Raw genomic sequence first — 56,855 nt, 5'->3', positions numbered from 1 at the left:
GATGCTGTCGGATGAGCTGATCGCCAAGATGACAGTCTATAACCTCAGCAATGTTGCAACGGATTTCGCGAGTCCCAGTGGCGCCCAGTTCTCTGCCTGGTTGAATAATCGTGTCAAAGGGGCGAGCCGTCTCCCCAATGCACAGGTCACCACTGAGTTCACTTCTGTTCCGAAAGCAACGTCGACCACGCTCGTCGTGAAGTTGAATATCACCTGGTCTGTGCCCGGCAGTACGACCGGGAGTGGTGGGCGCGAAATAGCTGGTGCGTACGAGACCAGGGCGCTGCTTTTTTAGGATTGGCCATGCGTATGAATCCTGTCTTTGGTCGGCGCTGGCCTGCAAGCGTGCGCGGGGTCAGTCTTGTCGAGGTGATGATTGGCCTGGCCGTAGGGCTGATTGCGTCCCTGGTGGTAATGCGTTCCTTTACTGCCAGCGATATGTTCAGACGCAATATCGGCGGTGCTACGGATTCAGTGCAGACCTTGGCGATTTCGGCGGCCAGGCTGAATGCATTGTTCGAACAAGCCGGCGGATCATTTGCCCAGGGGCGGAATATCTGGGGTTGTAGTCTGAAGGCGAAGCGTAATGGCGTTACGTTGTTGCCGGCGTCGGCTTATCCCGCCCCTTTCAGTGCATTTCCGACAGCGGTCCGGGTGCTGCCGGTAGGTATTCTCGATGGCGGGAGCGGGTCGGATATCCTGATGGTGATGGCCGGGAGTTCGCCTTCGGCAAACCGTGGTATCCCGTTTACGACTTCCGATGGTTCGACCTTGCTGGTGAGCAATCCGAATGGGGTTGCCATCGCCGCTTCTGCGGGTTCCAGTAATGATCTTTTGTTGTCGGTGCCACAGGATCTGGCAGTTGCGCCGGGGGAATGTCAGGTCGTTCAGGTCGCCAGTAACTACTCCAGTGGGCAACCTGTAACCGATGCTTCATTTGGCTACAAGGTCATGCCCGCGTCGGCCGCTGTTGTTGCGCCGGCATCCTATTCAAGCATCCGGCTGAGCAGTGCGAGCTCTTCCTATGGTGTGCTGCCTACGACTATCAGCAGTTTGAGCCCTTCGCTTTTTCATTTGGGAGCTGAGTCTGCGCCGACGTTCTCATTGGTCTCCGTGAATGAAAATGCCGAACTCGTCGAATACGATCTGCTGCAGCGTCGTGGGGCTGAGCCGTTTGGCGAGAACGTGATCCTTATCAAGGCGCGATATGGCGTCGACGATGGTGTCGGTGGTACTCCAAATGACAACGTGGTCGACGAGTGGGTGTCGCCGACCGATTCCGAGTGGACCCTGGCCAAGCTGACGGATGGCAATACGGCGACGGAACAGAAGATCGACCAGATCAAGGCGATCCGGATCGGTGTCATCGTGCGAACGCCCCAGGTCGTGGTCAGCAATACGAGGCCTACGACCCTCGTGTTGTTCGCCGACTTGCCTTCCGCACGCCAGGTCAGCCGGACGTTGAGTACCGAAGAGCAAAGCTATGGTTACCAGGTCTTTGATTGGGTGATCCCGCTGCGCAATATGAAAGCTACGCCCAAATGATCCCGGGTGCCGTCATGTCGTCTCGAATGCATTCCATCGCACCACCGTCCCGTTCCCGGGGGGTCGTGCTGGCCGTTGTGTTGGTGGTTCTCGTCGTCATGATGCTCGGTGGAATCTCGCTGCTCAGATCCATTGATACATCGACGATCCTGTCGGGCAACCTCGCCTTCAGGCGGGACTCGGTCAATCACTCCACGGTAGGGCTCAATGCGGCACTTGCGGCAATGCAAAGGGCTGATTTCAAGAATCAAATCATCGCGGAGTGCGTTCCTACCGCTGCGAGTTGCGGCAGCGCGGCGGCAAAATGGCTGGCGATGAACTACTGGCCGCGCTTGCTTGAGGCTGATAGCAACGGAGTGCCGGTGATCATCAAGAATACGACCACCTTTGACGCTAAGTTCGGAATACAGCCCAGCGCAGCCGATGGAACGCTGGAAGGGGGCAACAAGATCCGTTTCCTTATTGAGCGCATGTGTTCCGATTACGGCCCATCTGATGAAACGAAATGCTCGGTGTCGGATAATTACGAACTGGGTGGATCTTACCGCCAGGACAAGCCAGGGTCTATTTCCCTGCCTTTGTATCGGGTCACCATCCGCAGCGATGGACCGCGAAATACTTTGACGTATACCCAGGCGATTATTACCACGCGCATTAAATAGCTGTTGGTGTCGACAAGGATGCTGGAAATGAGAAAAACGACTTCCTGGTGGCGGTCATGTGCAGCCCTTTCATTGGCCGTCGGTCTGCAGGCGGGGGGGCAGGCCGCCACGACGCCGTTGGCCGATCAGCCCATCCTGGTTGCCGACGTGCCGGCGAATGTGATGCTGGCCTTGTCGGTGGAGTTTCCAACTGCAATCACGCAGGCATATACCTCGACGACGTTTGACCCTGCGGTGCGGTACATCGGCTACTTTGTGCCGGAAAAGTGCTACGACTATGTGACTCAGGGCGGTGTCAGCTATTTCACGCCCAGTGGCGCTCTGGTTTCCGCGGGGTCATGTGGCGGAAAATGGAGTGGAAACTTCATGAATTGGGCCACGATGCAGGGGGCCGACACATTCCGCTGGGTTCTGACCGGTGGCAATCGTCTTATCGATGAGCCGCAGGATTTTGCCCACGCGCCCAGTAGTGCTCCGTTCGGGCGTACCGTACTGCAACGGGCCTATGCATCCACGCAGGGAAGTTATTTGACCACCAACTTTCCCGACCGAATTCTGGCTCAGGCTGATGTGGACAAATATACCGGCCTGGGCAGCCCCTATAACACCGGGGCCGTCTGGATTCGCAACGGCGGTATGGGAACTCAGGTCCGTTTTGGGCAGGTCAAGGTGACCACTACCACAACGACATCCCATGGTCGCACGACGACGACGACGACGACCAATCCATGGACATGGAATTCCCAAAGCAGCTGCGATTCCGGTGTGGCGTGTTCATTGTGGAACGTAAATGTCGAGGTCTGTCGCGACGACAGCACGGGTGCGGCGAGCTCCGAAGCGAATTGCGTTGCGTACAAGGATTCAACCGGGACCAAGACGGTTTATAAGCCTGTTGGCCTGATGCAGCGCAATAAGGGCAAGATGTATTTTGGTGCTTTCGGCTACCTGGCACTGAATTCTGATCCGACTACGGACGCAAGTGGCGTTGCGAATAACCAGAAGGATGGCGGCGTCCTGCGTTCAAAGGTTCAGTCCATCGATGATGAGATATCGGAAACGGGATATTTCTATACCAATCCGTACGGTGCGACTGACGTAACCAATAGCGGAACGATCAATTATCTGAACAAGTTCGGCCTGAACTCGCAAGGCTACAAATATTATGACCCGGTGAGCGAGCTTTATGCTGAGGTTATCAAGTACTTCAGGCATTTGTCTCCCACTGCCAGTTATGTGTCCGGGTTGAATTCAGCGCTGAAGGACGGCTTTCCGGTCATCACGAACTGGAACGATCCGGCCGCTGATGCAAAATATCCGAACAGTGGGCCGTTGGCATGCAAAAAGAATTACATAATTGGTGTCGGCGATACGAATACCAATTACGACTGGAATCTTTCGGGATCGACTTACTCGAACCCGTCCCGCAGCCCCATCGCGCCAGCTGATGTGGACTGGGCGATGGGTACGTTTCAGACGGCCAAGGCTTGGACGGACGAAGTCGGTCGTTTGGAGTCGATTTCTTCCTTGGGAACGCGGCGTTCAAATGCCGGCGCCAATGGCAATGGGAGTTATTTGATAGCCGGTCTGGCGTACTACGCACACTCCTCGGATCTCAGGTCGGATCTCTCCGGAACCCAAACGGTCAGTACATATTGGATGGACGTGATGGAGAACGGCTACATCGATAAGAATCAGTACTGGCTGGCGGCCAAATATGGGGGCTATGTCAAGCAGAACGGATCGATAGGCCAGTTCTCCAGCGGGGACTATTGGAACAGGGCTGGCAACAAGTTCGGAACCTACGACCTGCCGGACAACTACTACACCGCCAACAGTCCCGACAAGATGAAGGCCGGCCTCGAGTCGGCATTCCAGAGCATTGCAGCGGGGAGCGGTGCAGCGACCGGGGCCGCGCTGTCGGCTTCCACGGTCAGCGCGACGTCGGGGGGAGCGAATACCTATCAGAGTTACTACGATGCTGCGCTGTGGACCGGCGACGTCAAGGCCGTGCAGGTCAATTCGGTCGACCCCAGCCTGGCATTGAGCTCCCAGAGTCAATCGACGGCCTTGTGGAGCGCAGCGGCCAAACTGGACGCCCTGGGCAGTGGTGGGCGCAAGATTGTGACCATGGCGCCGACGGACCGGACGCTCGTGTCGCCGACCCCGGCTAATTTGGCGGCCACTCCTTTTCAGTGGGCTAATTTGAGTGGCACTCAACAACTCAATCTGAGCAGGACGGCCGCTTTACCGGCGGGTGATGCGACGGATGGTCAGCGCATCCTGAATTACCTGAGAGGGGACCGCACGTACGAGAGTACTGCGAGTACTTCCAACCTCTATCGACAAAGAGGCGGGCTGCTGGGCGATATCGTTGACTCCAAGGTTGTTTATCTCGGCGATCCGGAAGCCAGTTATTCCGATAGTGCCAACCCCGGTTATTCCACATTCAAAACGGCCAATACGGGTCGGCGCCCGATGATTTTTGTCGGGGCCAATGATGGCATGTTCCACGCATTTGATGCGGGGACGTCGTCAAATGCGGGTAACGAAGTGATGGCCGTCGTGCCTTATTCGCTGTACGCGGGGCCGGACGCCAATCCGGAGGTGAGTGGCATACAGGCTCTTGCCCGCAAGACTTATGCCCATCGCTATTACATGGACGCGACTGCGGAGATTCGGGATGTCGACTTTGCCAGAACTGGCGGGAAATTGAGTTCCTTCAGCTCTTCACTTGCAGCTGATTGGCGCAGCTTATTGGTGGTCGGTCAGGGTAAAGGGGGGCGTAGTTTCATCGCGATGGACGTGACGAATTTTACGACCTTGCCTTCGACGGAGACGGCTGCGGCCGGGAAGGTCTTGTGGGAGTACACACATGCCGATATGGGGTTCAGTTTTGGGCGGCCGCTGATAGCCAAGACCCGTCGTTGGGGGTGGGTCGTAATCTTGACCGGTGGTTACAACAATACTTCGGGAGGCCGGCCCGGACAGGGGGTGCTTTTCATTTTGAATGCAAAGACCGGAGCGCTGCTGGGATCGACCCCGGTTTATACGGGGAGCGGTTCGCAGACTTCGCCTTCGGGCTTTGCCCAAATTGAGGGATATACGCCCAGTTATCAGGATTACACGCTCGACTATGTCTATGGCGGGGATCTGGACGGCAAGTTGTGGCGCTTCAATTTCACCAGCGAGACCCAGGATCTTCCCCCGGTGGAGCAGATTGCTGAATTCTCGGTGGATGGGGTAGGCCAGCCAATTACGACGGCACCGAAGATCGAATACTCTGCGGACGATCTCAAGCGCTATGTTTTTGTTGGTACGGGACGCCTGCTGGCTACCGAAGACCAGAACAACACGCAGCAGCAAACGATGTATGCGGTGCGGGATGGGACCAGGAGCATGGCTTTCGGTTCGGAGAGCAATCAGGCGGCATTTCCTACTGGATTTTCGGCTTTTCCGGTAAGGCGCGGGAACCTCGTGCAAGTTACCGATCTGTTGGCGGGAGCCAGTTTGTCGGCAAGTACCCCGATGGGTTGGTATTACGACCTGACGGGCACGCAGATGCAGACCATCAATGGTGCGAATACGCTAGTCAGCAGGGAGCGTGTCGTTTTCAGTCTGCAGGCGAACGATGGTGTGTTGACGTGGGTCGGGACGATCATGACCAACGACCCCTGCAGCGCGAGCGTGACGGGGACGCTCTATTCCGTTCATTATGGCAGCGGCCAGAGCGTCCTTACAGCGCTCAATGCCCAGGGTTTGAGTTCGACGGTGCCTTATTTGGCTGGTATTTCCGGACTGACGGACACGACGCTCATTCGATTCCGTACCAGCACCGGTCAGAGTATTCGGATATTGGGTACCGATGTGACAGGTTCTTCAAAGCTATATGGAAGTTCGATTTCAGAGGCTGGGGAGCCACGGGTTGTAAACTGGCGAATCATTCGTGAGTGAGTGTTGCATGAGGATAGGGTGATCTGTATAATGCGCAGCTCTTGGAGCCGCTGTAGCTCAGTCGGTAGAGCAGCGCATTCGTAATGCGAAGGTCACCAGTTCGATTCCGGTCAGCGGCACCATTAAAAATAATGGCATTCAGGCCAACTCTCAAGAGTTGGCCTTTTTGCTGAGGCTTGTGTCGTCCGGGATGTGAATAGCGGTCGGCAAAGTCTTTAGAAATGATTTTGAAGTTGGCAGTGGCGGCATTAGCTCAGTTGGTAGAGCACTGGATTGTGATTCCAGGTGTCACCGGTTCGAAACCGGTATGTCGCCCCAGAATACATAGCAAAAAGCCCTGAGAGATCAGGGCTTTTTGCTTTTTGTGGCAATGCTCTGTGACAGCATTGCCAATAAGGTGGCTTGTCTTCTCAGGTCTTGCGCCCTAGCCCGCCGAGCAGGAAGGCAATGGGGCGCTGGGCCTTGTGAATTTCGCGTCCGGCGGTGGGCGCTGCGCCGGCCGCCTGCTGGGGCGGGGTGCCTGCAGGGGCTTCATAAGGCTTGCTGAAGTCGAAGCCGTCTGCTGCGATATGGCTGGGTTGGCGGCTGCGCGTGGGGGAAGAGCGCTCCCGCTCGGGGCGCTTGCGGCGTTCGGCCGGGCTGCTTTCGGGCTGCTGGCGGGAGGTCGCTGCGGGCGCCTTGCGACGGCGGCCCGATTCTCCTTCGAAGAAGTCTGCTTCCGGCTCGTAGCCCTGGACGACTTCCTGTCGGATCTCCAGCTTGATCAGTTTCTGGATGTCCGCCAGGCGATGGCGTTCTTCCGCGCTGACGAGGGATACCGCCTTGCCCTTCTTGCCCGCGCGGCCGGTCCGGCCGATGCGGTGGACGTAGTCTTCTGCAGTATGGGGAAGTTCGAAGTTGATCACCGATGGCAGGTCTTCGATGTCGAGACCGCGGGCGGCCACGTCGGTGGCCACCAGCACACGAATCTTGCCGCTCTTGAAGTTCTCGAGCGTTTCGGTGCGTGCCTGCTGGCTCTTGTCGCCGTGGATGGAGTCCGCGGAGATCTCGTGGCGCTCCAGGAAGTGGGCCAGTCGGCTGCAGGCGAACTTGGTGTCCACGAAAACCAGCACCTGATTGGCCTCGTCTTCATGGCGGATCAGGTGGGCCAGCAGGTTGCGCTTGAGGCCGCTGGAAACCGGGTGGACGATGTGGCTGATCGTCTCGCTGACCATGTTGCGCCGGGCCACCTCGATCAGCTGCGGGTTCTTCAGCATCTGGTCGGCGAGCTTCTTGATCTCATCCGAGAAGGTGGCCGAGAACAGCAGGCTCTGGCGGTTGCTGGGCAGCAGGGCGAGGATGCGACGGATGTCCGGGATGAAGCCCATGTCGAGCATGCGGTCGGCTTCGTCGAGAATCAGAAACTCGACCTGGCCGAGGGCAATGGTCTTTTGCTGGACGTGGTCGAGCAGGCGGCCCGGGGTCGCCACGACGATTTCGATGCCGCGGCGCAGTTCCTGGATTTGCGGGTTCATGTCGACGCCGCCATAAATGCAGGTGCTGCGCAGGGGCAGATGCTTGGAGTACATCTTGACCGACTCGAATACCTGCATGGCCAGCTCACGCGTCGGCGCCAGGATCAGGGCCCGCACCGGGTGGCGAGCCGGGCTGGTCGACGTGCTGGCATGGCGGGCCAGGCGGTTGAGCAGCGGAAGCGTGAAGCCGGCCGTCTTGCCGGTACCCGTCTGGGCGCCGCCCATGACGTCATGTCCAGCGAGGACCACGGGAATGGCCTGGCGCTGGATGGGTGTGGGTTCGGTGTAGCCGGCGTCGGTGACGGCCTGCAGAATTTCAGGGATGAGCCCGAGTTCGGAAAACGACATGGATGTGATCACGATCGCGGTACGGCGGGTTTAGTGCACCGCACCATTTAAGTAGGCGGACATTATACATCGACGCGCCCTCAGCGCCGCGTCAGATAGCAGGTGACCTCTTCCCGGTCATGGTAAAGGTGCTTGATTCTCAATGTGTATTTGATGCCGGCGGGGCGCAGGCGCTGGTCGATGAGGGCGCGGCAGCGCTCTACTTCCTCATGCCGGCGCTTCATCGGCAGCTTGAGGTTGAAGATGGTGTGCCGGCAGCGTCCACTGGCGATCCACTCAGCCATCAGGGGGGCGATGCGGGAGGGCTGTTCGACCATGTCGCAGACCATCCACTCGACGGGCTTCTTCGGGCGCCAGGTGAAGCCGTCGGCACGCTGGTGGGTGATGAGTCCGGTGGCCAGCGCCGATGGGGCAAGCGGGCCATTGTCGATGGCGGTGACCCGCAGGCCGCGGCTGGCCAGCTGCCAGCTCCAGCCGCCGGGTGAGGCGCCCAGGTCCACCGCTTGCAGGCCGGCGCGCAAGGTCGCTTGCTGCTCTGCCGGTGTCAGCAGGGTGAGGATGGCCTCCGCCAGCTTGAGGGTGGAGCGGCTTGGTGCTTCCTTCGGCATGCGCAGGCGCGGGATGCCCATCGGCCACGGTGAGGATTCGCTGGGCAGGCTGATGCCGATCCAGGCCTGACGACTGCCGACGAGGAATAGATGCAGGCGCGGCAAGTGGGGCGTGTCGGGCCGCAGCAGGCCGGCCTGGTTCAGTGATTCCTGCAGCAAGGGGCCGAAGCGCTTCAGGAAGCCCGATTGTTCTTTGCCGTCGTTGGTGTCGGGCGTCTCCAGCAGCAGGGCGGAGAAGCGTTCACCGAAGGATTGGATGGCTTGTTTCAAGGGCGTCAGCCGGTCGCGTTCAGGCAGGTCGTCGATGATCGCCAGGACCTGAAAGGCCTGGCGGGCGAAGATCAGCCGCGAAATGTCGAGGCGCCGCCGTATCTCGTCATGGGGGGCCGGGACGTCCAGGGCCAGGTATACGAAGCCGCTGTTGTTGCGCGTATCGATCCGGCCGGCGAGGCGTCGGCTTTCCGTCAGGAGTTCCTGAGCGGCATCGGTTTCGAAGCCGGGGCGGCATTGAACGAGTACGCCGAGCGCCGGGTGGGGCTGGTTGACAGACAACATGGAGGACTGGATGAGTGCCGTGGCAGGATGGATGTGTAGAATTCCGGAATACCCAGCGGCCACTGCCGTCATTTCCCGGCGCGGTGGGCGGGCCGACTGGAGCCGGATGATAACCGATCGTCGCGCCGGGGCCGTCTCTTTGCCGGGTTTTGGGAGCTATTTCATGGAATATCGCCAGTTGGGCAACAGCGACCTGCAGGTTTCGTCCGTTTGCCTCGGTACGATGACCTTTGGTCGGCAGAACACCGAGGCAGAGGGGCACGCCCAGCTCGATGCGGCCTTCGCCCACGGCGTGAATTTCATCGATGCGGCGGAGATGTATCCGGTGCCGGCCCAGGCCGAGACTTACGGGGCGACCGAGACCATCGTGGGGTCATGGTTGAAGGGGCAGGCCCGCGACAAGGTCGTGCTGGCCACCAAGGTGGCCGGGCCGGCGCGTGGGATGGGGTGGATCCGCGGCGGGCCGCTGGCCCTCGACCGGGACAACATCCGGGCGGCACTGGAAGGGAGCCTCCGCAGGCTCGGCACGGATTACATCGATTTGTACCAGTTGCACTGGCCGGCCCGCAACCAGCCGATGTTCGGGCAGTGGCGCTTCGATCCGGATGCCGAGCACGCGGCCACGCCGATCCGTGAGCAGCTGGCAGCGCTGGGCGAACTGGTTCGTGAGGGCAAGATCCGTTATGTAGGGCTGTCCAACGAACATCCCTGGGGCGTGATGGAGTTTCTGCGGGCTGCCGACGAGCTGGGGCTGCCGCGCGTCGTCACCATCCAGAACGCCTACAATCTGCTTAATCGAGTTTTCGAGCAGGGACTCTCCGAGGTGTGCTTTCGCGAGAACATCAGCCTGCTGCCGTATTCCGTGCTGGCGTTCGGCCACCTGACGGGCAAGTATCTCGACGACCCGGCGGCATCCGGCCGGATCTCCCTGTTCCCTAGCTTCGGTCAGCGTTACGACAAGCCGAATGTCCGTCCGGCGGTGGCGGCCTATGTGGATCTGGCCCGGCAGCATGGCTTGACGGGAACCGAGTTGGCGATTGCTTTTGCGGCCGCCCAGCCGCTGGTGGGCAGCACCATCCTAGGGGCAACTTCGGTCGCGCAGCTCCAGGCCAATCTGCGGGCGGCCGGGCAGAAGTTGCCGGAAGCCGTCTTGGCCGGGATAAACGCGATACACCTGCAGTTTACGAATCCGGCCCCTTGACCGCAGGGACCGGTCGTCGTTCGGGAGAAGTGCGTTGAGGGAAATCGTAGCCGCCCGCGATCTGAGCATCGGCATGTTCGTGGCCGAGCTGGATCGCCCCTGGCTGGAGTCACCGTTCCTGCTGCAGGGATTTCTGATCGAGGATGCGACGATTCTCGAGCAGGTGCGGCGGGAATGCCGCTTCGTGTACGTGGACCGGAGCCGTTCCGTCGGCGAGGCCTGGCGCCCTGATCCGAAAGAGCAGGAGGGGCTGCGGGGACGCCGGCCGGCTGCGGGCGCTCTGCAGGCGGAGTTGGCGGGGCGGCGGCGTCCGCTCGATTTCTTTGCGCTGTTGCGGGCGCTGCGTTCGGGGGGGCTGGGAGAGCAGGGCGAGGGTGAAGCCGTCGATGTCGGTGCGCCGGGCGTTAATGCCGCCGAAACGGAAGTTCCCCTTGAGACCGAAATCGCCGCGGTACTCCCGGTCATCGCGCGTGCCCAGGGTGTGCTCGAGCAGATTGCCCATGACGTGCAGAGCAGTCTCAACCCTGATCTCGAGCGGGTGCGCAGCGTTGTGGCGGAAATGGTGCTGAGCGTCGCACGCAATCCGGATGCCCTGTTGTGGCTGGTGCGTCTCAAGCAGACGGACCGATACAGTTACGACCATTCCCTTGATGTGGCCGCCCACGTGATGATCTTCGGACGGGCGCTGGGCCTGGGTGAGGACGCCATCTCGACCCTTGGCATAGCTGGCATGCTGCAGGACGTGGGCAAGCTGCGCCTGCCTCATCGTCTGCTGCACAAATCCGGCGGATTGACATCCACGGAGTACGAGATCTTCAAGACGCATGTAGACTATTCAAAGCAGATCCTGTCCGCATCGCCCCATGCAAGTCAGTTGATGCTCGAAATCGTCGCAAAGCACCACGAGCGGGTGGACGGCAGCGGCTATCCAGTCGGTCTGCGCGGAGAGGCTGTCGGCATCATGGCCGAGATCGCCGGCATCTGCGACGTCTATTGCGCGATGACCCGCGAGCGTCCCTACGGGCCGGCGGAGAGTTCCCAGGCGGCACTCGATGCGGTGCGTGCCCAGCGCGGCACACGCTTCTCCGAGAGTGTTGTCGATCAGTTCGTGCAGTGCATCGGCCTTTATCCCGTCGGCACCCTGGTCGAGCTCAATTCCGGCGAAGTTGCGGTCGTCGTCGCGCAGAACCGCATCCGCCGCCTCAAGCCGAGGGTGATGATTCTCCTTGGGCCGGACAAGAAGCCGAACACCTATCCCCAGACGGTGGATCTCCTGTACGACCGGCCAGGCGCGGTCGGTGAGCAGTATTTCATCGTGAAGGCCTTGCCGCCCGGGGCGTATGGCCTGGTTCCCTCCGAGTTCTATCTGGCATGAATACGCCAGCCCTCCGACCTGGTGGTTTTTTGGTGCCGACCTTCGAGGGGGACGCCCTGGCACGCCTGCTGTTGCGCTACGGCATCGGTCCGGCGGAGCAGGCGGCGATCCGGGCCTTTGGGCGGATCGTCGATCCCGCAGTGCTGGCGGCGGGGCTTGCCGAGCGCTTCGGGCTCCTTGGCGAGGAGGAGGGTGGGCCTCCGTTGGTGACGTTCTGTGCCGGCCTCACCCGCTGTGTCGAGTGGGATTTCTCGTCGGCCTGGCTCCAGGATCTGGTGGGGCGCTGGCTTGAGTGCTATCTGGCCGGTGCGGTGACCGAATTCCCCTTCCTCGCAATCGAGGCGCTGCTGGCGGATTGTCGGACCCAGTTGCTCGGCGAGCGGAGCACGGCCCATCGTCTCGAACTGGACATCCAGTCGGCGCTGGTGCGTCTCGGTTGCTGCCTCGGCGGGGTTCTGGCCGACGCGACCGTCGAGCAGGAGCAGGCTTTCCGTATCTGTGCAGAGGACGGTGATCCGGTGCTCGGCATTCCCAATCGACGCCGCTTCCTGGGGCTGCTGGATGAGCACCTGAGGCGAGTCGGAGAGGAAAGCGTGCTCGGGTTGGTGGTCGTCACCGCGGACTGGGGCTGCGCCGCCGACGTGTTGGCGCTGGATGAGCAGGACCACCTGCGCCTGGCCCTGTCCGACGCCATGCGGGCAGTGCTGCGCCCGCGGGACATCCTGTGCGCGCTGGGGAACGCGGAGTGGGCCGTGATCCTGCCCGATCTGCGCGGCTCGGCCCAGGTGTCTCTGGCGGCCTACAAATTGGTGGATGCCTGCGAAGCGGCGCGCAGCAATGCCTTTCCGGCCTTGCGTGGCCGCTTTTGTGCCGGGGGGAGCTGGGCGCCCGAGCATGCCCGGAACGTTCTGGAGCTGGAGCGGACCGCGCGCATGGCCGTCAATGTGGCCCGGCGCTCGGGGCAGCTCTTCGATGTGTATTGTCCCGATGTGGCGCGCCAGGCCGATGGCGATGCGCATTTCGAGACCGAGGTGGCCCGGGCCTTCGAGGCGCGCCAGTTCCAGCTCTATCTTCAGCCGCAGGTGGCCTTGCCGTCCCGTCGCCCGGTGGGGGCCGAGGCTTTGCTGCGGTGGATCGATGGCGACGGAAAGGTGGTGTCGCCGGCGCGGATTCTGCGCGTCTTCGAGCGTCTCGGCCTGATGGCCGATCTGTCGCGCTGGGTGATCCAGCAGGCGGCCCAGAGTCTTGCTGCGCTGGAGGCCGTCGGCTGCGGCCTGCGGATTTCGGCCAATCTCGTGGCGGAGGATCTGCAGGACCCTGAACTGCCCCTGTTCATCCGCCAGACATGCGAGACCTGGCGGATCAGTCCGTCGAACTTGTGCTTCGAGCTGACCGAGGGCGGTCTGGTGTCGAGTGAAGGCATGTCGGTGCGCACGCTGGAGGCGCTGAAGGTGGCTGGCGGTCGTGTGGCGCTGGACGATTTCGGAACCGGCTACTCGTCCATGGACTACCTGCGCCGCCTGCCGGTGGACGAGCTGAAGATCGACAAGTCCTTCGTCGAGCGTATCGTCGAGTCGGGCAGTGATCGCTCCATCGTCGAACTGATGGTGCGTATTGCGCATGCCTTTGGCCTCGAGGTTGTGGCCGAAGGTGTAGAGACCGCGGAAACGGAAAGCATGCTTTCCGACATGGGCTGCGATTGCGCCCAGGGTTATCTATATGCACCGGCGATGTCGGTTGAGGCGTTTATCGCCTGGTGGCGTGACGGAGCCGTCCAGGACGACTCTTCCTCCGTGGGCTGAGCTGTGCTTCGACTCTTATTCTCGGACGCGGCGGCGCTTGCGCGGCGTTTCGTCTGCCGTGGCGGAGTCGGCATCTGCCTTGCTGTCGTCTTCGCCGTTCTTGGCGTCATCCTGGGTCTCGGAGTCGGCATGCTTGGCCTTTGCCGGCTTGGTTCCGGGCGGAGTGGGCGGAGGCGGCGGCGGAAGCTGCGGCGACACCTCGGTGATCTTGTTCTCCGCCATGTAGTCATTCATTTCCTTCCAGCCGGCAAAAACCGCTGCCTTCGACGCGTTCGGGTTGAGCGTGAAGCAGTCTTCGATAGCCCGTCCGGCATGGCGGCAGGCGCTGCCGACGGCTTTGCCTTCGGCTTCGGTCTGAGCCTCGGCCTTGCCGTGGTCGGGAATGCCCAGGCGCTCGCAGCCACCGAGGAGGGCGGCAGCGCTGACAATCGAAAGCATGAGGCGCAAGGAAGGGGTCGTCATGGCTCGCTGATCGCGTTGCATTGCCCCAGTCAACGGCCCTTTGGTGCGGGACTTGAACGTCTTGTCACGAATCCGGGCGGCAGAGTGGGGCGCTTCTTACTATAATCAACCCCTGATTTGCGTCTTCCTGTCGATGGACCCCTCCCAATGAATATCTTGAGTCGTTCCGCCCTGGTGGCGGCTTTCGGCGCTTTGTGCGTCTCCCCGGTCATGGCCGCAGCCAAGTCGCAGCCGGCCGCCAAGCCCCAGGCATCCCGCGCCGCGCCAGCGGATGTCGCGGTGAAAGAAGTCGAACTGGTGCATAGCCTGGGCGCCGACAAGGGCGAGCAACTGCAGAAGCTGGTGGATCGCTACAACGCGACCAACCCGGCGGTGAAGGTGGTGGTGCGTGAGCGCCGCTGGAACGACGGTGCGTTGCCGGACATGATGATCCTCGGTGAGCGGGATCTGCCGGGCTTCCTGACCGGAGCTCCGCGTTACCGTCCCCTCCATCAGGTCATGAAGGAGGCCGGCGAGCGTTTCGAGACCCTGAAGGCCCCGGCCATGATGACGCCGACCCCGCTCGACAGCGCCAATCGCCTGGTCGCCCTGCCGGTCGCTCTGTCGACCCCGGTGCTGTTCTACAACAAGCAGGTCTTCCGTGATGCCGGTGTCGACCCGGATAACGCCCCGAAGACCTGGCAGGCCCTGCAGAAGACCCTTGGTCAACTGGTGGCAAATGGCGCCACCTGTCCTTACACCACGGCCCAGCCGGCCTGGATCCTGGTCGAGAACATGAGCGCCTGGCACAACGAGCCGGTCGTCTCCGAAGGCAAGAAAGCCAGTCTGGCCATCAACGGCATGCTCGAGGTCAAGCATGTGGCCATGCTGTCTTCCTGGGTCAAGGCCCGTTACCTGCATCTCTTCGGTCGCGACGACGAGGCCACCGAGCGCTTCGCCAAGGGGGAGTGCGCGGTGCTCACGGCGCCCTCCGCCGCTTTCCCGACCCTGCAGCGTCAGGCCGGTTTCGACGTCGGTGTGGCGACCCTGCCGTACCACGAGGACTATTACGGTGCGCCGCAGAACACCCTGGCGGACGGTCCGGCCATGTGGATCGCGGCTGGCAAGAAGCCGGCCGAGTACAAGGCCATCGCGCGCTTCGTCAACTTCTGGCTGAGCAGTGAGAGCCAGGTGGAATGGCAGCGTACGGCCGGTTACCTGCCCCTCAATCGCGCTGGCCTACTGGCGTCCGAGAGCCGCCTGTTGGCCACCGATCTGGCGGCCATCCGCGTCGGTGTGCAGCAGCTGGGGCACAAGCCGGTGACTTCTGTCTCCCGGGCGAGCAGCTATCCGCAACGCGCTGCCGTGCGTCGCATCATCGAGGAGGAACTGGAGTCCGTCTGGGATGATCGCAAGCCGTCCAAGCTGGCTCTCGACACCGCGGTGGCGCGGTCGCGGGCGCTGGACTGAGCCCGACTCGGTGATCAAGACCGGCTGGGCCTGGCCCGTGCTGCTGGCACACCGCTGCGGCGGTGCGCTGGCGCCGGAGAACACCCTGGCCGGCCTGGAAATCGCTGCCCGGCTCGGATGCGGGGCGGTCGAGTTCGACGTGATGCTGTCTGCGGACGGACAGCCGGTCCTGATCCACGACGAAACTCTGGAGCGGACGGCCGGGCGCTCCGGCCGGGTTGCGGAGCTGAGCGCCGCAGAATTGTCGGGGGTCGATGTGGGACAGCGCTTCCATCCGGCTTTTGCCGGCGAGACGATACCTGCGTTTGCCGACGCGCTCGACGCATGCCGGCGCTTGGGCCTGGCGGCCAATGTGGAGATCAAGCCGACAGTTGGCCTCGAACGGCAGACCGGCGAGGCCGTAGGGTACAGCCTGCGCGCCATGGATGCCGCGGGTGACCGGCAGGTTCTGCTGTCGTCCTTTTCTGCCGAGGCGCTCGAGGCTGCCGTCGCCGAAGTTCCCCGCTTGCCCAGGGCCTTGCTGGCGGCGTGTTACACGCCGGCTGCGCTGGCCTGCGCACGGCAACTGTCCTGTGTGGCGTTGAACTTGTCGCGGGATGGACTGACCGAGGAGGATGTCGTCGCTGTGCGCGAGGCGGGTCTGGCCGTGATGGTCTATACGGTCAACACGCTCGAGGAGGCCCGGCGTTTCCTGCGCTGGGGTGTTGCCGGTGTGTTTTCCGACCGCCCTGATCGCTTGTTCGGCCTTGTGACCGAATCGTGCATTACCTGATCGCCCCGGCTTGACGCCATCGCGGTCGGCCCCTAACATCGCGTTTTTCCTATTCTGGGCATGGTCTTGTCTCTCACGCAGCTTTACGCGCCGATCGCCGAAGACATGAAGGCGCTTGATGCCGTCATAAGGGATCGCCTTTACTCCGACGTGGTTCTTATTCGCCAGGTGGCCGAGTACATCATCGGTAGCGGCGGCAAGAGACTACGCCCGGCCATGGTCTTGTTTACGGCTGGCGCCGCTGGTTATCAGGGCACCTATCATCGTGAATTGGCTGCGGTTGTGGAATTCATTCACACGGCAACGCTGCTGCACGACGATGTGGTCGACGAGTCCGAATTGCGTCGCGGCAACAAGACGGCCAATGCCCTATTCGGCAATGCCGCTTCCGTGCTGGTCGGGGATTTTCTTTATTCCCGCGCATTCCAGATGATGGTCGGCACCGACAACATGAAGGTGATGCGTGTTCTTGCAGACGCCACCAACGTGATTGCCGAAGGTGAAGTCCTGCAATTGCTCAATTGCCACAACGCAGATGTCGAAATTGAAGATTACCTGCGCGTGATCCGCTACAAGACTGCCAAGCTATTCGAAGCGGCGGCTCGGCTCGGCGGCATTCTGGGTGGTGTTGGCGTGGAGCTCGAAGATAGTCTTGCGGCCTTCGGCATGCATATCGGCACGGCTTTCCAATTGATCGATGACGTACTGGATTATTCCGGCGAAGAAGCGGATACCGGCAAGCATATTGGCGACGATCTCGCCGAGGGCAAGCCGACCCTTCCGCTGATCCACGTCATGCAGCACGGCACGCCAGAGCAGGCGGCTTGTGTGCGGAAGGCCATCGAAACAGGTGGGCGGGATGACTTCGCGGTCGTGCTGAGCGCCATTCGCGAATCCGGTGCTATTGAAGCCACCCGTAAAGTGGCTGAAGAAGAGGCGAAGCTTGCTCTTAATGCACTTAATCAACTTCCCTCTTCCATTTTCAAAGAATCATTGATACAATTGTCTTCGTTCGCAGTCGCACGGAAATATTGAAGTTCGACATGCAGTACGAAAAATCTTCAAAAAAGATTTGACAAAGTCGAAATTCACTATATAATGTGCGACTTTCTGTTTTAGAGAATTGGCAGATCAGTGCTAATTCAGCAGCAAAGAGTCGGGGAATAGCTCAGCCTGGTAGAGCACTGCGTTCGGGACGCAGGGGCCGGAGGTTCGAATCCTCTTTCCCCGACCACCAATTCAGATGCGAATAACAATCTTATTCGTGTCGCCACGAAAATGGAGCAAAGTCAGAATCGGCTTTGCTCCATTTTCGTTTTTACTGCCGTAATCGGTAAATGCGGTTTATTGGCGATGGTATCGACGCTCGCTTCTCGCTGTCCAATCCGGTTGCTGCTTGAGCGGCCGTCCGGCCAGCCCGCCGCAAGGGGGCTCCGATATGAGCCTGTGTCGAAGCCGGTCTTTCGCTGTTCGCCACACCTACACCCCGTGACTCCCCGTTGCTGCCGCAGTGGTCGTGCTGCGCATTGCCGCGTTCTGGTCCAGAACGCAGTTGGGGAATGACCGACTCTGCTGATCTCCCATGATTGTCAAAGGCCCTGTCCGACCGGATTTCCTCATTGAAGAAACCCTCGCGGATCTTTTCGAGGCGACGGCGCGTCGTCATCCCGAACGTCCAGCCCTGATCGGGGGGGCAGAATGCCTGTCCTACCGCGTGCTGGAAGAGCGTGCGGATCTGATGGCACATAACCTCATTCAGGCGGGCGTGCGGCCGGGGGGCATTGTCGGCTTGTGGTTGCCGAGGGGGGCGGAGCTTCTGGTGGCCCAGTTGGCCATCGCCAAGACCGGCGCTGCCTGGTTGCCCTTCGATGCCGATGCACCTGTCGAACGGGTCGCTGTGTGTCTGACGGACGCGCAGGGGGTAGGGCTGATCACCCGTCGGGAAGCGCCGGGCATCGGATGTCCGGTGTGGTCGCCCGATGCGCTGGTGCGTGAAGCGGGGCGGCCGCTGCATCGAAGACGCGGTGCGAGCCCGGATGATCCGGCCTACGTAATCTACACCTCCGGTTCCACGGGCATACCGAAAGGCGTACCGATCAGCCAGCGGGCGATCTGTCATTTCTTGCGCAGTGAGAACGAGGTGCTCGGCATTCGGGCTGACGACCGTATCTACCAGGGCTTCTCGGTCGCCTTCGATATGTCCTTCGAAGAGATCTGGATCGCCTACCTGGTCGGTGCCAGCCTGTGGATTGCTCCGCAGGAGATCACCGCCGATCCGGATGCCTTGCCAAAGGCCTTGGAGGAGCACGGCATCACCGTGCTGCATGCGGTGCCGACGTTGCTGGCCTTGTTCGCCAGCGATGTGCCCAGCTTGCGGCTCATCAATCTGGGCGGGGAGGCCTGCCCGCAGTCGGTGGCCGATCGCTGGGCGACGCCATCGCGGCAGGTTTTCAACACCTATGGTCCGACGGAGGCGACGGTGTCGGCCAGCATCACGGCGTTAAAGCCGGGCGAGGCGGTGACGATCGGCCGGCCGCTGCCCAACTATGGCCTGCTGGTTGTCGATGCCGCGATGAAGCTGTTGCCTGCAGGGGAGACCGGTGAGCTGTGTATCTTTGGTCCCGGTGTGGCCGATGGGTACCTGGGCAGGCCTGAGCTGACCAGCGAGAAATTCCATGCCAATCCATGGGCTGAGCAACCCCACGAAGCGCGCCTGTACCGCACCGGCGACCTGGCGCGCATCGACGGGGAAGGCCGGGTGGAGTGTCTCGGGCGGGCCGACGACCAGGTGAAGGTGCGCGGCTTCCGCGTCGAGCTGGGCGAGATCGAGGCCGCGCTGACCCGCCGGCTCGTCAATGCGACGGCGGCGGTGGTACTCAAGCCAGTCGGCGAATTCGAACAGCTGGTCGCTTACATCATGGCGGCCGACAGCGGGCAGCTGGACGTGGCCGGCTTGCGCGCCCACCTGCGCGACACCTTGCCGCCCTACATGGTGCCGAGCCATTTTGAACTGATAGAGACGATTCCCCGCCTGACCTCGGGCAAGATCGACCGCAAGGCCTTGCGTGCCATGCCGATGAGTGTGCCGGCCGCAGCGAGCGAGTCGGACGAGCCGGCCTCGGAGGCCGAGGTCGCGTTGTTTGCCGGTCTGGCCCGGTTCTTCCCGGGGCAGGCCATCCGCCGGGACCGTGACTTCTTCAACGACCTCGGTGGCCACTCCCTGCTCGCTGCGCGGCTGGTTTCCGCACTGCGTGCGGATCCGCGTTTTACAGGGATGACCGTGAGGGACGTTTATTGCCACCGGCGGGTGTCAGACATCGCGACGGCGATGGAGGAGGGCGCCGGCCGACAGTCCGCGGCCACTGCGCGCGCCTTCGTGCAGGTGCCGCCACTGAGGCGCCTTCTGTGCGGCCTCGCGCAGGCGGTGACGCTGCCGTTCATGATCGGCCTGCACATCCTCAACTGGCTGGCGCCGTTCTTCACCTATCACTTCTTCACCGGCGACCCGGGAGACAGTGTGTGGCGCGCGATGGGCGCGTCGATGCTGGTGTTTCTTGGCACCTACCTCGTCACTTTCGGCGTGGCGGTGATCGGCAGCCGGACCTTGCTGGTCGGCATCGGTCCCGGACGCTATCCCCTGTGGGGGGCGACCTATTTCCGCTGGTGGCTGGCCGATCGTCTGCAGCAGACTGCGCCAGCCTATCTGTTGTCCGGTTCCTCTCTTTATTGTGTCTACCTGCGTGCCCTTGGGGCGCGTATCGGGCGGGACGTGGTGATCGGCTCGGTGACGATCCGTCAGCCGCATTTGCTGAGCATCGGCGATGGGGCCAGCATCGGCTCCCAGGTCAACCTGGAGAATGTGCGCGTCGAAGGCGGTGAGTTGGCCGTAGGGGCCGTCGTCATCGGAGCGGAAAGCAATGTCGGCTCCTATGCGGTGCTGGAGGACGATACCTCGATTGAACCTTATGGCCGTCTCGAAGGGCTGACGGCCCTGCCGCGGGGCGGACGGATTGGCGCGCGGGAGGTCTGGGACGGATCGCCGGCGCGTTACGTGCGTCACCTGACGGAGAATGAAAGACCCGCCCGGCCAGCGGTCAGTGCTTTGCGGCGGCAGGTGGAGGCCGCTTTCTTCGCGTTGGGGGCCGCGCTGACGGCCTTGCTGTTCTTCCTGCCGATCTTCCCGACCTTCGTGCTGATCGATGCGCTCGATGATGGCGCCTTCGATCCGGCGGTGGCCGGCGCCCAAGGCTATCTGTGGGCCGTGCTGCGCTATACCGTGCTGGCGCTGCCGGCCAGTAGCGTGCTGGTCATCGGCACCGCACTGATTGCCGCTGCTATCCGCTGGCTGGTGCTGCCGCGCCTGCTGCCGGGTACCTGGCCGGTACATGGCAATGTGTATTGCCGCAAATGGCTGGCCAACCAGATCCAGGTGGCGAGCCTCAACGTGCTGCATGGGGTCTATGCGACGATCTACGCGCCAGTGTGGTATCGCCTGCTCGGCGCCAAGATCGGCCGCGACGCGGAGATTTCCACTGCGATGGGGATCGTGCCCGACATGCTGACCCTCGGTGACGAGGCCTTCATCGCCGATGCGGTGATGCTCGGCGACGAGAAGATCGACGCCGGCTGGATGTCGGTGGATCACACGGTGATCGGCCAGCGCAGCTTTGTCGGCAATGGTGCCTACGTGCCCGACGGCACCACGCTGCCGCCCGGCGTGCTGCTCGGCGTGCAGTCGAAGGCGCCGGACTCTGCAAGAATGGTGTCGGGTCAGACCTGGATCGGTTCGCCGGCCCTGGAGCTGCCGTCCCGGGAGGCGATTGCCGGATTTCCCGATGCGCTGACCTTCCGCCCGTCCATCTGGCGACGTATCGGCCGTGGCATCGTCGAAGCGGCGCGCATCCTGATTCCCCTGTCCCTGATCATCGGTGTCGGCTACGTGATCGTGCTGGCCGCGATGCCTGCCGCCGCCGACGAGAACTGGTTCAAACTGTCCTGGCAGCTGAGCCTGGCCGGGATCTGCTACGGCATCGGCGGCTTCCTGCTGGTGGTGCTGCTCAAGTGGCTGCTCATCGGTCGCTACCGCCCGCGTGCCGTGCCCATGTGGACACCCTTCGTGTGGGTCAGCGAGGCCGTCACCAGCGTCTATGAGTCCATTGCCGTGCCCAACTTTCTGGAGTACCTGCGCGGCACGCCGATGCTGCCGGTAGTGTTGCGCCTGATCGGCGTGCGCACGGGGCGCGGCGTCTATATGGATACCACCGACATCACCGAGTTCGATTGCGTGACGATCGGCGATCACGCCGAACTGAATGCCTGGTCGGGGCCGCAGACCCACCTGTTCGAAGACCGCATCATGAAGATCGGCCGCATCGACATCGGCGCCCAGGTCACGGTCGGAGTGCGTGGTACGGTGCTCTACGACACCCGGATCGGCAACGGCGTGCGGCTCGGACCGCTGACCCTGGTCATGAAGGGCGAGGCCCTGCCGCCCCATACGGCCTGGAGCGGTTCGCCAGCCCAGCCCTGGCAGGGCTGAAGAGGGCGATTTTGGCAGTGCGCCCGAAAAGTTATTCGGCATGGAGCTGCAAAGCTCAGAAGAATTGCTTGGTTGGGCACACGGAAGGGGGAGACTAGAGTCGGACTTTCGAGTATTTCGTTGGTCTGTATCATGTCCCGTCTCTCCGCGCCCGCCCAAAACCATCGCCCCTTCTGGGACGAAGCCCTCGAAACCCAGTCCCGCGCCGATTGGGATGCGCTGAAGCTGCAGCTCCTGCAGAAGCACCTGCATCACGCCTATTACAACTCCCCGTTCTACCGGGCCAGCTTCGATGCGGCCGGCGTGCATCCGGAAGAGGTGCGCAGCCTCGACGACATCCGCCGTTTCCCTTTCATCAACAAGCAGACCCTGCGGGAACGTCAGCTGGCGGTGCCGCCTTTCGGCGACCTGGTGGCGGTGCCCGAGCGGGACATTGTTTACATCTCCGCCTCCAGCGGGTCGACCGGCATCCCGACGGCTTCGCCCTTCAGCGCCACCGACTTCGAAGAATGGATCGACTATGAGGCGCGCCAGTTCTGGTCTTCCGGGCTGCGTCCGGAAGACCGCTACGCCCACTCCCTGAACTTCTCCCTGTTCGTCGGCGGCCCCTGTGTGCTCGGCGCGCAGAAGCTTGGCGCCTTGTCCATCCACGCGGGCACCGTGCCGTCCGAACGCCTGCTGGCCATCCTGCGGCAATTCCAGGTCACCGCCATCTGGACCACACCGTCCTATGCCTGGTACCTGGGTGAAACGGCGATCAAGGAAGGCATCGACCTGCGCAAGGACCTCGCCGTGCGGCGCATCTTCGTGGCCGGCGAGCCCGGCGGCTCGATCCCCGAGACCCGCCAGCGTATCGAGGACCTGTGGGGAGCCTCGGTATATGACTACTACGGCCTGTCGGATATCTTCGGTTCCTGCGCCGGCATGTGCGAGGAGAAGGACGGCCTGCACTGGGCGGAGGACCACATCCTCGTCGAGGTGCTGCACCCGGAGACCAACGAGCCGGTGGAAGAGGGCGGCCGCGGCGAGCTGGTGCTGACCACGCTCAAGAAGAGCGCCCGTCCGATGGTTCGCTTCCGCACCGGCGACATCGTGTCCTTCACGTCCGAGCCCTGCGGTTGCGGTCGTACGTCGATCCGTCTGCAGCGCGTGCATGGGCGCCTGGACGACATGCTGATTATCAAAGGCGCCAATCTCTTCCCCAGCGACGTGGAAGCCATCGCCCGGCGCGAGCACGATCTCACCGGTGAATACCGGCTGATCGTCGAGCGGGAAAACCACCTGGACCGCCTAACCGTCGAGCTGGAACGCAGCGCTGCGTTCGCTGGCAGCGATGAGGACCTGGCCCGCCACTTTGCGCGCCAGCTGAAGTCCATCACCGGCGTCAGCGCGGTGGTGCACATCCTGCCGCCCGACACCTTGCCGCGTGCCACCCACAAGGCCAAGCGCGTTGAAGACCGCCGCAGCGGCGTGTGGGCCTGAGCAGCCCGGCATACGAAACGACAACAGACCGATACAGACAGACCAAGGAGCGCTTCCATGACCGACCGCAAAGCCGCCTACCGTTTCGAAACCCTGCAGGTCCACGCCGGCCAGCAGCCCGCACCGGGCACCAACGCCCGTGCCGTGCCGATCTATCAGACCACGTCCTACACCTTCAACGATGCCGACCATGGCGCGCGTCTGTTCGCGCTGAAGGAGTTCGGCAACATCTACACTCGCATCATGAACCCCACCACCGACGTCTTCGAGCAGCGCATCGCCGCGCTGGAAGGCGGCGTCGCTGCGGTGGCCACCAGCTCCGGCCAGGCCGCCCAGTTCCTGACCATCACCACCATTGCCCAGGCCGGTGACAACATCGTATCCACCAGCTACGTGTATGGCGGCACCTACAACCAGTTCAAGGTCACGCTGCCGCGCCTCGGCATCAACGTGAAGTTCGTCGAGGGCGACAACCCCGAGGACTTCCGCCGGGCCATCGACGCCAACACCAAGGCCTTGTATGTGGAGACCATCGGTAATCCGCGTTTCAACATCCCGGATTTCGAGGCGTTGGCGCAGATCGCCCATGAGGCGGGTATCCCGTTGATCGTCGACAACACCTTCGGTGCCGGCGGCTACATCGCCCGTCCGATCGACCACGGCGCGGACATCGTCGTGGAATCGGCGACCAAGTGGATCGGCGGCCACGGCACGTCCATCGGCGGGGTGATCGTCGATTCCGGCAAGTTCGACTGGGGCAACGGCAAGTTCCCGCTGTTCACCGATCCGGCGCCGGGCTACCACGGCCTCAACTTCTGGGAGGTATTCGGCAGCGGCGGTCCCTTCGGCAATATTGCCTTCGCGATCCGCGCCCGCGTCGAAGGCCTGCGCGACATCGGCCCGAGCCTGTCGCCGTTCAATGCTTTCCAGCTGCTGCAGGGCGTCGAGACCCTGTCCCTGCGCGTGCAGCGCCACCTTGAGAATGCCCTCGAACTGGCCCATTGGCTGAAGGTCCATCCGCAGGTGGCGTGGGTCGAATACAACGGCCTGGAAGACAGCCCCTACCATGAGCTGGCCAAGAAGTACCTGCGCAACGGCTTCGGTGCGGTGCTCAACTTCGGCATCAAGGGCGGCGCCAATGCCGCGCGGACCTTCATCGACAATGTGGAGCTGGCCAGCCACCTGGCCAACGTCGGCGATGCCAAGACGCTGGTGATCCATCCGGCGTCTACCACCCACCAGCAACTGTCGGAAGCCGAGCAGAAGAGCGCCGGCGTGCGGCCGGATCTGGTGCGCGTGTCGGTGGGCATCGAGCACATCGAGGACATCAAGGCCGACTTCGACCACGCCCTGCGCCGGGCCGGGCTGGAAGCAGCGGCATGAACGATTTCCGGCTCTCCGATCAGACCCGCCTGTTTCAGATGGGCGGCGATTTTGCGCTGGAGTCGGGCGAGAGCCTGCCAGGCGCGCAGATCGCCTTCCGGACCTGGGGACAGCTGTCGGCGCGAGCCGACAATGCGGTGATCGTCTGCCATGCCCTGACTGGCTCGGCTGACGCCGACGAATGGTGGGAACCGCTGTTCGGCAAGGGCAAGGCGCTCGACCCGAGCACCCAGTTCATCGTCTGCAGCAACGTGCTCGGCGGCTGCTACGGCAGCACCGGGCCGACGACGCCGGCACCCGACGGTCGGCCGTGGGGGGCACGCTTCCCGCGTCTGACCATCCGCGATCAGGTGCGGGCCCAGATCGCCCTGGCGGACGCCCTCGGTATCCGCCGCATCCGCTTCGTGATCGGTGGTTCCATGGGCGGTCTGCAGGCGCTGGAGTGGGCCCTGCTCGATCCGCACAGGGTCGGTGCGGTGGTGACGATTGCCGCCTCGGCGGCCCACTCACCGTGGTGCGTGGCCTGGAGCGAAGCCCAGCGCCTGGCATTGGCGGCCGATCCCAGGTACCGGGATGGCCACTACGATCCGTCCGATCCCCCGCTAGCGGGGCTCGCTGCAGCACGGGCGATGGCGATGGTCGGTTATCGCAGCCCGGCTTCCCTGACCCGGCGCTTCGGGCGCAGCGGTGCCGACGAGATTTTCGGCGCGCGGGCTGCCGATCCGGATGTCCTCGCCGTGCAGGGCTGGGTGCGCCATCACGGCGACAGCCTGACCCGCCGCTTCGATGCCCACAGCTATCGGGTTCTCCTCGATGCGATGGACAGCCATGATGTGGGGCGCGGGCGGGGTGGTTGCCGGGCGGCTCTGGAGCAGATCCGCCAGCCGGTGCTGGTCGGTTCGGTGCCGTCGGATGCGCTGTATGTGCCGGAGGATCAGCTGTTCCTGGTCAGCCAGTTGTCGCGGGCCAGCCTGATTGCCATCGATTCCGAGCATGGTCACGACGGCTTCCTGATCGACGCCGGGCGCTTCGAGCCGGCGGTCCGGCGTTTCCTGGCTGAATTCCACTCCGGCGATGTGCATTCCCTGCTTACAAGCAGTCGTGCGCCGAGTCATATTTCGTACATACATTAGGACGAGAATGCGGACCCCGGCTGGTCCGGCTGTTTCACAGGAAAGATCGACATGACCAATTCTCCCGTTCCCCGCCGCGCGAGCGCGGCGACGCCTCCCCAGGTTGGCAATGCCGTGTTGCGCAGTGCCCTGCTTGGAAACCTGCACGATGCAGGCGTTGCAGTCGTCCGTTGCGCCGCCGGGCGGGACCGGGAGTCCCTGTTTGCATCGCCAGCCCTGCGCGAGAAGATCCTCGAGTGTCTGGAGGTGATGCGCGTCAGTGCCCGTGACATGCCGGAGTCCGACAAGGAGGAAATGGAGCGCGTCGACTGGCGGGCCTGGGAAGGCCTGAACACCGCGGCCATCGGATCGCCTCGTCAGGGCCGTGAGCGCCTGTGGCAGATCATTACCGACCTGGTGCCGACCACGCTGGTCGAGGTCCGTCGCTACCGTCGCGCGCTGCCGGGCTGGTTCGAGATCTGACTCCCGGGGTCGGGCACAGCTGCCCGGATTCCCCCATCGCCTGCTGTAATTCCACCACGGGCTGCTGGATGCGAAACATCCGGCAGCCCGTAGTCTTTCCTGCCCTGGCTTGCATCGACCTTGCAGGGCTTGCGTAAATCTCCTGAAAAAACAAACCCCAGCAGTGCTGTGCAGGGGTGAGTGCCGGGCCTGGGTATGGTTCTTGCCGAAGCCTGGACATCATTCACTCGATAAGGCTCCGTCCGCGGGCCACAGCTCAGGGGGTTTCATGCGCAAAGTCGTACTTCCCGTCATCGGTTTTACCGCTGCCCTGTCTTTCGTCGCCAGCATGCCGGCGGCGGCGCAAAGCCTGGAGGGCGCCGTCAAGGCCCTGAATGCGGCCGACACCCATTCCCTGTCCCTGACCGGGACCGGCCAGTGGTTCCAGTTCGGCCAGGCGCCGAATCCCACGCTGGCCTGGCCGCGTTTCGACGTGAGTCGCTATGCCGCCGATTTCAACTACGACAGCGCCAGCGCGCGGGTGCAGATCACCCGCAGCCAGACCATCGAGCCGGGGCGAGTGCGCCCGGCACCCGTCGAGCAAAAGGTTGACCAGTACGTGAGCGGCGCCCACGCCTGGAACCTGCCGACGGCTAACGCTGCCAATCCGGCACCCGCTCCGCAGCCGGCCGCGCTGGCCGAGCGCCTGGCCGAGATCTGGTCTACCCCGCAGGGCTTCCTGCGCGCCGCGCTGGCCAACCACGCCAAGACCACGACCAAGGCCGGCGAGGCCGAGGTGAGCTTTACCGTCAACGGGCATTACCGCTTCGTCGGCATCATCAATGCCGCCAACCAGGTGGTGAAGGTGCGTACCTGGGTCGACAATCCGGTGCTCGGCGATACCCTCGTCGAAACCAAGTTCTTCGGTTATCGCAACTTCGGCAGCCTGTACTTCCCGTCCCAGATCGAGCGGACCCAGGGCGGTTATCCGGTGCTCGACCTGCAGATCACCGATGTGAAGGCTAATCCGGCCGTCGACCTGCCGGTGCCGGCCGAAGTAGCGAGCGCCAAGCCCGCCGCGCCGACGGTCACCGTGACCAAGCTCGCTGAAGGCGTGCTGTACCTGACCGGCGGCACCCACCACAGCGTGGCCATCGAGCAGAAGGACCACGTGGTGGTTGTCGAGGCGCCCCTCAACGAAGAGCGTTCCCAGGCGGTGATCGCCAAGGTCAAGGAAGCGATTCCTGGCAAGCCGATCAAATACCTCGTCAACACCCACGCCCACTTTGACCACTCCGGCGGCCTGCGGACCTTTGTGAACGAAGGCGCCACCATCGTCACGCCGGCGGCCAACGTGGCCTACTACCGCAAGGCCTGGGCCGCGCCGCGCAGCATCAATCCCGACGGTCTGGCCAAGTCCCGCAAGGGCGCCGTGTTCGCCGCCGTGGACGGCAAACGCGTGCTCACCGACGGCAAGCGCAGCATCGAGATCCACAGTATCGCGGGCAGTGGCCACAGCGATGCCTTCTCGCTGATCTATCTGCCGGCCGAGAAGATCCTCATCGAGGCTGATGCCTACACGCCGACGGCAGCCAACGTACCGCCCCCTGCCAGCCCGAACCCGTACTCGGTGAATCTCTACGACAACATCCAGAAGCTCAAGCTGGATGTGGAGCAGATCGCCGCCTTGCACGGTCCGCGTGTCGTCACCCTGAACGATCTGCGTACCGCGATCGGCCAGGCCAGCGCCTCCCGCTGAGCCCCACCCGTCGCGCCTCCGCCGCAGTGAAAATCTGAATAAGAATTCACTGCGGCAGGAATAAGCAAAAGAATTTTTCTTGGTTCGTCATTCGAATCTTCGTCTCTAGACTCGGTTTCACCCATCGTTAGTCAATAGGAAGTCCAATGAAATCGCGCTTTGCCCGCCGTTCCCTGTTGTCTCTTGCTCTCGTTCTCGGTCTCTCCAGCCTGGCCCAGGCTGATGTCACGCTGCTGAACGTTTCCTACGATCCGACCCGCGAGCTCTATCAGGATTACAACGCCGCCTTCGCCAAGTACTGGAAGGCCAAGACCAAGGAAGACGTGACCGTCAAGGCTTCCCACGGTGGTTCCGGCAAGCAGGCCCGTTCGGTGATCGATGGCCTCGAAGCCGACGTGGTGACCCTGGCCCTGGCCGCCGACATCGACGCCCTCAACGAAAACGGCAAGCTGCTGCCGGCCGACTGGCAGAAGCGTCTGCCGCACAACGCCTCGCCCTACACCTCCACCATCGTCTTCCTGGTCCGCAAGGGCAACCCCAAGAAGATCAAGGACTGGAATGATCTGGCCAAGCCCGGCATCGAAGTGATCACCCCGAACCCGAAGACCTCCGGCGGCGCCCGCTGGAACTACCTGGCCGCCTGGGGTTATGCCCTCAAGCAGCCGGGCGGCAACGACGCCACCGCCAAGGACTTCGTCAAGAAGATCTACGGCAACGTGAAGGTGCTGGACTCCGGCGCCCGCGGTTCGACCACCACCTTCGCCGAGCGCGGCATCGGCGACGTGCTGATCGCTTGGGAAAACGAAGCCTACCTGGCCGTCAAGGAATTGGGTCCGGACAAGTTCGACATCGTGACGCCGTCCCTCTCCATCCTGGCTGAGCCCCCGGTTTCCGTGGTCGACAAGGTCGTCGACAAGCGTGGCACCCGCAAGGTCGCCGAAGAGTACCTGAAGTACCTGTACTCGCCGGAAGGCCAGGACATCGCCGGCAAGAACTACTACCGTCCGACCGATGCCAAGGTGGCTGCGAAGTACGCCAAGCAGTTCGCTCCGGTCAAGCTGTTCAAGATCGACGACGTCTTTGGCGGCTGGGCCAAGGCCCAGAAGACCCACTTCGCCGATGGCGGCGTGTTCGACCAGATCAGCGTCAAGTAACAGGCGAGGGCATTCCGGCCCTTGGGCCGGATACACCGAAACCGCGCCAGGCCCCCAAAGCCTGGCGTTTTTTTCATCAAGGCGCCGAAACGGCCGCCTTCTGCAGGAGCGTTCGCGTGCTGCAAACCACCCTGATCGTTCCCGGACTCAACAACAGCGGCGCAGGCCATTGGCAAACCTGGCTGGAAGAACAATTGCCCGATGTGCGCCGGGTGCGCCACATCGACTGGGATGTACCCGTACTGGCCCGCTGGGCCACAGAAGTGCGGCGCGAAATCGACGAGGCTGCCGGCGTGGTGTGGCTGGTCGCCCACAGCTACGGCTGTCTGGCCTCGGTCGTGGCGGCGGCGGATCGCCCGGAAAGGGTGGCCGGCCTGTTGCTGGTGGCGCCGCCGGAGCCCGACCGCTTCACCGCCTTCGGCCTGCGCGACCCGCGCGACGTAGCCTGTAGAAGCGGGCTGGCCGAATGGATTCCGGCCTCGCCGATCGGCGTGCCGAGCATGGTCGTGGCGAGCCGCGACGACCCTTGGGCGAGCATCGAACAGACCGCCCACTGGGCTGACTGTTGGGGCAGCCTGTTCATCGACATCGGCCTGGCCGGTCATATCAACATCGAATCGGGGCATGGCCCCTGGCCCCAGGGCCTGGCGCTGCTCAACGCGCTGCGCGACTCCTACACCGGTCTGCCGCTCGGCAGCATCGACGACGGCAAGGTCACCAACCGCGGCAAACGCGGTGCGCTGGCCCGCCTGCGCCACCGGACCCGCTTCAACTGGGACGTGTTTACCGAGCTGTCCCACTGAATCCGCTTATCCAGAATAATGAAAAGCTTATTCGATTTGAGTTGCAAACCAACTGAATTATTGTTGGTTCGCTGCCCAAGTCGGTGGGCGTAGTGTGCTCCGCAATGCAGTACAGACATTCACTTACCTGAACCGATTGATCCAAGGAGATTCTGATGTCGAAATGGTACGCGGACAACGCACAGTCCATCGGCCACACCCCGCTGATCAAACTCAATCGCATCACTGACGGTGCGCCCGCCACGGTGCTGGCCAAGATCGAAGGCCGCAACCCGGCCTACTCGGTGAAATGCCGCATCGGTGCTGCACTGGTGGCAGACGCCGAAAAGCGTGGCCTGCTCGGCCCAGGCAAGGAGTTGGTCGAGCCGACCAGTGGCAATACCGGTATCGCGCTGGCCTTCGTCGCCGCCGCCAAGGGCATCCCGCTGACGCTGACGATGCCTGAAACGATGAGCATCGAGCGTCGCAAGCTGCTTACCGCCTACGGCGCCAAGCTGGTGCTGACCGAAGGCCCCAAGGGCATGAGCGGGGCGGTGGCCAAGGCTGAGGAAATCGCCGCCTCCGATCCGGACAAGTACGTGCTGCTGCAGCAGTTCAAGAACCCCGCCAACCCGGCCATCCATGAAGCCACCACCGGCCCCGAGATCTGGGACGACACCGACGGTGCGGTGGATATCTTCGTGTCCGGCGTCGGTACGGGTGGCACGATCACCGGCGTCAGCCGCTACATCAAGCAGGGGCGCGGCAAGGCCATCCAGTCGGTGGCAGTCGAGCCGTCGGCCAGCCCGATCCTCACCCAGGCCCGCGCCGGCGAACCGCTCAAGCCCGGCCCGCACAAGATCCAGGGCATTGGCGCCGGTTTCGTGCCGGGCGTGCTCGATCTGTCGCTGGTGGACGCGGTGGAGCAGGTCAGCAATGAGGAGGCGGTGGACTACGCCCGCCGCCTGGCTCGCGAGGAGGGCATCCTGTCCGGCATCTCCAGCGGCGCCGCCGTGGCCGCAGCCGTGCGTCTGGCCAAGCTGCCGCAGAACGAGGGCAAGACCATCGTCGTGATCCTGCCGGATTCGGGCGAGCGGTATCTGAGTTCGGTCCTCTTCGAAGGCGTCTTCGACGCTGCAGGCTTGCCGGCATGAACTGGCGAGAGCCCGTGAGCACGCACGCCGACTCCGTCGCGGCTGAGCACTGGGATCTCAATGCGGTGGTCACCGGCCTGCGGGCCGTGCGTGACCGCTGGCGTGAGGCCCAGGGCCGCAGCCGCGAGGCTGGCGGCCGCGAGTTCCCATCCCGGGAGGCTCTGGCCACGGTGGTCGGACAGTTGTGTGGGGCGCTCTTTCCGATGCGCCTCGGCCCGGCCGACCTGCGCCAGGAGAGCGAGGACTACTACGTCGGCTATACGCTGGACGCCGCCCTTCACGGGCTGCTCGAACAGGTCCGCCTTGAACTGGCCTACCAGGCCCGTCATGGGGATGTGGACGAGCAGGCGATCCGGCGTCAGGCCATCTACGTGGTGCGCGAGTTCGTGGCAACCCTGCCATCCACCCGCGCTTTGCTCGACACCGACGTGGAGGCCGCTTTCCTCGGGGATCCGGCAGCCCGCAGCGTGGACGAGGTGGTGTTGTGCTACCCGGGCATCCTGGCGGTCATCCACCACCGTATTGCCCATCGCCTGTATAGCCTCGGCGTGCCGCTGATTGCGCGTATCGTCGCCGAGCTGGCCCACTCGGCCACCGGTATCGACATCCACCCGGGCGCCGAGATCGGCCACAGCTTCTTCATCGACCACGGCACCGGCGTGGTGATCGGCGAGACGGCGGTGATCGGCAACCGGGTCCGGCTGTACCAGGCGGTAACGCTCGGCGCCAAGCGTTTCCCGGTCGGTGCCGACGGCAGCCTCGAGAAGGGACAGCCGCGTCATCCGGTGCTCGAGGACGACGTGGTGGTCTACGCCGGTGCGACCATCCTTGGCCGGATCACCATCGGCGAAGGTTCCAGCATCGGTGGCAACGTGTGGCTGACCCACAGCGTGCCGCCAGGCAGTCACATCACCCAGGCTGGCCTGCAGCATGCACTTGCCGGCCAGGAGCGGTCTGCCCCATGGCCGCGCTGACCCGCCGCTTCGGTCTGGCCGTCCGCCAGTTGCGGGAGGAGCGGGGTTGGTCCCAGGAGGTCTTTGCCGACCGGGCCGGCCTCAGCCGCTCCTATGCCGGAGAAGTCGAACGGGGTAACGCGGTACCGTCGCTGGCCACGGTGCTCAAGGTGGCTTCCGCCTTTGGCATCAGTGCCTCGACGCTGATCGAGCATTCCGAGAAAGCAGAAATCCGCCGCCCCTGAACCTCACGGGCAGGTGGATCGCCAGTCATCTCTACAGAAAAACAAACACATGAACTTGCGCAAGACTCTTCTGGCCGCCAGCCTGGCGGCCGCGGCGTGGCCTTTTGCCGCATCGGCCACCAACGGCTATTTCGCCCATGGTTACGGCGTGCGCGCCCAGGGCGTCGCCGGCGTTTCCATCGCCTTGCCGCAGGATGGCCTTGCCGCCGCGGCAAACCCGGCGGGCACGGCGCTGGTCGGCGACCGCCTCGACCTCGGCGTGTCCCTGTTCCGTCCCGACCGCGGCGCGTCCATCCGCGGTAACGGATACGGCGCCAATGGTGATTTCAGCGGCAACGACACCAGCAACTTCCTGATTCCCGAATTCGGCTATGCCCGCCAGTTGTCGCCCAACCTGGGCTGGGGCGTGGCGGTGTACGGCAATGGCGGCATGAACACCGACTACGGACGCAATCCCTTCGGAGCCTTCGGCTCCACCGGTCGCGCCGGTGTCGACCTGTCCCAGCTGTTCGTCACCCCCTCGGTGGCCTACAAGCTGACGCCCAGCCAGTCGATCGGTGCCGCGGTGACTTTTGCCTACCAGCGCTTCGCGGCCCGTGGGCTGGGGGCTTTCGACAACCCGATGACCTCGTCCAACCCGGGCTCGGTGACGGATCGCGGTCATGACAGCTCAACCGGTGTCGGCATCAAACTGGGCTGGATCGGCGAGGTGCTGCCGACTGTCAAGCTCGGGGCGAGCTGGTCTTCGCGCATCGAAACGGGTGAGCTCGGCCGCTACAAGGGGCTGTTCGAGGGCGGTGGCGGTTTCGACGTACCCGCCAACTACGGCGTGGGCGTGGCCTGGCAGGCCTTGCCGGCGCTGACGCTGGCGGCGGACTGGCAGCGCATCGAGTACAGCAGCGTGAAGGCGGTGGGCAATCCGCTGTCGGTGCTGTTCAGCGGCGGCCAACTGGGTGCCGACAATGGCGCCGGCTTTGGCTGGCGCGATGTGTCCACCGTCAAGCTTGGCGCGATCTACCAAGTGGATGAGCGCCTGACCCTGCGCGCCGGTGTGAGCCGCAACCAGCAGGCGGTGTCCGCCAACCAGACTTTTGTTAACATCCTTGCCCCCGGCGTGGTGCGTAACCATTACAGCCTCGGTGCCAGCCTGAAGAGCGGCCCCGGCGGCGAGTGGAGCGTCGCCTATACTCGGGTGCCCAGGACCACGGTGTCCGGCTCCGGCTCCATTCCCGCCAGCTTCGGTGGCGGCGAAGCGGATCTGCGCATGAGCCAGGACGTACTGACAGTGGGGTATTCCTGGGCACTGTGATGCGCGGGGCAGAGATTGATCCCGTGCGGGACTGGCCCTGGAAAGGGGCTTGTCCTGTGGGCGGATTGATCCTGCGGCGGTCGATCCTGTGGGGGCGAATTCATTCGCCCCCACTGTAAATGTGTCCCTACGGTGAGTGAGCCGGTCCGATGGCTTCACCAAACGAAAGGTATCCGATGAGTATCGCCTGGCAGGCCTTCACGCCCTGGTCTGCGCTGGCTGGCGGAGCCCTGATCGGGCTGGCCGCCACAGCGCTGTTATTGGTAAATGGCCGCGTTGCCGGGATCAGCGGCATCCTGGCCGGCTTGCTGCGGGCACCGGGCGATCGGGCCTGGCGTTTCGTCTTTGTGGCCGGCTTGTTGCTGGCGCCGCTGGTGCTGCATCTCTTCGCGCCAGGGCTGGGCGTTCCCGCCCCGGCGGACGCGCCGGATGCACGTCTCCTGCTGCTGGCCGGCTTGCTGGTCGGGGTCGGTACCCGCCTCGCCAACGGCTGCACCAGTGGCCATGGGGTGTGCGGGCTGGCCCGCCTGTCGCTACGCTCACTGGCTGCAGTGGCGGTGTTCATGGGGACCGCGATTGGTGTGGTGTTCCTCGTTCGTCACGGGCTGGCCGGAGCGGCGGCATGAGTACTTCCCAACTGAAGCAGGGGCCGACCATTACAACTGCGGTGCCGGCCAGCGGCGCCCGGGTGGTTGGCTGGCTCGGTGCGCTGCTGTCGGGCCTGCTGTTCGGCGTCGGTCTGCTGCTGTCGGGCATGACCGATCCGGCCAAGGTACTGGGCTTTCTGGATATCTCCGGGGCCTGGGATCCGTCGCTGGCCTTCGTGATGGTCGGTGGCATCGCCGCGGCGCGCGTCGGCGTGGCGATCGTTGGCCGTCGTGGCGCGACGTTTTCCGGCTTGCCGGTGTGCCTGCCGCCGAAGCGCGCCATCGATGCCCGTCTGATCGTCGGCAGTGCGTTGTTCGGCGCGGGCTGGGGGCTGGCCGGCTACTGCCCGGGCCCGGCGGTGGTGTCGCTGGGCTTCGGCTCCTGGTCGGCGGCAGCGCTGGTGAGCGGGATGCTGCTGGGCTTGTGGAGCGTGCCGCATTCCCGCCCACGGCAATAAGCAAAGCACTTTTTATTGGTTCGTTTTCCGCCGGGGCTTCGCAACACTTGAGGCCACTACACGCCGGACAACGCACCCATGAGCACCGAAACCGATCGTCTTGCCCACTGGCTGGTGAGCGGGCTCGAACTGGACGCCACGGTCTTCCACGTGGGCCAGTACTGCGGGCCGTGGCGGGCGTCCACCGCCGGCCGGGAGCAGGCCAGCTTTCACCTGGTGCTGCGCGGCCAGTCCTACCTGCACCTCGAAGGCCAGGCACCGATCGCCCTCGGCGAGCGGGAAGGGGTCTTCCTGCTGCGCGACATTCCCCATTGCCTGACGCCTGAACCCGATGCGGGGCCGGCCTTCCAGCCCTGCGACATGCAGCCGATGGCGCCGGTTCTTGACGGTGCCTGTGGGCTGGCCTGCGGCTTTTTCCAGTTTCGCGGCCTGCTCGGCGAGCTGTTCCGCAGCGCCTTTCCCGACTATGTGCTGATCCGCGCCGATTCCGCCGCCTTGAAGGCGGTGGCGCCGCTGTTCGACCTGATCCTGGCCGAGGCGGAGCGGTGCGACGGTGCGCCGTCTCCCTTGATCGAACGCCTCACCGAGCTGCTGTTCTTCTACGTGATCCGCGAGGTGGCGCGCCGCGACGACGTGGCCGCCGGCCTGCTGGCGGTGGCGCGGCGGCCGGAGTTCGCGCCGCTGCTCGACGACCTGCTGCGCGAGCCCGGCAAGCCCTGGTCCATCGAGGACATGGCCCGCGTGGCGCGCATGTCGCGGGCCAGCTTCTGCCGCCACTTCGTCGAGGCCAGCGGCCAACCGCCAGCCCAGTTCCTGCTTCAGGTGCGCATGAAGATCGCCGCGCGCCGCCTGCAGAGCGGCGACAGCGTACTGCGTGCCGCCGAGCACGTCGGCTACTACTCTCAGGCTGCCTTCACGCGGGCCTTCAAGAAAGTGATCGGCGAGCAGCCCGGCGCCTTCCAGCGCGCCCGCCGCAATCCGCTGCCGCACACCCACCGTTAGACGAAAGAGCAAAAAGCCGCGACGTTCGTGCATAGAAGGCGGACCGCCCAATGGGGAGAATGCGTCCATCACGAACAATGCTGTGGAGATTTCCATGACCCGCCTGACCGTCCATACCCCTGCTACCGCACCGGAGGGCAGCCGCGCCTTCATCGATACGGTGATCACCAACAACGGTTTCCTGCCCAACCTGATCGGCGTGCTGGCCAACGCGCCGGCGGCCCTCGAAACCTATCTCACGGTGTCCGGTATCAATGCCCGTAGCAGCCTCAGCCTGGCCGAGCGCGAAGTGGTGCAGATCACCGCCGCCAGCGTGCATGGCTGCGACTTCTGCGTCGCAGGGCACACCGCCATCGCCCTCAAGAAGGCCGGCCTCGAACGGGACCTGGTGCGTGCGCTGCAGGAACGGGCGAGCACCGGCAACGCCCGTTTCGATGCGTTGGTGGCCTTCACCCGCGCGGTAATCCTGACCCGCGGCAACGTGGGCAAGGGCGAACTGGCCGACTTCCTGGCCGCCGGCTTCGGCGAGCAGCAGGTGCTCGAGGTGATCCTCGGCGTCAGCCTGGCGACCTTGTGCAACTTCGCCAACAACCTGGCCGGCACCGGCATCAACCCTGAACTGCAGGCCTACCGCCCGGGAGCGCTGGAATCATGACCCAGGCGATCCGCAACCAGGACGACGCGCTGGCCTGGGTGGCCGCCCACGCGGCGTCCCTCGACCGGGAAGCGAGCCACGCCGACCAAGTGGTGCCAGTGCTCGGTGCCGCCGGTTTCTTCCGCATCGGTGTGCCGGTGGAACTGGGTGGCAGCGGTGGCACGACCTGGGACGCTGTCGAGGCCATCGCCCGCGTCGCCGAACATTCGCTGACCGCAGCCTTCGTCTTCTGGGGCCAGCGCTGCTTCATCGGCTACCTGCTCGACAGCGACAACACGGTGCTGCGCGAACGCGTTCTGCCGGTCTTGCTGAGCGGCGAGCTGGCCGGCGCGACCGGCCTGTCCAATGCCATGAAGTACCTGTCCGGCATCGAAAGCCTGTCCGTCGCCGCCACGCCGACTGCCGATGGCTGGACGCTCGACGGCCGCCTGCCGTGGGTCACCAACCTGCGCCGCAGCGGCTACGTGGTGGCAGCGGCGGTGGAGCCGACCGACGGCCAGCCGCCGGCGGTGGTGGCCTTGTTCCACGACACGCCCGGCGCGGTGCGCAGTGACGATCTCGAACTGCTGGCCCTGCGCGGCAGCAACACCGCGGCCATCGACATCCGTGGCGTGGCATCCGGGGCGGGCGAACTGATCGCCGCTGACGCGCGCGCTTTTCTGCCGCGGGTGCGGCCGGCCTTCCTGAGCCTGCAGTGCGGCATGTCGATCGGTCTGGCGCGGGCCAGCCTGGCGGCGTCGAAGGCCAGCGGCAGTGCCGCCCGGGCCGGCCTGCAGGCGCGCATCGACCGCATCGAGACCGATCTGGTAGACGCCATCGCCGCGCTGCGCAGCGGCCTCGCCGACGGCCGCTTTGCCACCCAGGCGGCACCGCTATTCCACATCCGCATCCGCCTGGCCGGCATCGTCCGCGAGGCGGCCGACCTGGAGCTGGACGCCACCGGCGGCCGCGCCTACCTGCTGGCGACCACCGGCGCTTTCGCGCGGCGTTGGCTGGAGGCCGCCTTTGTGCCGGTCGTCACGCCGAGCCTGACCCAGCTGCACGGCGAACTGGAACGCCAGGCCGCCTTGAGGGCCGCATGAACAGCCCGCTGGCGGAACCGGCAATCGCCGAAGCCGGCCTCGCGCCGGCGGTGCTGGAAGGCCGTGGCCTGTCCTATGCCCACGCCGGCGTCGGCACCATCTTCGACGGCGTATCGCTGACGGTGCGGCGACGCGAGATCGTCGCGCTCTTGGGCAGCAGTGGCTGCGGCAAGTCCACGCTGCTGCGCGTGCTGGCCGGCCTCGAAAAGCCCGTGGCGGGGGAGGTGTGCTTCCTCGGCGACGCGCTGGCCGAACCCCATCCGCGCAGCGCCCTGGTGTTCCAGCAGCCGAGCCTGTTGCCATGGCTGAATCTGGCCGGCAACGTCGGCTTCGGCCTCGACTTTGTCCACCAGCCGAAGGCCGCCAAGGCCGAGTTGGCCGAGCGCGTGTCCGCCGCCATCGAGGCGGTGGGCTTGGCCGGCCGCGAGGCGGCCTATCCGTCCCAGCTGTCCGGCGGCATGGCCCAGCGCGCGGCGCTCGCCCGTGCGCTGGCGCGCCAGCCGGAATTGCTGTTCGCCGACGAACCGTTCTCGGCGCTGGATGCGATCACCCGCGCCGAGATGCAGGCGCTGCTGGTGGACGTGGTGCACCGCTGGCATTCGGCGGTGCTGCTGGTCACCCACGACATCGACGAAGCCATCCTGGTGGCCGACCGCATCGTGCTGATGGGCGGCCGGCCGGGCCGGCTTGTGCAGGAATGGACGGTGGACATCCCGCACCCGCGGGAGGATTTCCCCGAGGCCGTCTCCGCCCTGCGCCTGGCCATCCTCGCCGCGTTGCGCCACAGCTGCCAATAAAACTGCACTCGACCGCGCATTGATCTGAAACTCCCACCGGAGACCGACTTCATGGATTACCGACCCGATTCCCGCTCCATCCATATCTGCCAGTCGCCGGACTGCGGCTGCGGCCTGAGCCGCCGCGACTTCCTGCGCCTGTCGGCGCTCACCGCCGCCAGCGTGGCGGCGCCGCTGCTGTCCGCCGGCGATGCGCTGGCCCAGGGCGCCGGCAGCGACCAGCCGGTGAAGATCGGCTACCTGCCGATCACCGACGCCACGCCGCTGCTGGTGGCCCACGGCCGCAAGCTGTTCGAGGCGGAAGGCCTGCGCGTCGAAAAGCCGCGCCTGTTCCGTAGCTGGGCGCAGATCGTCGAGGCCTTCGTCGCCGGCCAGGTGAACGTCATCCACCTGCTGTCGCCGGCCACCCTGTGGGTGCGTTACGGCACCCGCTTCCCGGCCAAGGTGGTGGCCTGGAACCACGTGAACGGTTCGGCGCTGACGGTGGCGCCGGGCATCAACAGCGTGGCCGAACTGGGCGGCAAGACGGTGGCGATCCCGTTCTGGTACTCGATCCACAACGTGCTGCTGCAGCAGATCCTGCAGGCCAACGGCCTGGTGCCGGTGACCAAGGCGCGGGACTCCGGCCTGGCCCGCAACGAGGTGAACCTGATCGTGCTGCCGCCGGCCGAGATGGTGTCGGCGCTGGCCGGCAAGTCCATCGCCGGCTTCATCGTCGCCGATCCCTTCAATGCACTGGCCGAGACGGCCGGCGTCGGCAAGGTGCTGCGCCTGTCCGGCGACGTGTGGAAGAACCACGCTTGCTGCGTGACCTTCCTTGCCGAACGCGATATCGCCGAGCGCCCCGAGTGGGCCCAGCGCGTCACCAACGCCATCGTGCGGGCCCAGCTGTGGACCCGCAGCAACCAGCTGGAGGCCGCCAAGCTGTTGTCCAGCGCCGACGACAACCGCTACACCCCGCACAGCCCGCAGGTGCTCGCCAAGGTGCTGGCGACCACCGATTACGCCAGCTACGAGGCCAGCGGCGCGGCGCGCAACAAGGGCTGGTACCAGCGGCGCATCGACTTCCAGCCTTATCCCTTCCCGTCCTACACCGAAGAGCTGGTGCGCGTGCTGCAGAAGACCAAGGTGGAGGGCGACAACGCCTTCCTGGCCAAGCTCGACCCGCGCTTCGCCGCCCGCGACCTGGTGGACGACCGCTTCGTGCGCAAGGCCATCGCCGCCGTCGGCGGGCCGTCGGCCTTCGGGTTGCCGGCCGATCTGCTGCGCAAGGAAGTGCTGGCGGTGTGAGGGTGGTGAATCTTCTGCTCCCGCTCACTGGCCTGCTGGCCGCAGCCCTGCTGTGGGCCGTCGGCGCCGGCTGGCTGGCGTCCCACACGCCGGTGGCGGCCAGCTTCGCGCCGCTGCCGGCTTTCGAGGCGCTGTCGCAACTGCTGCAGGGACGTGACCTGTGGATTCACGTGGGGATCAGCCTGCAGCGGGTCGGTATCGGCCTCGTCATCGCGCTGGTGCTGGGCATTCCCCTTGGTGTGCTCACAGGGCTGTCGAAGTGGTTCTCCCGCAGTACCACGCCGCTGTTCCAGTTCGCGCGGATGATCTCGCCGCTGTCGTGGATGCCGCTGGCGGTGATGGTGCTGGGCGTCGGCGATGCGCCGGTGTACTTCCTGCTGGCCTTCGCGGCGGTGTGGCCGATCCTGCTTAACACCGCGTCCGGCGTGGCTCAGCTCGACCCCAACTGGCTGCTGCTGGCGCGCAGCCTGTCGGCGACCCGTCGCGAGACCATCCTGCGGGTGATCCTGCCGGGCATCACCGCCCACATCCTGACCGGCGTGCGGCTGGCCATCGGCATCATCTGGATCGTGCTGGTGCCGGCGGAAATGCTCGGCGTGTCGGCCGGGCTGGGCTATTTCATTCTCGATTCCCGCGACCGCCTGGCCTACTCGGACCTGATGGCGGCGATCCTGGTGATCGGTTTCCTCGGCTACCTGCTCGACCACGCCGCCCGCAGCCTGCACCGGCGCTGGCTGCACGCCTGAGGAGGAGCCAGCCTCGGGGCGGTGCTGGCGCTTCGCCGGCCGGATCAGCCGTTGCCCGTCTGCTGTTCCTGTGCGAATGCCGTCGCCCCCACCGGGTGGCCGTAGGCGTAGCCCTGCAGCAGCACGTGGTCGGCGGCCAGCTCCGGCGCGGGCTCTTCCACGTGAGTGACGATGATGCGGGCGTCCTCGCGCAGGGCGGCCAGCCACTTCAGGCGCTCGTGGGCCTCCACGCCACTGCCGAGCTTGCGCCGGTCTACCTTCACGAACTGCGGCCACACGGTGTTGGCGATGGTCTGCCACTGGGCGGCGGACTCCACGTTGACGGCCACCCGGAAGCCGTTGGCGCGGTAGTTGCGCAGCACGAAGGCCAGCAGGTCGGGCTGGGCGCTGGCCTCCGGCGGCGTCTCGATGACGATGCTGTCCGGCTGCACGCCGAGGGCATCCACCACGCGGCGGAAGGCGCGGCCATGGTCGTCGCCGACGGCGGCCAGCAGGCGGCCGTGTACATTGAGGAAGAGGGGCACATCGTTGCCGGCGGCCAGCGCGTTGAGCAGGTGCACGGTGCGCGCCAGGCGGTCGAGGGCGATCAGCCGGGCATCCTCGGCGGCGGCGGAGAACAGGGTCCATGGCGACAGCCCGTGCTCGTCCGGATCGTGGCTGCGCAGGAAGGCTTCGCGGCCGACGACGGCGCCGTTCGCTGCATCGACGATGGGCTGGAAGGCGCTCGACAGCTCGAAGCCGAACCAGTCGCCCACCACCGCGCCGCTCTCCGTGCGGTGCAGCTGCTTGCCGGGGACGGGGGCCTGGGGCAGGCGGGTGAGGAAATCCCGGGCCAGCGGGTTGAGGTGGGAGGCGGCGGCTTCGGCCATGGGGAGACTCCTTGGTGGATCGGGTGCGGACGCGCGGCGGCGGTCCGGCTGCCAAATCTATTTCCGCCGGGCCGGCGGCGGAACCAATAAATTCTGCAAAACATATGCGGGCGTCCGATCCGGCGGCCCACCGCGGGGCCGGGCGCGGATCAGCCCAGCGAGCCGACGATGCTGACCTCCCTCTGCTCGGGGATCTCGTTATAGGACAGCACGGCCAGGCCGGGCGCGAACAGGCGCGCGTAGCGGGCCAGCAGCGGGCGGATCTGCGGCATCACCAGCAGGATCGGCGCTACGTTCTGCTGCTTCATCTGCTCGCGCACCTGGGGCATGTTGGTCTGCAGCTGGGCCAGCAGGTTGGGGTCGATCGGGTAGTTGTCGAGGGCCGCCTTGCCGCCCTGGCGGGCCTGGTTCAGGGAGCCGAGCAGCATGTTTTCCAGCTCGCCGCCCAGGTTGAAGACCCGCATCTCGCCGCTCGGGCCGGCCAGCGTGGCGACGAGCTGGCGGCGCAGCGTGCAGCGCACTTCGGCAGCGAGGAGGATCGGGTCGCGGGTGGCTTCGGCGTTTTCGAGCAGGGTGGTGGCGATCGGCACGATGTCCTTCAGGGACACGTTCTCGGCCAGCAGCACGCGGAAGATCTTCAGCAGCAGGCTGTGGCTGTAGGCCTTCTCGAGGGCCGCGGCGAGCTTGGGCGCCACGGCGGTCAGGCGCTCCAGCAGCGCGGGTACGTCCTCGTGGGCGATCAGTTCGGGCAGGTGGTCGCGCATCAGCTTGGCCACGTGGGTGGCGATGACGCTGGCCGGATCGACGACCTGGTAGCCGAGGCCCAGCGCGTGGGCCTTCTGTTCCGGCGCGATCCACACCACCGGCATGCCGTAGGCCGGCTCGACGCCCGGCGTGCCGTCCAGCTCGCCATAGAGCTGCGGCGACGGGATGGCCATCAGCTGGTCCGGGTAGGTGAGCACCTGGGCGATCGGCGTGCCGTTGAGGAGCACCGAGTACTGGGCCGGCTTCAGCGTCAGGTCGTCGCGCACGCGGACCTTCGGCAGCAGCAGGCCCATGCTCTCGCTGAGCCCCTGGCGCATGCCGGTCAGGCGCTTGCTGAGCGGGGCGCCGTGGGCGTTGTCGATGAGGCCGACCAGCTTGTAGCCGACGGCGACGCACAGCGGTTCCACGAAAGGCAGGCCGGCCCATTCGAGTTCGGGGGCGCTCTCGGCGAGCAGGGCCGCCTCGATGGCCGCCGTGTCGGCCTCGGCCGGCGCGGTGGGGCGGCGGCCGAGGCGCCAGGCGACGAAGCCGAGCACGCCGCCGAAGGCCAGGAAGACCGGCCACGGCATGCCGGGGATGGCCGCCAGCGTCAGCATCAGCCCGGCGGCGCCGTACAGCACGGCCGGCGAAGCCAGCATCTGCGACGCCACCTGCTGCTCGAACTCCTTGCCGTCGTTGCCGACGCGGGTCACCACGATGGCCGCTGCGGAGGACAGCAGCAGGGCCGGAATCTGCGCCACCAGGCCGTCGCCGATGGTCAGCAGCGCGTACAGGCGGAAGGCGTCGGAGAGGCTCAGGTCGTGCATCAGCGCGCCGATGACGATGCCGCCGAGCATGTTGATGAGCAGGATCAGGATGCCGGCGATGGCATCGCCGCGCACGAACTTCGAGGCGCCGTCCATCGCCCCGTAGAAGTCCGACTCGGCGGCCACTTCGCGGCGCCGCTGCTGGGCCTTTTCCTGGTTGATCAGGCCTGCGTTGAGGTCAGCGTCGATGGCCATCTGTTTGCCGGGCAGCGCGTCCAGCGTGAAGCGGGCAGCCACTTCGGAGATCCGTTCGGAGCCCTTGGTGACGACGATGAAGTTGATGATCATCAGGATCACGAACACCACCAGGCCGACCACGAAGTTGCCGCCGATCACCACGTGGCCGAAGGCCTCGATGACCTGGCCGGCGGCGCCGGTACCCTCGTGGCCGCGCAGCAGCACGACCCGCGTCGACGCCACGTTGAGGGTCAGGCGCAGTAGCGTGGAGGCCAGGATGACTGTCGGGAAGATCGAGAAGTCCAGCGGCCGCCGGGCATTCACGCTGACCAGGATGACGATCAGGGCCAGCACGATGTTGAAGGTGAACAACACGTCCAGCAGCACCGGCGGCAGCGGCAGGATGACCATGCCGAGGATGGCCAGTACGAACAGCGGTGCCGCAATGCGATGTCGGCTCAGATCGGAGAGGAGTTGGCGCAGGGTGTTCATGGGCGGGGTCCGTGGTCCGTCAGGGGGCGGGCTGGAATGGATTGCCGGAGGTGGCTCAGGTATCGGTTTCGGTGTCGAGGAACTGCCGCGGCACCGGTGGCGGGTCGGGCAGGTCCGGGCGTTGCGGGCGCTGGCCGTTGCGGAAGGCCTTCAGCTGCAGCACGTAGCCGAGCACCTGGGCCACCGCGCGGTACAGCGGGGCCGGGATCTGCTGGTTGACCTGGCTGGTGTTGTAGATGGCGCGGGCCAGCGGCGGCAGCGGGACGATCTCGACCTTGTGCTCGGTGGCCACCGCGCGGATGTACAAGGCCATCTCGTCCACGCCCTTGGCTACCACGAAGGGCGCCTCGGCGCGGTTCGCGTCGTACTTGAGGGCGACCGCGTAGTGTTCCGGATTGACGATCACCACGTCGGCGCCGGGCACCGTCTTGCGGACACCGCGGCGGGCGATCTGCTGCTGGATCTGGCGGATGCGCTGGCGCACTTCGGGGCGTCCCTCGGTGGATTTGTGCTCTTCCTTCATCTCGCGCCGGCCCATGCGCTGTCCGCGCAGGTAGATGAAGTGCTGCACCGGTACGTCGATCAGCGCGAAGACGATGAAGACCGCGCACAAGGCCATGATGCCGTCCACCATCAGGCCGGTGCCGCCGGCCAGGGCCTGGTCGAGGGGCTGGGCCTGCAACTGCATGAAGGCCTCGCGGCCGCTGCTGACCACATGCCACAGCACCAGGCCGAGTGCGGTGGCCTTGACGATGGTGGTGGCCAGTTCGACCAGGTGCTTGGGCTGGGTCAGGCGCTGGGCGTAGGAGAGGGGATTGAGGCGGTCGAGCTTGGGCTTCAGGTTCTCGCCGCTGAGCACCCAGCCGCCCGGCACCAGGGAGCCGATGGAGACGATCAGCGGCACCGCGAACAGCGGGGCGAGCATCTTGGCGAGCAGCAGCATGGTGGTCGTGAAGGCGATGGACCACAGGTTGTCCAGCGTGCCGTCGCCGTCCAGCGCCGCGAAGCCGACGCCGAACAGGGCGCGGAAATCGGCCAGGTAGCCGGGCATCAGCACGAGCAGCAGCTTGAGGCTGACGAGCAGGCCGAGGGCGGTGGCCCAGTCCCGCGAGCGGGCCACCTGGCCCTGTTCGCGGGCCTTGCGCAGTTTCTGCGCGGAGGCTTTTTCGCTCTTGTCCTCGGTCGAGGTGTCGGCCATCGCTCACAGTCCCATGTCGCGGTGGAGCAGGCGCAGCACCTGGCTGGTCATGCGCACATAGTGTTCCGGCACGAAGCCGACGATGCGTACCAGCATGTACAGCCCGAACAGCGTGATCAGCGAGAAGCCGAGGGCGTACAGGTTGAGGGCCGGCGCCACGCGGTTGAGGAAGCCGAGCCCGATCTGCACCACCAGCGTCGAGAAGATGATGGGAATGGCCAGCAGCAGCGCTGCGGAAAATACCCACGCGATGTTGAGGGCCAGGGTCTGCAGGGCCAGGAAGTCGAAGCCGCGGCCCACCGGCCAGGCGCGGAAGCTCTCGGCGAGCACGCCGGTCAGCACCAGGTGGCCGTCGATGGAGAAGAACACGATCACCCCGAGCATGTAGAGCAGGCTGGACACCACGTCCGACGAGGTGCCGTTCATCGGGTCGTTCATGACGGCCATGCTGAGGCCCATCTGGGACGACACCAGGTAGCCGAGGACGGTCAGGATCGCCATCAGCTGATGAAAGGCCAGACCGATCACGAAGCCGATCAGCACCTGTTCGCCGGTGGCCAGCAGGCCGGCCATCGAGAACGGGTCGATGTGCGCGGCAGGGCCGACGACCGGCAGCATGACCACCGCGACGAGCAGCGACAGCAGCACGCGGATCGGCACCGGCAGCATGTTCTCGCCGATCACCGGCGCCGCGCTGAACAGCGCCAGGCTGCGGCAGAACGGCCACCACAAGGTGTGCAGCAGGGCGAGCAGCTGGCCGAAAAGTGCTTCCATGACGCGGCGGGGCGGGGCTCAGCCGACCAGCGTGGCGGCGCGCCGGAACACGGCGACGCAGAAGTCCATCACGTAGGACGTCATCCAGCGCCCGGCCAGCGTGATCGCCAGCAGCGTGACGATCAGCCGCGGCAGGAAGCTGAGGGTCTGCTCGTTGATCTGTGTGGCGGCCTGGAACAGCGCCACCAGCAGGCCGACCACCAGGCCGGGCACGACCAGCACGGCGACCAGCACCATGACCATCTGCAGGGCTTCGCCGACTAGGTCGGCGGCGATCTCGGGCGTCAGCATGGCACGTCCTCCCTCACAGGCCGCGCACGCTGGTCACCAGCGTCTCGACGGTCAGGGTCCAGCCGTCCACCAGCACGAACAGCAGCAGCTTGAGGGGCAGGGAGATGACCAGCGGCGACAGCATCATCATGCCCATTGCCATCAGCACCGACGACACCACCAGGTCGATGACCAGGAAAGGGATGAACAGCATGCAGCCGATCTGGAAGGCGGTCTTCAGCTCGCTGAGCACGAAGGCCGCCAGCTTGACGGTGAAGGCGTGCTGCTCGGGTTTGTCGACGGCCTTCTCGCCGGCCAGCCGGGAGACCTGGGCCAGCGCGCTCTTGCTGGTCTGGGCGAGCATGAAGCGGGACAGGGGCTGCTCGGCGATGGAGAGGGCTTCCTGCAGGCCGATCTTCTCCTGGTCGTAGGGCTGCAGCGCCTTTTCCCAGATGGTCTCGCCGACCGGGCGCATGACCAGCAGCGTGAGGATCAGCGCCACCCCGGTGACGATGCGGTTGGGCAGACCCTGCTGCAGGCCGAGGGCCTGGCGCAGCAGCGACAGCACGATGACGAAGCGGGTGAAGCTGGTCATCATCAGCACCAGCACGGGCAGCAGCCCGAGCAGGGTCATGACGATCAGCACCTGGGTCTTGACCGTCAGCTCGGTCTTGGCGCCCTGGGTGGAGCTGGTGAACAGGCCGATCTGGTCGGCCATGGCCAGGTCGGGCAGGGCCAGCAGCCCGAGCGCCAGCAGGCCCAGGGCGGCCGTCGGCCACAGGCGCGCGTGCGCCGTCTTCATGCCGCCAGCCTCATGACGCCAGCGTGCCCAGGTCCAGGTCGCACAGCTCGACGACCTTCAGCCCGTAGTTTTCGCCGGCCAGCACGACTTCGGCACGGCCGATGGCGGTGCCGTTCACCTTGATCAGCAGCGGCTCGCCGGCCAGCGTGTCGAGCTCGATGACGCTGTCCCGGTCGATGTTCATCAGGTCCTGCAGCGAAATGCTCGTCGAGCCGACTTCCAGCGTCAGCCGCACCGGGATCTTGCGCAGCATCTGGGCCAGTGGCCGGGCAGGGCGCGGGGCCGGGGCGGCGGGCTGGGCGGCTTCGCCGAAATCGGCGGCTTCGCTGTCGAAGTCGCCCAACATGTCCTCGAGACTCTGGTTGATCGCGTCCATCCCACTCACTCCACATCTTCAAAAGCGGTTAAACAAAGCTTGCCCTTGTGCTCGACCACCTGGGCCGTGAACACCCGGGAATCGTCGACCAGCACGTCGGACGGCCCCAGGCTCACCGGGATCACGTCACCGACCCGCAGGTCGAGCAGGCGTCCCAGCGGGATGTCCTTTTCCAGCAGGCGCGCGGTCAGCGCCAGCGGCAGGCGGCGCGCAAAGGGCTGCGCCGCGGCCGGCTCGCCGGGCCGCTCCCGCAAGGGCGCCAGCTGCTGCAACAGATGGCGCTGCCAGGCCTCCTCGAGCACGAACCACATGGCGCCATCGACGCCGTGGGCCCGTTCGCGCACGCTGACGTGCAGCGCCCAGGCGCCCTGGCGGCGCAGCGGCGTTGTCGCATCCTCCAGCAGGCGCCCGGTATGCGCGCTGCCGTCGGGCGAGGGAGCCCGTCCTTCCAGGCGCTCCACCAGCGCACCGACGAAGCGGCGCCCGAGCAGTGTGGCCAGGCGTTCTTCCGTCGCCGTCACCGGCGCCTCGTCCCGTGCGCCGCCCTGTGTGGCCGGGTGGGCGCCGTAGCGGTAGTCGAGGGCGCACAGCAGGAGCCGCCGCTCCAGCGCGAAATCGATGCGCCCCCGTTCATGGGCAAACCCGGTCCAGCCGCCCCGGGCGGGGAGACCGTCGAGGGGCACGAGCCGCAGGTCGCCGACCTCGAAGCACGCCCGGTAGCGGCGGTTCAGGCTGCTGCGAAACGCCTCGTCGAGATCGCCCCGCGCCAGCGCGGTGAAGCGCTCCAGCAGGTGAAGCGGGCGCCCCAGGGTGAGCGGATCAAGCGTCACCCCTGCGGGTTGCGCTGCGGATTTCTGCATGTCTGGATTACCAATAATGGCCTGGTGATTCAAGCCGAAAGCCGGTCGCGTTTCGCCCACGAATAGCGCTCCCGAAAAGATCCATATCCGGAGAGAGATTTGTTCCTAATTAATTCTAGTTTGCGGGCTAATTCGATTTAACGCAACAGGGAATAAGCCGGCGCTTTTTGCGATCAATTTGGGTGTGGTGTGAATTGAAAAAAATGATTGCCTGCCGGAAAGCTTCTGTGCATAATTCATCCGACTCGCGACAGAAATCGCGAAAACTTAAATTGTTGGGCACACCCGTTCGAAAGACGGGGTCGCAAAGCCTCCGGTCTAAAGTCCTTCAGGGCTACGATAGCGGGGTTGCCAGACTGGAACCACTGTCTTGGTTCCGCCGGATGTCGTCCGCGCAGGTGCTGCCTGTGCCTGGCTCCGGGTCTGTCATGTCGCCGTTCTGGCGGCTGCGGCTCGTCTTTCCTGGGTGTGTGCCCCAAGCACATCGATGAGGGAAAGCACATGAACTGTCACATTCTCGTCTGAATACGCGCCAAGGCCGCCCGGGCATCGGTTCGTCCACATGCCCTCCGCACGCTCTGGATCCGATCCGGATTCCAATTCGGATTTCACTCGCCTGAATAAGCCCGGCGAGGGGATTGCTGCGTCCGGATCGGGTTAGGCCTTATTTCAGGTCCAATTTGTCAATTGATTCAAAGCGTCGATTTTCTATTTTCCGTTATTTGCGGAAGAGGGATTTCTTTGCCCAAAAATCGGGTTTTCATCGACGGATGGCGTGGGCGGTGGCGGGGCGTTTCCATATTGGTACGCGTGAATCGGAAACCGGTCTGCAAATGTGCCGTGTCTGTACGGGGGCATGCAGTTCCTGAAGGAGTGTGATGGTGGTGAATGAAATGCTGGCGTCGATCGGCGCCGATCTGGCAAGGCTGCAGGGCGGTCTGCTGAGTACCGAACCGGCGGTGCCCACGGCAAATCCGCTGGACGCCGCCGGAGCCGAAGCGGGGGGCTTTGGCGAGCACCTCAAGCAGGCCGTGCTGGGCGTCAATGAGAAGGACCGCGTCGCCGGCGAACGCATGGCTGACGTGGATAGCGGCCGCAGCGACGATCTGGTGGGGGCGATGTTGTCCAGCCAGGAGGCCAGTCTGTCCTTCTCGATGCTGATGCAGGTCCGCAACAAGATGGTCGGCGCGATGGACGACCTCATCAAGCTGCCGCTCTAAGCGCGCCCCAGGACTCCGCCCGTGAATCTCTCCCTCTCTCCCGCCCTGGCCCGCCTGCGGGCGCCCGGTGGCCTGCCGAAACTGCCGCCCGGGCTCGTCAAGGGACTGCTGCCCATCGTGCTGCTGGCGCTGGCGATCACCGCCCTGGTGCTGATGTTCGCGTGGACTGACCAGGCCGGCTACAAGCCGGTGTTCGGCAGCCGCGAGAAGGTGGCCTCCGCCGAGATGATCGCCCTGCTCGATGCCCAGGGCATTCCCTATCGCCTGCATCCGGATTCCGGCCAGGTGCTGGTGCCGGCCAAGCGGCTCGGCGAGGTGCGCATGCTGCTGGCGGCCAAGGGCGTCGTCGCCAAGCTGCCGCAGGGGCTGGAGCTGATGGACCGCAACGACCCGCTGGGGGTCAGCCAGTTCGTGCAGGACGTGCGCTTCCGCCGCGGCCTTGAAGGGGAGCTGGTGCAGAGCATCATGACCCTCGACGCGGTGGACTCGGCACGGGTGCATCTGTCCATCGCGCGCTCCTCGTCCTTCGTCGTCAGCGACGGCGAAAAGAGCACCGCCTCGGTGGTGCTGGCCCTGAAGGCCGGCCGCAACCTGAGCCCCGAACAGATCGCGGCGATCATCAATATGGTCGCCAACAGCGTCGCCAGCCTCGACCCCCAGCGGGTCAGCGTGGTCGACCAGGCCGGCAACCTGCTGTCGGCCCGCGTCGATCTCAGCGAAGGCTTCGAGGGCACCCAGCTCAACGACGCCTCCCATCGTTTTCGCGACGAAACCCAGCGCAATGCCGAGGATCTGCTGACGCCGATGCTCGGCAGCGGCAACTTCAAGGTCAGCGTCACCGCCGAGGTGGACAACGACCGCATCCAGGAAACCACCGAACGCTACGGCGAGGCGCCGAAGATCACCAACGAGGCGATGCGCACCGAGAACGGCCGCGATCCGCTGGCGGTCGGCGTGCCGGGTTCCCTCAGCAACCGCCCGGTGGCGGTGAAGGCCGAAGGTGGCAAGGTCGACGAGGAGCCCGAGGCGGTGACCACCAAGAAGAACGCTACCACCCGCCAGTACGCCTACGACCGCAGCGTGACCCAGGTCAAGCGCAGCCGCGGCCGCCTGAAGAAGCTCTCCGTGGCGGTGGTGATGAGCAACGCTGCCGCTGCCGACGGCAAGGCGTGGACGCCGGAAGCGCTGGCCAATGTGGACAAGGTGCTGCGCAGCGGCCTCGGCATCGACGCCGCCCGGGGCGACAGCCTGGTGGTTACCGCCAGCGGCTTCCGCAAGCCGGTGGATGACAGCGTGGCCTGGTGGCAGCAGCGCGACAACATCATCGAGATGGGCAGTTGGCTGGCCTACGCGATCACCTTGCTGCTGGCCTTCCTGTTCGTCGTCCGTCCGCTGATGAAGCTGGCCCACCAGCGCCTGGCGCTGCCCGCTGCCGAGACCATCGAGGAACTGGAGGAGGCGCAGGAACCGACCACCCCGGAACTGGCTGCGCCGGCCGCCCAGGCTGCGCTGGCCGCGCCCGATGGCGAACGGATGCCGGTTGCCACGCTGCTTGAGAACTACGACCTGCCGGCCCCGGGTTCGCCGGTGGACGTGATGGTCGAACACCTGAAGGTGCTGTCGGCGAAGGAGCCGGAGCGCGTTGCCGAAGTGGTCCGCCAATGGATGCAGAAAAATGGCCGAAGCGAATAATCTGCCCGACATGATCGTCCCCGGCGCCACGCCGACGCCGGTGGAGCAGGCCGCCATCGTGCTGCTGTCGATGGGCGAGGAGCCCGCCGCGGCGGTGCTGCGCTGCCTGTCCCGCGAGGAGCTGCTGGAAGTCACCCAGGTGATGTCGCGGATGAGCGGCATCAAGGTGGAGGTGGTGAAGAGCTCGCTGCAGCGCTTCTTCGACGACTATCGCGAGCAGAGCGGCGTGCATGGCGCGTCGCGCACCTACCTGCGGCGCTCCCTCGATCTGGCGCTCGGCGCCGACATTGCCGGCAGCGTGCTCAACAAGATCTACGGCGACGAGATCCGCCCGAAGATGGCGCGCCTGCAGTGGGCCTCGCCGAAGTGGCTGGCCGACCAGCTGATCAACGAACACGTGCGCATGCAGGCGGTGTTCCTGGCCTTCCTGCCGGCCGCGCTGGCCAGTGAGATCGTCGATGCGCTGCCCACCGACAACCGCGACGTGGTGCTGCTCAATGTGGCACGCCTTACCGAGATCGACCGCGAACTGCTGATCGAGCTGGAGGAGATGGTGCTCCGCTGCCTCGACAGCCTGGGCCTGCAGAGCGCCAGCGTGGAAGGTGTGCGCCATGCTGCCGAGATCCTCAACCGCTTGCCCGGCAACCGCCAGCAGATGGTCGAAATGCTGCGCGCCCATGATCCCGAGATGGTCTCGGAGATCGAGGTCAGCATGTACGACTTCTACATCCTGTCCCGCCAGAACGACGAAGTCATCACCCGCCTCATCGAGGAAGTGGCCCCCGACCAGTGGGCCATCGCCCTCAAGGGCGCCGAGCCGGCGGTGCGCGACGCCATCCTGCGTGCGATGCCGCGTCGTCAGGCGCAGGGCTTCGAGGAGCTCATGCGGCGCAGCGGCCCGGTGCCGCGCAGCCGCGTCGAGCAGGTGCGCGGCGAGATCATGGCCCAGGTCAAGGAGCTTGTCGATGCCGGCGAGATCGAGATCCAGCTGTTCGCCGAGGCGACGGTCGAATGAAGAACCTGCGCCCCTACCGTTTCCCGCCCCTGGCCCAGCTGGCCGCGGCCACGCCGGCTACAGCGGCGGAAGCCCAGGCCTCGCTGGCCGACGGTTTCCAGCAGGGCATGGAGCGGGGCTACCGGGAGGGGCATGAGCTGGGCGTGGCCCAGGGGCGCACGGAGGGGCTGGCGGAGAGCCGTGCGGAAGGACTGCGCGTCGGCCGCGAGGAGGCCCGCCGTGAGGCGCTGGCCCGGTTCGACACCCTGAGTGCGCCCATCGATGCGCTGATCGACGGCCTGCGCCAGCTGCAGGCCGACTACCAGGGCGCCTTGCGCCGGGAGGTGGTGGACCTGGTCGCCAAAGTGGCCCGCCAGGTCATCCGCAGCGAACTGGCCCTGCAGCCGGTGCAGCTGCTCGCGCTGGTGGACGAGACCCTGGCGACGATGCCGCCGGCCCGCGAAGGGGTCGAGGTCTTCCTGAATCCGGAGGAGCGTCAGCGCATCCTCGAGCTGGCTCCGGACCGTGCCGCCCGCTGGACGCTGATCGCCGATCCGCGCCTGGAGCCCGGCGAGTGCCGGGTCCGCGCCGACGGGCGGGAGGCCGACGCCGGCTGCCGCCAGCGCCTCGCCGCCTGCATCGAACAGCTGGAAAGCCATCTCGCCGAGGACGGCGAGGCGGAGGTCCACCCGTGATTGCCGCCGCGCTGCGCCAGCTCGAATTCGCCGACATCCCGGTGGCCACCCACACCGGCCGCCTGGTTGGCGCCTCCGGCCTGCTGCTGGAGAGCACCGGCTGCGCCTTCCAGACCGGCCAGTGCTGCCGCATCGAGACCGCCGGTGGCGAGTGGATCGCCGCTCAGGTGGTCGGCTTCCGCAATGAGATTTCCTACCTGATGCCCTTCAAGCGCCCGGAAGGCCTGGCCACCGGCGCCCGTGTGCTGCCGGCCGCCGAGCAGGCCGGCCTGATGATCGGGCCGTCCTGGCTGGGGCGCATCGTCAATGGCCTCGGCGAACCGATGGACGGCCGTGGCCGCCTCGGTGGCGAGCATCCGCTGGCGGCCCAGCCGCCGCGTGTCCATCCGCTGCGCAAGAAGCCGGTCGAAGGCGTCCTCGACGTCGGCGTGCGCGCCATCAACGGCGTGCTGACACTCGGCCGTGGCCAGCGCGTCGGCCTGATGGCCGGCAGCGGCGTCGGCAAGAGCGTGCTGCTCGGCCTGATCACCCGCCAGACCGTCGCCGACGTGGTGGTGGTCGGCCTGATCGGCGAGCGCGGCCGCGAAGTGCGCGAGTTCATCGACATGTCCCTCGGGCCGGCCGGGCTGGCCCGCGCGGTGGTCGTCATCGCGCCGGCCGACGAATCGCCGCTGATGCGCCTGCGCGCCACCGAGCTGTGCCACGCCATCGCCGCCCACTACCGCGACCAGGGCCAGCACGTGCTGCTGCTGGTCGATTCCCTCACGCGCTATGCGATGGCCCGCCGCGAAGTGGCGCTGGCCCTCGGCGAACCGCCGGCCACCCGCGGCTATCCGCCATCGGTGTTCGGCCTGCTGCCGCAGCTGGTGGAGAGCGCCGGCAACGGCGAGCACGAGGCGGGCAGCATGAGCGCCATCTACACCGTGCTGGCCGAAGGCGACGACCAGCAGGATCCGGTGGTGGACACCGCCCGGGCCATCCTCGACGGCCACATCGTGCTGTCCCGCGAGCTGGCCGACCGCGGCCATTACCCGGCCATCGACATCGCCCAGTCGATCAGCCGCTGCATGGCGCAGGTGACGACCCATGCCCAGCAGGCGGCGGCCCGCGAGATCAAGGCCCTGTATTCCCGCTACGCCCGCGTGCGCGACCTGCTGCCGCTGGGCGCCTACGTGGCTGGCGCCGATCCGGCCACCGACCGGGCGGTGGCCCTGTACCCGCAGATCGAGGCCTTCCTGCACCAGGGCACGCGGGAGGCGGCGCCTTTCGCCGAGACCCTGGCCCGACTGGAGAGCCTGCTGGCATGAGCGCCCATCCCAAGACCCTGCACGGCCTGGCCGCGGTCGTCGACCAGCGCCGCCGCGAGAAGGACAGCCTGGTCGGCGAGCTGGCCGGCCGCCGTGCCCAGCTCGAACGCCAGCGCGCCACGCTGGCGCGCCTCGAACAGCTGTACGCCGGCGCCGCCACCGACGCAGTTCGGGCGAGCGCCCACGTCGTGGCCCTGTCCCTCAACTGCGGCGACTACAAGCAGGCCGTGATGCACCTCGCCGACAGCCAGCGCGACGAGCTGCACCGTCGCGACGCCGACCTGCAGCTGGCCCAGCTCGCGCTGACCCGCGCAGTGCAGCGCCACGAGGCCCTGAGTCAGGTGCTCGACGGCAAGCTGCGGGTGCTGCAGCGGGAGCAGGCGCAGGGCGAGCAGAAGCGCCAGGACGAACTGGCCACCCTGAGCTGGTGGCGGGGGCGGCCATGAACACCGGGATGGACGCGGAATTTCAGGTGGAAGCGGATCCGGTCGCCTTTAACCAGGGCCAACCCCGATTCACTTCATGCCCTGCAGGAGATCTCCATGGCTAGCACGAGCATCAATCCAACCTCGATGGCCAATTCCCTGGCCACGGCCTATACCCAGGCCGCCCAGGACCAGCTGACCACCCAGACCAACAAGGCGCAGGCCACGTCCACCGCGCTGAATGCCCTGCGCTCCGCGCTCAGCACCTTCAACGGCGCGCTCACCGCCCTCAGTGCGAAAAAGGGCCTGACCCAGAACACCGCGACCTTCGGCAATCCGGCGATCGGCACCGCCAGCGCCACGTCCACCGCCCAGGCCGGCGCCTATTCCTTCTTCGTCGAGAAGCTGGCCACCGGCAGCCAGGTCGCCTACCAGGATCTGCCTGCTCCGGCGGCGTCGGAGGGCGGCCCGATCGTCGTGCAGATGCCGGACGGAACGCAGATCAACGTCACCCTGGCCGATGCCGACAATGACGGCACCATCTCCCAGTCGGAAGTGGCGCGCGCCATCAACCTGGCCCCGACCAACCAGGGCAAGCTCACCGCCGCCACCGTGACGGCCAACGGCAAGACCCAGCTGGTGCTGACGGCGGCGCAGACCGGGGGGCTCGCCGATCCGCTGAGCGGCGTCGTGCCCAACATCGCCATCGACGCCAGCGGTCTGCCGGCCGGCACGCTCAAGACCGCCCTGACTGGCGGCCCCAACGTGCTGGTCGCCGCCCAGAACGCCGTCGTCTGGCTGGGCGACCAGAACACCGGCATCAAGCTGGAGCAGGCCAGCAACACCTTCACGTCGATTCCCGGCGTCAGCATCACCTTCAATCAGGCCATGACGGCCGGCACCGCGCCGGTGGCGCTGACGGTGGCCGGCGATGCCAGCGGCACCGCGGCCAATGTGCAGACCTTCGTGGATGCCTACAACGCGCTCAACAAGGTGCTCGACGGCCTCACCGCCAGCGGCAGCGCCGACGGCAAGACCAACGCCGGCGCCTTCGCCTCCGACGCCGGTATCCGTGCGCTGCGCGGCAAGCTGTCCAGCATCCTGCGCCAGAGCTTCAGCGGCCTGGGGGTGATGGACTTCGGCGTCAAAAGCGACCGCAGCGGCATCCTCAGCCTCGACAGCGCCAAATTGAGCAAGGCCCTGGCGGCCCATCCCGACGGGCTGTCGCAAGTTTTCGGCAGCACGTCCGCCACCGGCAGCAGCGGCCTCCTCGGTGCCATGAACGATTACGCCGGGGTGTGGCTGAACAGCGCCAACGGCCTCCTCAAGAACCGCCAGGACTCGCTGCAACGCGCGCAGAGCGCGCTGACCGACAAGCAGAGCCGCCTCGACGCCACCTTCAAGCTGTACTACGAGCGCTACCTCCAGCAATTCACCGCGCTGCAGAGCCTGCAGGACCAGATGGGGCAGACCTCCAATCTGTTCAGCAGCCTGAGCAGCACCAGCAGCTGACCGACTTCTTCGACCCATCGAGACCACCACCGTGCATCACTCCGCTTATCAGAGCTATCACAGCGACAACCTGGCCGCGCAGACCGCCCAGGCCTCGCCGGTACAACTCGTGCTGATCCTGACGGACGGCCTGATCGAGGAGCTGTTCCGCGCCCGCGCCCACATCGAGGCCGGGCGCTACGAGCAGAAGGCCCACAGCCTCGACCGCGCCCTCGGCATGCTCAACGGGCTGGCCAGCGCGCTCGACCTCGATTCCGGCAGCGAGGTGGTGGCCAGTCTCGGCCAGCTCTACGACTACTGCGGACAGCGCCTGTACCAGGCCGGTGTGGCCCTCGACGTCGGCCTCATCGATGAGGTGGTCGGGTTGCTGAACACCCTGCGCAGCGGCTGGGAAGGCATGCAGGCCCGTCATGGCTAAACGGCTGGATGTCCTGGCTGCGTTGGCCACCCGTCTGCGGGCCGCGACGGCCGCCCGCCAGTGGGTGGCGGTGGGGCGCATCGACAGCGACGTCGCCGCGCTGCTGGCCGGCCTGCACAAGGGCTGCCCGCTGAGCGGCGCCGAACAGCAGGCGGTGGACGCGCTGGCCGCCGTGCATCGCATGGCCCGCGAGTCCTGCGCCGAAGAGGCGGCCCGGCTCGAACGGCGGCTGACCGAGATGTGTGCCCATCGGGACGGCTGGATGGCCTACGCGATGGCCGAGTACGACCTGTGGGAGCAGCGCCCGTGAGCATCGTGATTTCGACCGACAGCCCGACGGCCGCGCTGCCGCCTGCCGCGCCTGCGCCGGCGGCCAATGCGGGCCTGCCGGGCGTCATCGGCAGCGCCGACGCCGCGTCCCTCGCCGGTACTCCCTTTGCCGGTACCCCCTTCGACGCCGCCCTGCAGGCCTGGCTGGCCGCTGCGCAGGATCCGGACATGGCGGCTGCGGACGCCGGGGCGGACGGGGACGATCCCGCCGCTGCGCCATGCCCGGAGCAGGCGTCGTCGCCGGAAGCCAGGGACATGCCGGCCCAGCTGATGGCGCTGCTGCCGATGCTGGTGCAGCCGGCGGTGACGCCGGACGCCGCCGCGCTGGCCGTGGGGGCCTCGCCGATGCAGCCCCAGGGCCTGACGATGACCGCCGATGCCGCGCCCGTGTTGCCGTCGGCGTCCGTGTCCGCCGGCATGGATGTGGGCGTCGGTGCCGCCCCGGCGATTGCGCTGCTGCTCGCTGCCGGACGCGGGGCCTTGCAGCCACTTCCGTCGCCTGTCCGGGCCGAGGCGGTGCAGCCTGGCGTGGCGGCCGATACGGCCGCCGAGGTGGCACAACCGACCGCGACCCAGCTGACCGCCACCGCCGGCGTAGCGATGCCTGAGCGGCCTGCC

51 protein-coding genes, 3 tRNA genes and 1 riboswitch (2 of these 55 cut by a window edge) are annotated in these 56,855 nt (G+C 65.5%); of the genes, 43 read left to right on the top strand and 11 right to left on the bottom strand.

Annotated features, from left to right (window positions below; genetic code table 11):
- The 6 genes from B4920_RS08210 to B4920_RS08185 all read left to right on the top strand — a co-directional run.
- Positions 1 to 295 carry the 3' portion of a hypothetical protein gene (locus B4920_RS08210; protein ID WP_079434128.1) on the top strand. Its footprint begins 149 nt before the window's first position, so the window shows 295 of its 444 coding nt (coding positions 150–444); its start codon lies beyond the left edge, outside the window; it ends in the stop codon at positions 293 to 295.
- Between the two features lie 8 nt (positions 296 to 303).
- The gene (locus B4920_RS08205) at positions 304 to 1,545 is read left to right on the top strand and encodes a PilW family protein (protein WP_079434127.1); all 1,242 of its coding nucleotides are present in this window, start codon (positions 304 to 306) and stop codon (positions 1,543 to 1,545) included.
- The gene (locus tag B4920_RS08200) at positions 1,503 to 2,207 is read left to right on the top strand and encodes a hypothetical protein (RefSeq protein ID WP_139379453.1); all 705 of its coding nucleotides are present in this window, start codon (positions 1,503 to 1,505) and stop codon (positions 2,205 to 2,207) included. The genes B4920_RS08205 and B4920_RS08200 overlap by 43 nt, the downstream gene beginning before the upstream one ends.
- Before the next feature lie 27 nt (positions 2,208 to 2,234).
- On the top strand, positions 2,235 to 6,158 hold the full coding sequence (locus B4920_RS08195; RefSeq protein ID WP_161493261.1) for a pilus assembly protein: 3,924 nt from the start codon (positions 2,235 to 2,237) through the stop codon (positions 6,156 to 6,158).
- Between the two features lie 46 nt (positions 6,159 to 6,204).
- A tRNA-Thr gene (locus B4920_RS08190) sits at positions 6,205 to 6,280 on the top strand.
- Between the two features lie 120 nt (positions 6,281 to 6,400).
- A tRNA-His gene (locus B4920_RS08185) sits at positions 6,401 to 6,476 on the top strand.
- 92 nt (positions 6,477 to 6,568) lie between these two features.
- Here the strand turns inward: B4920_RS08185 and B4920_RS08180 are convergent.
- Both B4920_RS08180 and rlmM read right to left on the bottom strand, forming a co-directional pair.
- The gene (locus tag B4920_RS08180; protein ID WP_079434124.1) at positions 6,569 to 8,020 is read right to left on the bottom strand and encodes a DEAD/DEAH box helicase; all 1,452 of its coding nucleotides are present in this window, start codon (positions 8,018 to 8,020) and stop codon (positions 6,569 to 6,571) included.
- Between the two features lie 80 nt (positions 8,021 to 8,100).
- A complete protein-coding gene (gene rlmM / locus B4920_RS08175) occupies positions 8,101 to 9,183 on the bottom strand; it encodes a 23S rRNA (cytidine(2498)-2'-O)-methyltransferase RlmM (protein WP_079434123.1) in 1,083 nt (360 codons plus the stop codon).
- A gap of 163 nt (positions 9,184 to 9,346) precedes the next feature.
- Between rlmM and B4920_RS08170 the strand changes: the two genes are divergently transcribed.
- Genes B4920_RS08170 through B4920_RS08160 form a run of 3 tightly spaced genes read left to right on the top strand, consistent with a single transcriptional unit; the run spans position 9,347 to position 13,561 of the window.
- Positions 9,347 to 10,384, top strand: coding sequence for an aldo/keto reductase (locus tag B4920_RS08170; RefSeq protein ID WP_079434122.1), 1,038 nt, complete (start codon positions 9,347 to 9,349; stop codon positions 10,382 to 10,384).
- Positions 10,385 to 10,418: 34 nt separating this feature from the next.
- On the top strand, positions 10,419 to 11,759 hold the full coding sequence (locus tag B4920_RS08165) for an HD-GYP domain-containing protein (RefSeq protein ID WP_254050875.1): 1,341 nt from the start codon (positions 10,419 to 10,421) through the stop codon (positions 11,757 to 11,759).
- Positions 11,756 to 13,561, top strand: coding sequence for a bifunctional diguanylate cyclase/phosphodiesterase (locus B4920_RS08160; protein ID WP_079434121.1), 1,806 nt, complete (start codon positions 11,756 to 11,758; stop codon positions 13,559 to 13,561). Before B4920_RS08165 ends, B4920_RS08160 begins: the two co-directional genes overlap by 4 nt.
- Positions 13,562 to 13,576: 15 nt before the next feature.
- Here B4920_RS08160 and B4920_RS08155 read toward each other — a convergent pair whose 3' ends face one another.
- A complete protein-coding gene (locus tag B4920_RS08155) occupies positions 13,577 to 14,023 on the bottom strand; it encodes a hypothetical protein (RefSeq protein WP_254050874.1) in 447 nt (148 codons plus the stop codon).
- 147 nt (positions 14,024 to 14,170) lie between these two features.
- Here B4920_RS08155 and B4920_RS08150 point away from each other — a divergent pair, with 147 nt between their 5' ends.
- The 24 genes from B4920_RS08150 to B4920_RS08035 all read left to right on the top strand — a co-directional run bounded on the left by B4920_RS08150 (position 14,171) and on the right by B4920_RS08035 (position 40,255).
- A complete protein-coding gene (locus B4920_RS08150) occupies positions 14,171 to 15,472 on the top strand; it encodes an extracellular solute-binding protein (RefSeq protein ID WP_079434120.1) in 1,302 nt (433 codons plus the stop codon).
- On the top strand, positions 15,408 to 16,244 hold the full coding sequence (gene ugpQ / locus B4920_RS08145; RefSeq protein ID WP_079434119.1) for a glycerophosphodiester phosphodiesterase: 837 nt from the start codon (positions 15,408 to 15,410) through the stop codon (positions 16,242 to 16,244). The genes B4920_RS08150 and ugpQ overlap by 65 nt, the downstream gene beginning before the upstream one ends.
- Before the next feature lie 105 nt (positions 16,245 to 16,349).
- Positions 16,350 to 17,279: a polyprenyl synthetase family protein gene (locus tag B4920_RS08140; RefSeq protein WP_305847115.1), complete on the top strand. Its 930-nt coding sequence runs from the start codon at positions 16,350 to 16,352 to the stop codon at positions 17,277 to 17,279.
- A gap of 122 nt (positions 17,280 to 17,401) precedes the next feature.
- A tRNA-Pro gene (locus tag B4920_RS08135) sits at positions 17,402 to 17,478 on the top strand.
- Between the two features lie 348 nt (positions 17,479 to 17,826).
- The gene (locus B4920_RS08130; RefSeq protein WP_079434118.1) at positions 17,827 to 21,783 is read left to right on the top strand and encodes a Pls/PosA family non-ribosomal peptide synthetase; all 3,957 of its coding nucleotides are present in this window, start codon (positions 17,827 to 17,829) and stop codon (positions 21,781 to 21,783) included.
- 132 nt (positions 21,784 to 21,915) lie between these two features.
- A complete protein-coding gene (locus tag B4920_RS08125) occupies positions 21,916 to 23,265 on the top strand; it encodes a phenylacetate--CoA ligase family protein (protein ID WP_079434117.1) in 1,350 nt (449 codons plus the stop codon).
- Positions 23,266 to 23,322: 57 nt separating this feature from the next.
- On the top strand, positions 23,323 to 24,648 hold the full coding sequence (locus tag B4920_RS08120; protein WP_079434116.1) for an O-acetylhomoserine aminocarboxypropyltransferase/cysteine synthase family protein: 1,326 nt from the start codon (positions 23,323 to 23,325) through the stop codon (positions 24,646 to 24,648).
- Positions 24,645 to 25,781: a homoserine O-acetyltransferase gene (gene metX / locus B4920_RS08115; protein WP_079434115.1), complete on the top strand. Its 1,137-nt coding sequence runs from the start codon at positions 24,645 to 24,647 to the stop codon at positions 25,779 to 25,781. Before B4920_RS08120 ends, metX begins: the two co-directional genes overlap by 4 nt.
- Positions 25,782 to 25,832: 51 nt before the next feature.
- Positions 25,833 to 26,243: a hypothetical protein gene (locus B4920_RS08110; protein ID WP_079434114.1), complete on the top strand. Its 411-nt coding sequence runs from the start codon at positions 25,833 to 25,835 to the stop codon at positions 26,241 to 26,243.
- Between the two features lie 268 nt (positions 26,244 to 26,511).
- The gene (locus tag B4920_RS08105) at positions 26,512 to 27,981 is read left to right on the top strand and encodes an MBL fold metallo-hydrolase (protein ID WP_079434113.1); all 1,470 of its coding nucleotides are present in this window, start codon (positions 26,512 to 26,514) and stop codon (positions 27,979 to 27,981) included.
- 146 nt (positions 27,982 to 28,127) lie between these two features.
- Entirely contained in the window at positions 28,128 to 29,135 is a 1,008-nt protein-coding gene (locus B4920_RS08100) for a sulfate ABC transporter substrate-binding protein (protein ID WP_079434112.1), read from the top strand.
- Positions 29,136 to 29,251: 116 nt separating this feature from the next.
- Positions 29,252 to 29,938 (top strand): alpha/beta hydrolase, encoded by a 687-nt coding sequence (locus B4920_RS08095; protein ID WP_079434111.1) that lies wholly within the window; start codon positions 29,252 to 29,254, stop codon positions 29,936 to 29,938.
- A gap of 155 nt (positions 29,939 to 30,093) precedes the next feature.
- Positions 30,094 to 31,071, top strand: a complete 978-nt coding sequence (gene cysK, locus B4920_RS08090) for a cysteine synthase A (protein ID WP_079434110.1) — start codon at positions 30,094 to 30,096, stop codon at positions 31,069 to 31,071.
- The gene (epsC, locus tag B4920_RS08085) at positions 31,068 to 32,045 is read left to right on the top strand and encodes a serine O-acetyltransferase EpsC (RefSeq protein ID WP_079434109.1); all 978 of its coding nucleotides are present in this window, start codon (positions 31,068 to 31,070) and stop codon (positions 32,043 to 32,045) included. Before cysK ends, epsC begins: the two co-directional genes overlap by 4 nt.
- On the top strand, positions 32,033 to 32,269 hold the full coding sequence (locus B4920_RS08080) for a helix-turn-helix domain-containing protein (protein ID WP_079434108.1): 237 nt from the start codon (positions 32,033 to 32,035) through the stop codon (positions 32,267 to 32,269). The genes epsC and B4920_RS08080 overlap by 13 nt, the downstream gene beginning before the upstream one ends.
- A gap of 49 nt (positions 32,270 to 32,318) precedes the next feature.
- Positions 32,319 to 33,578: an OmpP1/FadL family transporter gene (locus B4920_RS08075; protein WP_079434107.1), complete on the top strand. Its 1,260-nt coding sequence runs from the start codon at positions 32,319 to 32,321 to the stop codon at positions 33,576 to 33,578.
- 176 nt (positions 33,579 to 33,754) lie between these two features.
- Positions 33,755 to 34,204 carry a YeeE/YedE family protein gene (locus B4920_RS08070; protein ID WP_079434106.1) on the top strand — a complete coding sequence of 150 codons (450 nt, stop codon included), beginning with the start codon at positions 33,755 to 33,757 and terminating at the stop codon, positions 34,202 to 34,204.
- Positions 34,201 to 34,683: a YeeE/YedE family protein gene (locus tag B4920_RS08065; protein WP_216819807.1), complete on the top strand. Its 483-nt coding sequence runs from the start codon at positions 34,201 to 34,203 to the stop codon at positions 34,681 to 34,683. Before B4920_RS08070 ends, B4920_RS08065 begins: the two co-directional genes overlap by 4 nt.
- 78 nt (positions 34,684 to 34,761) lie before the next feature.
- Entirely contained in the window at positions 34,762 to 35,685 is a 924-nt protein-coding gene (locus B4920_RS08060; protein ID WP_079434105.1) for an AraC family transcriptional regulator, read from the top strand.
- 94 nt (positions 35,686 to 35,779) lie between these two features.
- The gene (locus tag B4920_RS08055) at positions 35,780 to 36,340 is read left to right on the top strand and encodes a carboxymuconolactone decarboxylase family protein (RefSeq protein WP_079434104.1); all 561 of its coding nucleotides are present in this window, start codon (positions 35,780 to 35,782) and stop codon (positions 36,338 to 36,340) included.
- A complete protein-coding gene (locus B4920_RS08050) occupies positions 36,337 to 37,422 on the top strand; it encodes an acyl-CoA dehydrogenase family protein (protein WP_079434103.1) in 1,086 nt (361 codons plus the stop codon). The genes B4920_RS08055 and B4920_RS08050 overlap by 4 nt, the downstream gene beginning before the upstream one ends.
- Entirely contained in the window at positions 37,419 to 38,219 is an 801-nt protein-coding gene (locus tag B4920_RS08045; protein WP_079434102.1) for an ABC transporter ATP-binding protein, read from the top strand. Before B4920_RS08050 ends, B4920_RS08045 begins: the two co-directional genes overlap by 4 nt.
- A gap of 51 nt (positions 38,220 to 38,270) precedes the next feature.
- Positions 38,271 to 39,509 carry an ABC transporter substrate-binding protein gene (locus B4920_RS08040; protein ID WP_079434101.1) on the top strand — a complete coding sequence of 413 codons (1,239 nt, stop codon included), beginning with the start codon at positions 38,271 to 38,273 and terminating at the stop codon, positions 39,507 to 39,509.
- A 5-nt stretch (positions 39,510 to 39,514) separates the two neighbouring features.
- Positions 39,515 to 40,255 (top strand): ABC transporter permease, encoded by a 741-nt coding sequence (locus tag B4920_RS08035; protein WP_254050873.1) that lies wholly within the window; start codon positions 39,515 to 39,517, stop codon positions 40,253 to 40,255.
- Between the two features lie 44 nt (positions 40,256 to 40,299).
- Here the strand turns inward: B4920_RS08035 and B4920_RS08030 are convergent, their stop codons facing one another.
- From B4920_RS08030 to B4920_RS07995, 8 genes are all read right to left on the bottom strand, one after another.
- Positions 40,300 to 41,124: an EAL domain-containing protein gene (locus B4920_RS08030; RefSeq protein ID WP_079434099.1), complete on the bottom strand. Its 825-nt coding sequence runs from the start codon at positions 41,122 to 41,124 to the stop codon at positions 40,300 to 40,302.
- A 149-nt stretch (positions 41,125 to 41,273) separates the two neighbouring features.
- Positions 41,274 to 43,364 carry a flagellar biosynthesis protein FlhA gene (locus B4920_RS08025; RefSeq protein ID WP_079434098.1) on the bottom strand — a complete coding sequence of 697 codons (2,091 nt, stop codon included), beginning with the start codon at positions 43,362 to 43,364 and terminating at the stop codon, positions 41,274 to 41,276.
- Positions 43,365 to 43,419: 55 nt separating this feature from the next.
- Positions 43,420 to 44,562, bottom strand: coding sequence for a flagellar biosynthesis protein FlhB (locus B4920_RS08020; RefSeq protein ID WP_079434097.1), 1,143 nt, complete (start codon positions 44,560 to 44,562; stop codon positions 43,420 to 43,422).
- Positions 44,563 to 44,565: 3 nt separating this feature from the next.
- Entirely contained in the window at positions 44,566 to 45,336 is a 771-nt protein-coding gene (gene fliR / locus B4920_RS08015) for a flagellar biosynthetic protein FliR (RefSeq protein WP_079434096.1), read from the bottom strand.
- Between the two features lie 18 nt (positions 45,337 to 45,354).
- Positions 45,355 to 45,627, bottom strand: coding sequence for a flagellar biosynthesis protein FliQ (gene fliQ, locus B4920_RS08010; RefSeq protein WP_079434095.1), 273 nt, complete (start codon positions 45,625 to 45,627; stop codon positions 45,355 to 45,357).
- 13 nt (positions 45,628 to 45,640) lie between these two features.
- Positions 45,641 to 46,408 carry a flagellar type III secretion system pore protein FliP gene (fliP, locus tag B4920_RS08005; RefSeq protein ID WP_079434094.1) on the bottom strand — a complete coding sequence of 256 codons (768 nt, stop codon included), beginning with the start codon at positions 46,406 to 46,408 and terminating at the stop codon, positions 45,641 to 45,643.
- A 10-nt stretch (positions 46,409 to 46,418) separates the two neighbouring features.
- Positions 46,419 to 46,784 carry a FliM/FliN family flagellar motor switch protein gene (locus B4920_RS08000; protein WP_079434093.1) on the bottom strand — a complete coding sequence of 122 codons (366 nt, stop codon included), beginning with the start codon at positions 46,782 to 46,784 and terminating at the stop codon, positions 46,419 to 46,421.
- A gap of 5 nt (positions 46,785 to 46,789) precedes the next feature.
- Positions 46,790 to 47,644, bottom strand: a complete 855-nt coding sequence (locus B4920_RS07995) for a FliM/FliN family flagellar motor switch protein (protein ID WP_079434092.1) — start codon at positions 47,642 to 47,644, stop codon at positions 46,790 to 46,792.
- A gap of 268 nt (positions 47,645 to 47,912) precedes the next feature.
- A riboswitch (cyclic di-GMP riboswitch) is annotated at positions 47,913 to 48,000 on the top strand.
- Between the two features lie 537 nt (positions 48,001 to 48,537).
- Between B4920_RS07995 and B4920_RS30390 the strand changes: the two genes are divergently transcribed.
- From B4920_RS30390 to B4920_RS07945, 10 genes are all read left to right on the top strand, one after another.
- A complete protein-coding gene (locus tag B4920_RS30390; protein ID WP_079434188.1) occupies positions 48,538 to 48,864 on the top strand; it encodes a flagellar hook-basal body complex protein FliE in 327 nt (108 codons plus the stop codon).
- A 21-nt stretch (positions 48,865 to 48,885) separates the two neighbouring features.
- Positions 48,886 to 50,556: a flagellar basal-body MS-ring/collar protein FliF gene (gene fliF, locus B4920_RS07985; protein ID WP_079434091.1), complete on the top strand. Its 1,671-nt coding sequence runs from the start codon at positions 48,886 to 48,888 to the stop codon at positions 50,554 to 50,556.
- Complete coding sequence (locus tag B4920_RS07980; RefSeq protein ID WP_079434090.1) at positions 50,540 to 51,571, top strand: flagellar motor switch protein FliG; 1,032 nt, start codon at positions 50,540 to 50,542, stop codon at positions 51,569 to 51,571. Before fliF ends, B4920_RS07980 begins: the two co-directional genes overlap by 17 nt.
- On the top strand, positions 51,568 to 52,245 hold the full coding sequence (fliH, locus tag B4920_RS07975) for a flagellar assembly protein FliH (protein WP_079434089.1): 678 nt from the start codon (positions 51,568 to 51,570) through the stop codon (positions 52,243 to 52,245). The genes B4920_RS07980 and fliH overlap by 4 nt, the downstream gene beginning before the upstream one ends.
- A complete protein-coding gene (fliI, locus tag B4920_RS07970) occupies positions 52,242 to 53,552 on the top strand; it encodes a flagellar protein export ATPase FliI (RefSeq protein ID WP_079434088.1) in 1,311 nt (436 codons plus the stop codon). The genes fliH and fliI overlap by 4 nt, the downstream gene beginning before the upstream one ends.
- Positions 53,549 to 53,998: a flagellar FliJ family protein gene (locus B4920_RS07965; RefSeq protein ID WP_079434087.1), complete on the top strand. Its 450-nt coding sequence runs from the start codon at positions 53,549 to 53,551 to the stop codon at positions 53,996 to 53,998. The genes fliI and B4920_RS07965 overlap by 4 nt, the downstream gene beginning before the upstream one ends.
- 96 nt (positions 53,999 to 54,094) lie before the next feature.
- Entirely contained in the window at positions 54,095 to 55,489 is a 1,395-nt protein-coding gene (fliD, locus tag B4920_RS07960; RefSeq protein WP_079434086.1) for a flagellar filament capping protein FliD, read from the top strand.
- A gap of 31 nt (positions 55,490 to 55,520) precedes the next feature.
- Positions 55,521 to 55,907: a flagellar export chaperone FliS gene (fliS, locus tag B4920_RS07955; protein ID WP_079434085.1), complete on the top strand. Its 387-nt coding sequence runs from the start codon at positions 55,521 to 55,523 to the stop codon at positions 55,905 to 55,907.
- A complete protein-coding gene (locus B4920_RS07950; protein ID WP_079434084.1) occupies positions 55,900 to 56,217 on the top strand; it encodes a hypothetical protein in 318 nt (105 codons plus the stop codon). Before fliS ends, B4920_RS07950 begins: the two co-directional genes overlap by 8 nt.
- Positions 56,214 to 56,855 carry the 5' portion of a flagellar hook-length control protein FliK gene (locus B4920_RS07945; RefSeq protein ID WP_079434083.1) on the top strand. 573 nt of this gene lie beyond the right edge of the window, so only the first 642 of its 1,215 coding nucleotides appear in the window; the start codon lies at positions 56,214 to 56,216; its stop codon lies off the right edge, out of view. Before B4920_RS07950 ends, B4920_RS07945 begins: the two co-directional genes overlap by 4 nt.

It is taken from the genome of Zoogloea sp. LCSB751, from assembly GCF_002028455.1.
Taxonomy (GTDB): Bacteria; Pseudomonadota; Gammaproteobacteria; order Burkholderiales; family Rhodocyclaceae; genus Zoogloea.
Note: the sequence above shows the minus strand (reverse complement) of the source record. Positions and strands in the feature narration are given on the sequence as shown.

Excerpts from the sequence above, each read along its gene's own strand:
- B4920_RS08205 (WP_079434127.1), top strand. The coding sequence starts at position 304 with ATGCGTATGAATCCTGTCTTTGGTCGGCGCTGGCCTGCAAGCGTGCGC.
- B4920_RS08195 (WP_161493261.1), top strand. The coding sequence starts at position 2,235 with ATGAGAAAAACGACTTCCTGGTGGCGGTCATGTGCAGCCCTTTCATTG.
- B4920_RS08180 (WP_079434124.1), bottom strand. The coding sequence starts at position 8,020 with ATGTCGTTTTCCGAACTCGGGCTCATCCCTGAAATTCTGCAGGCCGTC.
- rlmM (WP_079434123.1), bottom strand. The coding sequence starts at position 9,183 with ATGTTGTCTGTCAACCAGCCCCACCCGGCGCTCGGCGTACTCGTTCAA.
- B4920_RS08170 (WP_079434122.1), top strand. The coding sequence starts at position 9,347 with ATGGAATATCGCCAGTTGGGCAACAGCGACCTGCAGGTTTCGTCCGTT.
- B4920_RS08160 (WP_079434121.1), top strand. The coding sequence starts at position 11,756 with ATGAATACGCCAGCCCTCCGACCTGGTGGTTTTTTGGTGCCGACCTTC.
- B4920_RS08155 (WP_254050874.1), bottom strand. The coding sequence starts at position 14,023 with ATGACGACCCCTTCCTTGCGCCTCATGCTTTCGATTGTCAGCGCTGCC.
- B4920_RS08150 (WP_079434120.1), top strand. The coding sequence starts at position 14,171 with ATGAATATCTTGAGTCGTTCCGCCCTGGTGGCGGCTTTCGGCGCTTTG.
- ugpQ (WP_079434119.1), top strand. The coding sequence starts at position 15,408 with ATGATCGCAAGCCGTCCAAGCTGGCTCTCGACACCGCGGTGGCGCGGT.
- B4920_RS08140 (WP_305847115.1), top strand. The coding sequence starts at position 16,350 with ATGAAGGCGCTTGATGCCGTCATAAGGGATCGCCTTTACTCCGACGTG.
- B4920_RS08130 (WP_079434118.1), top strand. The coding sequence starts at position 17,827 with ATGATTGTCAAAGGCCCTGTCCGACCGGATTTCCTCATTGAAGAAACC.
- B4920_RS08125 (WP_079434117.1), top strand. The coding sequence starts at position 21,916 with ATGTCCCGTCTCTCCGCGCCCGCCCAAAACCATCGCCCCTTCTGGGAC.
- B4920_RS08120 (WP_079434116.1), top strand. The coding sequence starts at position 23,323 with ATGACCGACCGCAAAGCCGCCTACCGTTTCGAAACCCTGCAGGTCCAC.
- metX (WP_079434115.1), top strand. The coding sequence starts at position 24,645 with ATGAACGATTTCCGGCTCTCCGATCAGACCCGCCTGTTTCAGATGGGC.
- B4920_RS08110 (WP_079434114.1), top strand. The coding sequence starts at position 25,833 with ATGACCAATTCTCCCGTTCCCCGCCGCGCGAGCGCGGCGACGCCTCCC.
- B4920_RS08105 (WP_079434113.1), top strand. The coding sequence starts at position 26,512 with ATGCGCAAAGTCGTACTTCCCGTCATCGGTTTTACCGCTGCCCTGTCT.
- B4920_RS08100 (WP_079434112.1), top strand. The coding sequence starts at position 28,128 with ATGAAATCGCGCTTTGCCCGCCGTTCCCTGTTGTCTCTTGCTCTCGTT.
- cysK (WP_079434110.1), top strand. The coding sequence starts at position 30,094 with ATGTCGAAATGGTACGCGGACAACGCACAGTCCATCGGCCACACCCCG.
- epsC (WP_079434109.1), top strand. The coding sequence starts at position 31,068 with ATGAACTGGCGAGAGCCCGTGAGCACGCACGCCGACTCCGTCGCGGCT.
- B4920_RS08080 (WP_079434108.1), top strand. The coding sequence starts at position 32,033 with ATGGCCGCGCTGACCCGCCGCTTCGGTCTGGCCGTCCGCCAGTTGCGG.
- B4920_RS08075 (WP_079434107.1), top strand. The coding sequence starts at position 32,319 with ATGAACTTGCGCAAGACTCTTCTGGCCGCCAGCCTGGCGGCCGCGGCG.
- B4920_RS08070 (WP_079434106.1), top strand. The coding sequence starts at position 33,755 with ATGAGTATCGCCTGGCAGGCCTTCACGCCCTGGTCTGCGCTGGCTGGC.
- B4920_RS08065 (WP_216819807.1), top strand. The coding sequence starts at position 34,201 with ATGAGTACTTCCCAACTGAAGCAGGGGCCGACCATTACAACTGCGGTG.
- B4920_RS08060 (WP_079434105.1), top strand. The coding sequence starts at position 34,762 with ATGAGCACCGAAACCGATCGTCTTGCCCACTGGCTGGTGAGCGGGCTC.
- B4920_RS08055 (WP_079434104.1), top strand. The coding sequence starts at position 35,780 with ATGACCCGCCTGACCGTCCATACCCCTGCTACCGCACCGGAGGGCAGC.
- B4920_RS08050 (WP_079434103.1), top strand. The coding sequence starts at position 36,337 with ATGACCCAGGCGATCCGCAACCAGGACGACGCGCTGGCCTGGGTGGCC.
- B4920_RS08045 (WP_079434102.1), top strand. The coding sequence starts at position 37,419 with ATGAACAGCCCGCTGGCGGAACCGGCAATCGCCGAAGCCGGCCTCGCG.
- B4920_RS08040 (WP_079434101.1), top strand. The coding sequence starts at position 38,271 with ATGGATTACCGACCCGATTCCCGCTCCATCCATATCTGCCAGTCGCCG.
- B4920_RS08030 (WP_079434099.1), bottom strand. The coding sequence starts at position 41,124 with ATGGCCGAAGCCGCCGCCTCCCACCTCAACCCGCTGGCCCGGGATTTC.
- B4920_RS08025 (WP_079434098.1), bottom strand. The coding sequence starts at position 43,364 with ATGAACACCCTGCGCCAACTCCTCTCCGATCTGAGCCGACATCGCATT.
- B4920_RS08020 (WP_079434097.1), bottom strand. The coding sequence starts at position 44,562 with ATGGCCGACACCTCGACCGAGGACAAGAGCGAAAAAGCCTCCGCGCAG.
- fliR (WP_079434096.1), bottom strand. The coding sequence starts at position 45,336 with ATGGAAGCACTTTTCGGCCAGCTGCTCGCCCTGCTGCACACCTTGTGG.
- fliQ (WP_079434095.1), bottom strand. The coding sequence starts at position 45,627 with ATGCTGACGCCCGAGATCGCCGCCGACCTAGTCGGCGAAGCCCTGCAG.
- fliP (WP_079434094.1), bottom strand. The coding sequence starts at position 46,408 with ATGAAGACGGCGCACGCGCGCCTGTGGCCGACGGCCGCCCTGGGCCTG.
- B4920_RS08000 (WP_079434093.1), bottom strand. The coding sequence starts at position 46,784 with ATGGACGCGATCAACCAGAGTCTCGAGGACATGTTGGGCGACTTCGAC.
- B4920_RS07995 (WP_079434092.1), bottom strand. The coding sequence starts at position 47,644 with ATGCAGAAATCCGCAGCGCAACCCGCAGGGGTGACGCTTGATCCGCTC.
- B4920_RS30390 (WP_079434188.1), top strand. The coding sequence starts at position 48,538 with ATGCTGGCGTCGATCGGCGCCGATCTGGCAAGGCTGCAGGGCGGTCTG.
- B4920_RS07980 (WP_079434090.1), top strand. The coding sequence starts at position 50,540 with ATGGCCGAAGCGAATAATCTGCCCGACATGATCGTCCCCGGCGCCACG.
- fliH (WP_079434089.1), top strand. The coding sequence starts at position 51,568 with ATGAAGAACCTGCGCCCCTACCGTTTCCCGCCCCTGGCCCAGCTGGCC.
- B4920_RS07965 (WP_079434087.1), top strand. The coding sequence starts at position 53,549 with ATGAGCGCCCATCCCAAGACCCTGCACGGCCTGGCCGCGGTCGTCGAC.
- fliD (WP_079434086.1), top strand. The coding sequence starts at position 54,095 with ATGGCTAGCACGAGCATCAATCCAACCTCGATGGCCAATTCCCTGGCC.
- B4920_RS07950 (WP_079434084.1), top strand. The coding sequence starts at position 55,900 with ATGGCTAAACGGCTGGATGTCCTGGCTGCGTTGGCCACCCGTCTGCGG.